The organism is Methylocaldum sp. RMAD-M (assembly GCF_017832375.1).
GTDB lineage: Bacteria > Pseudomonadota > Gammaproteobacteria > Methylococcales > Methylococcaceae > Methylocaldum.
The window spans coordinates 57,672-115,342 of record NZ_JAFIBZ010000006.1; the positions used below are offsets into that span (position 1 = coordinate 57,672).

The 57,671-nt window shown below is 57.6% G+C and carries 50 protein-coding genes and 1 pseudogene (2 of these 51 cut by a window edge); 34 read left to right on the forward strand and 17 right to left on the reverse strand.

Annotated elements, in window-relative coordinates; translation table 11 throughout:
* Together JOD69_RS08145 and JOD69_RS08150 are read right to left on the reverse strand one after the other, a co-directional pair.
* Positions 1-799, reverse strand: the 5' portion of a protein-coding gene (locus tag JOD69_RS08145; RefSeq protein ID WP_077728877.1) for a sugar ABC transporter permease. Its footprint begins 86 nt before the window's first position; 799 of the gene's 885 nt are visible here — the first part of the coding sequence; the start codon lies at positions 797-799; its stop codon lies off the left edge, out of view.
* Positions 796-2,049: a sugar ABC transporter substrate-binding protein gene (locus tag JOD69_RS08150; RefSeq protein ID WP_210023862.1), complete on the reverse strand. Its 1,254-nt coding sequence runs from the start codon at positions 2,047-2,049 to the stop codon at positions 796-798. The genes JOD69_RS08145 and JOD69_RS08150 overlap by 4 nt, the downstream gene beginning before the upstream one ends.
* 1,117 nt (positions 2,050-3,166) lie before the next feature.
* On the opposite strand from JOD69_RS08150, the gene JOD69_RS08155 reads away from it, so the two are divergent.
* A complete protein-coding gene (locus JOD69_RS08155) occupies positions 3,167-5,284 on the forward strand; it encodes a TonB-dependent receptor (RefSeq protein WP_245245517.1) in 2,118 nt (705 codons plus the stop codon).
* Between the two features lie 731 nt (positions 5,285-6,015).
* Here the strand turns inward: JOD69_RS08155 and JOD69_RS08160 are convergent.
* Entirely contained in the window at positions 6,016-11,160 is a 5,145-nt protein-coding gene (locus JOD69_RS08160) for a hypothetical protein (RefSeq protein ID WP_210023863.1), read from the reverse strand.
* A gap of 13 nt (positions 11,161-11,173) precedes the next feature.
* On the reverse strand, positions 11,174-11,863 hold the full coding sequence (locus JOD69_RS08165) for a hypothetical protein (RefSeq protein ID WP_210023864.1): 690 nt from the start codon (positions 11,861-11,863) through the stop codon (positions 11,174-11,176).
* A 1,140-nt stretch (positions 11,864-13,003) separates the two neighbouring features.
* Here JOD69_RS08165 and JOD69_RS08170 point away from each other — a divergent pair.
* From JOD69_RS08170 to JOD69_RS08185, 4 genes are all read left to right on the forward strand, one after another.
* Entirely contained in the window at positions 13,004-13,543 is a 540-nt protein-coding gene (locus JOD69_RS08170) for a copper resistance protein NlpE (RefSeq protein WP_210023865.1), read from the forward strand.
* A 606-nt stretch (positions 13,544-14,149) separates the two neighbouring features.
* On the forward strand, positions 14,150-15,265 hold the full coding sequence (locus tag JOD69_RS08175) for a hypothetical protein (RefSeq protein ID WP_240507021.1): 1,116 nt from the start codon (positions 14,150-14,152) through the stop codon (positions 15,263-15,265).
* 1,002 nt (positions 15,266-16,267) lie between these two features.
* Positions 16,268-16,576, forward strand: coding sequence for a hypothetical protein (locus JOD69_RS08180; RefSeq protein ID WP_077728883.1), 309 nt, complete (start codon positions 16,268-16,270; stop codon positions 16,574-16,576).
* Between the two features lie 112 nt (positions 16,577-16,688).
* Positions 16,689-17,054, forward strand: coding sequence for a hypothetical protein (locus JOD69_RS08185; protein ID WP_077728884.1), 366 nt, complete (start codon positions 16,689-16,691; stop codon positions 17,052-17,054).
* Between the two features lie 424 nt (positions 17,055-17,478).
* Here the strand turns inward: JOD69_RS08185 and JOD69_RS24575 are convergent.
* Positions 17,479-17,589, reverse strand: a pseudogene (locus JOD69_RS24575) (IS5/IS1182 family transposase); the annotation flags it as partial.
* A gap of 887 nt (positions 17,590-18,476) precedes the next feature.
* Between JOD69_RS24575 and JOD69_RS08190 the strand changes: the two are divergent.
* The 3 genes from JOD69_RS08190 to JOD69_RS08200 all read left to right on the forward strand — a co-directional run bounded on the left by JOD69_RS08190 (position 18,477) and on the right by JOD69_RS08200 (position 21,536).
* The gene (locus JOD69_RS08190) at positions 18,477-19,196 is read left to right on the forward strand and encodes a TorF family putative porin (protein WP_168183841.1); all 720 of its coding nucleotides are present in this window, start codon (positions 18,477-18,479) and stop codon (positions 19,194-19,196) included.
* A gap of 328 nt (positions 19,197-19,524) precedes the next feature.
* On the forward strand, positions 19,525-20,232 hold the full coding sequence (locus JOD69_RS08195) for a zf-HC2 domain-containing protein (protein WP_210023866.1): 708 nt from the start codon (positions 19,525-19,527) through the stop codon (positions 20,230-20,232).
* On the forward strand, positions 20,229-21,536 hold the full coding sequence (locus JOD69_RS08200; RefSeq protein ID WP_077728887.1) for a S8 family serine peptidase: 1,308 nt from the start codon (positions 20,229-20,231) through the stop codon (positions 21,534-21,536). The genes JOD69_RS08195 and JOD69_RS08200 overlap by 4 nt, the downstream gene beginning before the upstream one ends.
* Before the next feature lie 71 nt (positions 21,537-21,607).
* Here the strand turns inward: JOD69_RS08200 and JOD69_RS08205 are convergent, their stop codons facing one another.
* Positions 21,608-22,237, reverse strand: a complete 630-nt coding sequence (locus tag JOD69_RS08205; protein WP_245245518.1) for an RNA polymerase sigma factor — start codon at positions 22,235-22,237, stop codon at positions 21,608-21,610.
* Positions 22,238-22,552: 315 nt separating this feature from the next.
* Between JOD69_RS08205 and JOD69_RS25210 the strand changes: the two genes are divergently transcribed.
* Positions 22,553-22,963 (forward strand): SelB C-terminal domain-containing protein, encoded by a 411-nt coding sequence (locus tag JOD69_RS25210; protein WP_348529951.1) that lies wholly within the window; start codon positions 22,553-22,555, stop codon positions 22,961-22,963.
* A 548-nt stretch (positions 22,964-23,511) separates the two neighbouring features.
* Here JOD69_RS25210 and JOD69_RS08215 read toward each other — a convergent pair.
* Positions 23,512-23,703: a hypothetical protein gene (locus tag JOD69_RS08215; protein WP_210023868.1), complete on the reverse strand. Its 192-nt coding sequence runs from the start codon at positions 23,701-23,703 to the stop codon at positions 23,512-23,514.
* Positions 23,704-24,047: 344 nt separating this feature from the next.
* Here JOD69_RS08215 and JOD69_RS08220 point away from each other — a divergent pair, with 344 nt between their 5' ends.
* From JOD69_RS08220 to JOD69_RS08245, 6 genes are all read left to right on the forward strand, one after another.
* A complete protein-coding gene (locus JOD69_RS08220; protein WP_210023869.1) occupies positions 24,048-24,776 on the forward strand; it encodes a hypothetical protein in 729 nt (242 codons plus the stop codon).
* Positions 24,769-25,461: a hypothetical protein gene (locus tag JOD69_RS08225; RefSeq protein WP_210023870.1), complete on the forward strand. Its 693-nt coding sequence runs from the start codon at positions 24,769-24,771 to the stop codon at positions 25,459-25,461. Before JOD69_RS08220 ends, JOD69_RS08225 begins: the two co-directional genes overlap by 8 nt.
* A gap of 709 nt (positions 25,462-26,170) precedes the next feature.
* Positions 26,171-26,308 (forward strand): hypothetical protein, encoded by a 138-nt coding sequence (locus JOD69_RS08230; protein WP_210023871.1) that lies wholly within the window; start codon positions 26,171-26,173, stop codon positions 26,306-26,308.
* Between the two features lie 3 nt (positions 26,309-26,311).
* Positions 26,312-26,470, forward strand: a complete 159-nt coding sequence (locus JOD69_RS08235; RefSeq protein ID WP_348529952.1) for a transposase — start codon at positions 26,312-26,314, stop codon at positions 26,468-26,470.
* A gap of 90 nt (positions 26,471-26,560) precedes the next feature.
* Positions 26,561-26,698, forward strand: a complete 138-nt coding sequence (locus JOD69_RS08240) for a hypothetical protein (RefSeq protein WP_210023873.1) — start codon at positions 26,561-26,563, stop codon at positions 26,696-26,698.
* A 35-nt stretch (positions 26,699-26,733) separates the two neighbouring features.
* Positions 26,734-26,955: an addiction module protein gene (locus JOD69_RS08245; protein ID WP_077728897.1), complete on the forward strand. Its 222-nt coding sequence runs from the start codon at positions 26,734-26,736 to the stop codon at positions 26,953-26,955.
* Between the two features lie 177 nt (positions 26,956-27,132).
* Here the strand turns inward: JOD69_RS08245 and JOD69_RS08250 are convergent, their stop codons facing one another.
* Positions 27,133-27,447 (reverse strand): hypothetical protein, encoded by a 315-nt coding sequence (locus JOD69_RS08250; RefSeq protein ID WP_210023874.1) that lies wholly within the window; start codon positions 27,445-27,447, stop codon positions 27,133-27,135.
* Here JOD69_RS08250 and JOD69_RS08255 point away from each other — a divergent pair.
* From JOD69_RS08255 to JOD69_RS24580, 11 genes are all read left to right on the forward strand, one after another.
* Positions 27,440-27,775 (forward strand): DUF4160 domain-containing protein, encoded by a 336-nt coding sequence (locus tag JOD69_RS08255; protein WP_245245519.1) that lies wholly within the window; start codon positions 27,440-27,442, stop codon positions 27,773-27,775. The two genes, JOD69_RS08250 and JOD69_RS08255, sit on opposite strands and share 8 nt — an antisense overlap.
* Positions 27,772-28,062: a DUF2442 domain-containing protein gene (locus tag JOD69_RS08260; RefSeq protein WP_077728899.1), complete on the forward strand. Its 291-nt coding sequence runs from the start codon at positions 27,772-27,774 to the stop codon at positions 28,060-28,062. Before JOD69_RS08255 ends, JOD69_RS08260 begins: the two co-directional genes overlap by 4 nt.
* A 693-nt stretch (positions 28,063-28,755) precedes the next feature.
* Positions 28,756-30,504, forward strand: coding sequence for a hypothetical protein (locus JOD69_RS08265; protein ID WP_210023875.1), 1,749 nt, complete (start codon positions 28,756-28,758; stop codon positions 30,502-30,504).
* Between the two features lie 30 nt (positions 30,505-30,534).
* Entirely contained in the window at positions 30,535-31,944 is a 1,410-nt protein-coding gene (locus JOD69_RS08270) for an amino acid permease (RefSeq protein ID WP_210023876.1), read from the forward strand.
* Between the two features lie 5 nt (positions 31,945-31,949).
* Positions 31,950-32,153, forward strand: coding sequence for a hypothetical protein (locus tag JOD69_RS08275; protein WP_210023877.1), 204 nt, complete (start codon positions 31,950-31,952; stop codon positions 32,151-32,153).
* Between the two features lie 313 nt (positions 32,154-32,466).
* Positions 32,467-33,348 carry a PEP-CTERM sorting domain-containing protein gene (locus tag JOD69_RS08280; RefSeq protein ID WP_168175353.1) on the forward strand — a complete coding sequence of 294 codons (882 nt, stop codon included), beginning with the start codon at positions 32,467-32,469 and terminating at the stop codon, positions 33,346-33,348.
* Between the two features lie 25 nt (positions 33,349-33,373).
* Positions 33,374-34,045 (forward strand): tail fiber protein, encoded by a 672-nt coding sequence (locus JOD69_RS08285; RefSeq protein WP_240502412.1) that lies wholly within the window; start codon positions 33,374-33,376, stop codon positions 34,043-34,045.
* A gap of 6 nt (positions 34,046-34,051) precedes the next feature.
* Positions 34,052-35,062 (forward strand): tetratricopeptide repeat protein, encoded by a 1,011-nt coding sequence (locus JOD69_RS08290; protein WP_210023878.1) that lies wholly within the window; start codon positions 34,052-34,054, stop codon positions 35,060-35,062.
* A 1,056-nt stretch (positions 35,063-36,118) separates the two neighbouring features.
* Positions 36,119-36,712, forward strand: coding sequence for a TetR/AcrR family transcriptional regulator (locus tag JOD69_RS08295; RefSeq protein WP_210023879.1), 594 nt, complete (start codon positions 36,119-36,121; stop codon positions 36,710-36,712).
* A gap of 5 nt (positions 36,713-36,717) precedes the next feature.
* Entirely contained in the window at positions 36,718-37,608 is an 891-nt protein-coding gene (locus JOD69_RS08300) for a hypothetical protein (RefSeq protein ID WP_245245520.1), read from the forward strand.
* A gap of 34 nt (positions 37,609-37,642) precedes the next feature.
* Complete coding sequence (locus tag JOD69_RS24580; RefSeq protein ID WP_245245521.1) at positions 37,643-37,975, forward strand: hypothetical protein; 333 nt, start codon at positions 37,643-37,645, stop codon at positions 37,973-37,975.
* Between the two features lie 260 nt (positions 37,976-38,235).
* On the opposite strand, the gene JOD69_RS08305 is transcribed toward JOD69_RS24580, so the two are convergent.
* A complete protein-coding gene (locus JOD69_RS08305) occupies positions 38,236-38,961 on the reverse strand; it encodes a serine protease (protein WP_077728905.1) in 726 nt (241 codons plus the stop codon).
* Positions 38,962-39,866: 905 nt separating this feature from the next.
* Here JOD69_RS08305 and JOD69_RS08310 point away from each other — a divergent pair.
* From JOD69_RS08310 to JOD69_RS08335, 6 genes are all read left to right on the forward strand, one after another.
* Positions 39,867-40,109: a hypothetical protein gene (locus JOD69_RS08310; protein ID WP_143735077.1), complete on the forward strand. Its 243-nt coding sequence runs from the start codon at positions 39,867-39,869 to the stop codon at positions 40,107-40,109.
* A 135-nt stretch (positions 40,110-40,244) separates the two neighbouring features.
* Entirely contained in the window at positions 40,245-40,442 is a 198-nt protein-coding gene (locus JOD69_RS08315) for a hypothetical protein (RefSeq protein WP_086133405.1), read from the forward strand.
* A gap of 11 nt (positions 40,443-40,453) precedes the next feature.
* The gene (locus JOD69_RS08320; protein ID WP_086133404.1) at positions 40,454-41,326 is read left to right on the forward strand and encodes an EcsC family protein; all 873 of its coding nucleotides are present in this window, start codon (positions 40,454-40,456) and stop codon (positions 41,324-41,326) included.
* A 631-nt stretch (positions 41,327-41,957) separates the two neighbouring features.
* Complete coding sequence (locus JOD69_RS08325; protein ID WP_210023880.1) at positions 41,958-42,575, forward strand: ATP-binding cassette domain-containing protein; 618 nt, start codon at positions 41,958-41,960, stop codon at positions 42,573-42,575.
* Positions 42,576-42,586: 11 nt separating this feature from the next.
* Positions 42,587-43,825 carry a hypothetical protein gene (locus JOD69_RS08330; RefSeq protein WP_210023881.1) on the forward strand — a complete coding sequence of 413 codons (1,239 nt, stop codon included), beginning with the start codon at positions 42,587-42,589 and terminating at the stop codon, positions 43,823-43,825.
* 776 nt (positions 43,826-44,601) lie between these two features.
* Positions 44,602-45,135 carry a hypothetical protein gene (locus tag JOD69_RS08335; protein WP_077728911.1) on the forward strand — a complete coding sequence of 178 codons (534 nt, stop codon included), beginning with the start codon at positions 44,602-44,604 and terminating at the stop codon, positions 45,133-45,135.
* Positions 45,136-46,043: 908 nt separating this feature from the next.
* Here the strand turns inward: JOD69_RS08335 and JOD69_RS08340 are convergent.
* Positions 46,044-46,856, reverse strand: a complete 813-nt coding sequence (locus tag JOD69_RS08340; RefSeq protein WP_133719237.1) for a hypothetical protein — start codon at positions 46,854-46,856, stop codon at positions 46,044-46,046.
* A 449-nt stretch (positions 46,857-47,305) separates the two neighbouring features.
* Between JOD69_RS08340 and JOD69_RS08345 the strand changes: the two genes are divergently transcribed.
* Positions 47,306-48,286, forward strand: a complete 981-nt coding sequence (locus JOD69_RS08345; RefSeq protein ID WP_210023882.1) for a hypothetical protein — start codon at positions 47,306-47,308, stop codon at positions 48,284-48,286.
* Positions 48,287-48,604: 318 nt separating this feature from the next.
* Here JOD69_RS08345 and JOD69_RS25005 read toward each other — a convergent pair whose 3' ends face one another.
* Positions 48,605-49,624: an isochorismatase family protein gene (locus JOD69_RS25005; RefSeq protein WP_280858896.1), complete on the reverse strand. Its 1,020-nt coding sequence runs from the start codon at positions 49,622-49,624 to the stop codon at positions 48,605-48,607.
* Between JOD69_RS25005 and JOD69_RS25010 the strand changes: the two genes are divergently transcribed.
* The gene (locus JOD69_RS25010) at positions 49,624-49,746 is read left to right on the forward strand and encodes a hypothetical protein (RefSeq protein WP_276205341.1); all 123 of its coding nucleotides are present in this window, start codon (positions 49,624-49,626) and stop codon (positions 49,744-49,746) included. The two genes, JOD69_RS25005 and JOD69_RS25010, sit on opposite strands and share 1 nt — an antisense overlap.
* Positions 49,747-49,878: 132 nt before the next feature.
* Here JOD69_RS25010 and epsL read toward each other — a convergent pair whose 3' ends face one another.
* From epsL to JOD69_RS08380, 6 genes are all read right to left on the reverse strand, one after another.
* On the reverse strand, positions 49,879-51,093 hold the full coding sequence (gene epsL / locus JOD69_RS08355; protein WP_210023884.1) for an XrtB/PEP-CTERM-associated polysaccharide biosynthesis outer membrane protein EpsL: 1,215 nt from the start codon (positions 51,091-51,093) through the stop codon (positions 49,879-49,881).
* Between the two features lie 148 nt (positions 51,094-51,241).
* A complete protein-coding gene (locus JOD69_RS08360) occupies positions 51,242-52,447 on the reverse strand; it encodes a glycosyltransferase (protein ID WP_156882019.1) in 1,206 nt (401 codons plus the stop codon).
* 10 nt (positions 52,448-52,457) lie between these two features.
* A complete protein-coding gene (locus JOD69_RS08365) occupies positions 52,458-54,467 on the reverse strand; it encodes a heparinase II/III family protein (RefSeq protein WP_210023885.1) in 2,010 nt (669 codons plus the stop codon).
* Between the two features lie 16 nt (positions 54,468-54,483).
* Positions 54,484-55,866 carry a polysaccharide pyruvyl transferase family protein gene (locus tag JOD69_RS08370; protein WP_210023886.1) on the reverse strand — a complete coding sequence of 461 codons (1,383 nt, stop codon included), beginning with the start codon at positions 55,864-55,866 and terminating at the stop codon, positions 54,484-54,486.
* The gene (locus JOD69_RS08375; RefSeq protein ID WP_077730531.1) at positions 55,863-57,326 is read right to left on the reverse strand and encodes a lipopolysaccharide biosynthesis protein; all 1,464 of its coding nucleotides are present in this window, start codon (positions 57,324-57,326) and stop codon (positions 55,863-55,865) included. Before JOD69_RS08375 ends, JOD69_RS08370 begins: the two co-directional genes overlap by 4 nt.
* 9 nt (positions 57,327-57,335) lie before the next feature.
* Positions 57,336-57,671, reverse strand: the 3' end of a protein-coding gene (locus tag JOD69_RS08380) for a glycosyltransferase (RefSeq protein ID WP_086134092.1). 921 nt of this gene lie beyond the right edge of the window; 336 of the gene's 1,257 nt are visible here — the last part of the coding sequence; its start codon lies beyond the right edge, outside the window; it ends in the stop codon at positions 57,336-57,338.

The window sequence follows — 57,671 nt, forward strand, 5'->3', positions numbered from 1 at the left end:
AGCCGAGATTCCACCAGCGAAAACCTTCCTGGAACATCAGGAGCGCCACGCTCAGGGTGCTGTTGGCGGGACCGCCCTGGGTCATCACGTAAGGTTCGGCGAAAAGCTGGAAGTAGCCGATCATCGTGATGACGGTGACGAAGACGAAGGTCGGTGCCAGCATGGGCAAGGTGATGTGGCGGAATTGGCGCCAGGTGCTCGCGCCGTCGATCACCGCGGCTTCGTACAAACGGACCGGAATGCTTTGCAGCCCGGCGATGAAGATGATCATGTTGAAGCCGAAATTCTTCCAGATCGCCATCAGGATGATGGCCGGCATGGCCCAGTCGGGGTCGCCCAGCCAGTCGACGGTATCGAGCCCGAGCAGTCCGAGCAGATAATTCAAGAAGCCGTAGCGGGGATGGTAGAGATAGCGCCAGACCACGGCTATCGCCACCAGGGTGGTGACGACCGGCAGGAACAGCAGCGAGCGGAACAGTCCCTTGAACCGGACCAGGCGGTGGTTGACCAAAAGCGCCGCGCCCAGCGACACGGCCACCGACAACGGGCCGCCTACAAGCACGAAATACAGGGTGTTCTTGAGCGCGGTCCAGAACAAGGGGTCGCCGAGCAACCGAAGATAGTTGTCGAGCGCCACAAAGCGCAGCCGTTCGTGGTCGCCGAGGGCGTAGATGTCGAAATCGGTAAAGCTGAGCAGCAGCGACGCCGCGACCGGCAGGAAAAAGAAGACGACGATCAGGATCAAGGCCGGCGCAAGGAACCAGAAGGCGGTATTCGCCGGTAACAGCGGGGTTTTCATGGCGCCCGTTTCCGCAACAGCCAGCGACGCTTTTCGAGAATCCGGTCCACGTCCTTGTCCAGGGCAGCTAAGGCTTGCTCCTCGGTCAATTCGCCGCGCACCGCTTTTTCCGTGTAATGGGCGATTTTGCTGGCGATGCGTTCCCATTCGGGAATTTTCGGCGTGGACACCACCCGCTCCAACTGCGTCTTGAAGGCCTGCGTGCGAGTCGCTGTGGCCAGATCGGGGTGCAGCCAGGCGGAGCGGCGGGCGGGGAGGTCGCCGGTCAGACGGTAAAAGGCAAGCTGTTGTTCGGGTTCGGAGAGAAATTCGATCAGCTTCCAGGCTTGATCTTTACGGCTGGAACTTCGGGCGATCGCGAGACTGGCGCCGCCGGCCAGTGAAACGCCGGGATAACTCTCATCGGGAGCCGGCATCGGCGCGGTGGCCCACCGGCCTTGCATGGACTTCGGAAGCCGGTGTTCGAACTCGACGATATTCCAGGGCCCGGTGACATACATCGCGAAATAGCCGCTGGCGAATTCCTGATAAAGATTGGCGATCTGGGCTTCCGATACGGCGGGTGCATACCCCCGGCGGAAGATGTCGAGATAAAAACGAAAAGCCTGGCGAAAGGCATCGCTCCGGAAATTGCCGAACCGGGCCTCGTCGCGGAGCAGTTCTGACCCCATTTGCAGCGCGAGGATCACTGGGACCTGCCATTCGTTCATGGGCAAGAGCAGCCCGTAGCGGTCTCCACCGGGCAACGCCGCGATTGCCGCCATCGCCGCGAGCCATTCGTTCCAGGTCTTGGGCGGCGCCGAAAAACCGGCCTTGACCAGAATATCGGTACGGTAGAAGAGCAGGCGGGTATCGACATACCAAGGCAGACCGTGAAGCCGTCCGTCGATTTCGTTGGTTTCGATGATGCCCTCGAAATAATCCTCCCGTTGTTGGGCCGTCAGCCTATTGTCAAGACTGTCGACGGCTTTCAGAACGACGAATTCCGGAATCCAAGTATTGCCCAACTGAAAGACATCGGGCATCGCGTCGCCCGCATAGGCGGTCAACAGCTTTTCGTGAGCCGCGCTCCAGGGAATTTGCTGAACCTTGACTTGGAGTTCCGGATGGAGCCGCTCGAATTCGGGCATCAGAGACTGAACCACCTCGCCTTCTTGCCCCATGGCCCAGAATTCGAGAACGGTTTTTTCCCTGTCCCCACCGCACGCGCCAAGCAGGGCGGGCATCAATAAAAAACCGATCAGGCGCACGTAAGGTTTTCCGGCAGGTGTCGAGACACGGTATTCATTGTTTGTTTATTTATCGCGGGAAAACCCCCGGCTCTGCCGCAATGCCATTAAGTTAAGCCGTCATTCCGGCAGGGATTGCCGAAATCCAGTGCACAAGGAAGTGAGAGGCCTTTGCCGTCCTTGGCGTCTGGACCCCGGCATTCCCTGCCGGGGTGACGTCATTCGTCTTAACTTAACGGCAGTGCGGCTCTGTCGGGGGACTCGCAGAGTTTGACATTTCCGGGAGTCAGGTATTGTCCCAATTTCGCTGGGCCGTCATTCCAATCGCAAACGGGCGTTCTGGGAGCGCCAGAACGCCCCTTCCGGCAGGGATTGCTCACCCCGTCCTTGGGGTTCGTCCTTCGGACCGTGCTGCGCACGTCCAAATTTGCTCCGGGCAAATTTGTGCCGGACAAACCGGCAGGACAGCCGGTTTGCACGCATCGCGCCCGAAGGGTGCCGGGCAGGATCGCCCGGCATGAATCCAGTTCACAGGGATTGTGAATGGTCGAAACCATCCGTGGTCACTGGACCCCGGCACTCCAATCGCAAACGGGCCTTTAGTCGACCCCTTCCCTGCCGGGGTGACGACATGGCTTTTGCCCGATGGCGGTCAGGCCCCTTTGAGGGGCCAGCCGTCGAAAGCCACCGGCTTTGCCGGTGGATCGTTACTTTTAGAAAGCAGCCGACCGTCAATTTACCACAGCACCAGGCCCGCACGGCGAGACGGTTTGCCCCCGACAACTTGCCGAGTTTCGGCATAGCCCGCGCGTGTGCCGATTGAGGAACGAGGCCGAAGAAAGCCCCCTTCTCCGATCAGAAATGATTTACTGTTCAACGTAGTAATGGTTCTCAAAAAGAGATTGATTATCATTAATCTTAGATATACAGTGAAGCCATGCCGTTTAAGCGAGTTTCTTAGCGCAGGCACTGATTAAAACCTTTGGGGGAAGGTATGTTGCTATCCAAGCGAATCGTTGGGCCATTGTCATTGGCCTGTCTTTCGGTGAACCTGGCGTCACAGGTTCAGGCAGATGATCAAGCTGCGCCACCGGCAAGCCTCGGCACAATCCAGGTCATTGGTAGCGAGGAGCAGGCCATGGACATGCCGGCTTCAGCGCAATATATCGACGCTTCGGAAATTCGCGATCAAAGTTACAGCGACGTCAACCGCATTTTACGTCGGGTGCCCGGCGTCAACATCCGGGAGGAGGATGGTTTCGGATTATTTCCCAACATCAGTTTCCGCGGTGTCGACACGACCCGAAGTGCCAAGATTACCGTGATGGAGGACGGTGTCTTAACCGCGCCGGCGCCTTATTCCGCACCCGCCGCATATTTTTCGCCCGCTGCCGGACGCATGAGCGGAATTGAAGTCTTGAAAGGCTCGAGTCAAATCAAATACGGTCCGCATATCACCGGCGGGGTGCTCAACTATTTGTCAACTCCGATTCCGGACAGCGGCAAGGCCTATCTGAAATTTCTCTACGGCAGTTATAACGAAGTCAGAACGCACGGTTTTGTTGGCGATACCTTGAGCACGGAAAACGGCCGTTTCGGTTACTTGGTAGAAGGCTTTTACCGCGGTTCGGACGGGTTCAAGACTATTGATGAAACACCCGATTTCCGCAATGGCGACGAAACCGGATTTCAACAGGTCGAGCCGATGGTGCGTTTGTCCTGGGAACCCAACACGGATATCTACCAAAAGCTCGAGGTCAAGTTCGGCTATTCGAATATGGATGCCGATGAAACCTATCTCGGCTTGAGCGACAACGATTTCAGGAAAGATCCTTATCGGCGGTATTCGGCCTCGCGCTTCGATAATATAGAAACCGAGCACTTTAGAGGATTTGCTCGTTATTTCATTTCTCCGACCGAGAATTTGGATATTGTCACGACGGCTTACTACAGCGAATTCAACAGGAATTGGCAAAAGTTGAACGATCTCAGGGGCGGGGTAACGGGCAATATGGATCTATCCGCCGCCCTGGCGGGCGCCAGGAACGGTCTGGGTCTCGACTGTTTGAAAGGGAACATCGCGTGTAATTTGAGAGTGCGCGACAACAACCGCAGTTATTATTTGGGCGGTGTTGAAACAGTTGCGAATTATCGTCTTGATTTAGGCGCCACACATCACGAGCTCAGTGGGGGATTCCGTTATCACGAGGACCAGGAAACCCGGTTTCAGCACGATACTCTCTATAACCAGGCGGCGGATGGAACGATTATCGGCAAGACCGTCGGTGCGCCGGGAAGCCAAGACGACAGAAAAGGCTTGACCAATGCTTATGCCTTTTTCCTGAAGGACCGCATCGAGTGGGGGAAATGGGGTTTTACTCCGGGTATCCGTTACGAGCACTTGTATCAGACATATAAGAACAACCTGTCGCCTGCGAATAACGGCAGCAGCTCTCTCGATATGTATGCCGGAGGCGCGAGTCTCGATTATCGTTTTAACGAAGACTTCATGATGTTCACTAGTGTTCATCGTGGGTTTTCGCCGCCAGGTCCCCAGGATGCCGTGGTTGACAAGCTTAAGGAAGAAACCAGTAACGCCTATGAACTCGGTGGACGCTATACCCACGGTGCGTTCTCCGCCGAAGTTATCGGATTTTATACGCAGTTCGAGAATTTATTGGTTATCGACAGCATAGGCGGCACCGGCAGCGATGCGAATCAAAACTTCGGCAAAGTCGACAGCCGCGGTGTCGAACTGGCTCTGAATTTCGATGCCGGCGACGCTTTCGCATGGGGTTTCCGCAATCCTTACTTTTTGTCATTCACTTATACCGACGCGGTGCAACTGAACGATGCCGCCTCTACCAACCCGGAATCGATTTTCAGCTTCGGCAAGGAAGGCAACCGCGTACCCTATATTCCCGAGTACACGCTCAGCTTCGGCAGTGGCCTGCACTTCGACCATTGGGGGGTGGACGTCGTAGTTAACTATGTCGGCGAAACATACACCAGCGCGAGCAACACCAGCGAACAAGTCAACGGCGCAGGCCAACCGGATGCCCGCTTCGGCAAGACCGACGACTTTGTCCTCCTCGATATCTCCGGCTACTATCAACTCACCAAGGGCGTAAAGGTGTTGGCAGGCGTCCAGAATGCGACGGACGAGGAATACATCGTGTCACGACAGCCGCACGGTCCACGCCCCGGCATGCCTTTATTCGCCTACGGCGGTTTCGAGCTGGATTTCGACATTTAGAGCATTTTGCGGTTCGGTGTGTTAGCAGGCCGGGAAGCCTTTTCCGACGAAACCGAGCTTCACAGACCCGCGCATTGGCAAAGGATTGCCGGCCTACTGCTTATTCCTGCCTTCATGTTTGTGGCGCGGGGGAGTCTTCGGACCAAAAGGATGCCATAGGGGGTACGCAGAGCGGACATAACGACGGGATCCGTGCAGCCTGCCGCGAAATCGCGGCAAACTGGCTTGAATGCCCCGCCGTCGCTTCCCGTCAAAAGTACAATGAATCGCGCATCCGGCGGCAATTACTCCGCCGGGGTCTCCATTGCCACGGCTCGTTCGCTTACAGTCAAAGTCCAGCGAAGGGGAGTCGTTGGTTTATCTCCGAAGCACGCCAAGGCCGTGTCCGAGCCATCGCAGGTGGTCCGTTTCCCAAGCTCCGCGGCAGGGGGTAATGCCAATGCATCACAATCCTGCCGCTATCCCGCGCCATTTCGTCAAACTCCTTTCCGCTGCCACGACCGCTCCTTAGAGCGTTTTTCATCCCGGTGTACGGCTTCGTGTCGGGCGGGAAGAACATAGGTCGGCAATCCCTTGCCGACTTATCGGCTCGGCAAAGGATTTTGTTGGAAGGGTCGCGACTAAAGCGACCGTTTGCGATTGGAAGGGTCGCGACTAAAGCGACCGTTTGCGATTGGGAAGGAATTGCCGACCTACCTATCGGGCTCTCTGACACCGAATCGGAAAATGCTCTAGTCCCTGACCACCAGCCGCCCCCAGGTACCCCCGGCGAACAGATGAGCCGGACCGTCCCGATAGAGCCAAATTCCGGGCTTCGCGCGCTCGACTTCCGCCGTGAGCGTCACCCCGGGCGTCACCAAGCGCGACCAGGGGGAACCGAAACTCGGGACGTCGTCCTTGAACGAATGCCCGTACAGTTGAAAGCTGTGCTGACGGGCGCGGCCGGCCGGATGGACCACGTGGAAACGCAAGCGCTCATCCGCTTTGGCTTCGAAATCGACGAAGGCTAAGGGTTGCCGATCATCGGTGAAGAAGTCGTTCGCGAAGACGTTGTCATTGAGGTCCTGGGTTTCCTGACCATGCGCATTCGGGTGTGGGTCCAGTCCCATGCGCACCCAGAAAGGCACACTGTGGTAGTTGATGCCTTGCTCGCCGAGATCATAGGAATCGTCGCAGATGCGGCAGTCGGGAACGGGCTGTCCGTTCTTGTGCAGATTCAGCCCGTCTTGATAGACCACGACGAATTCCCGCGCATAGTTCTTGGTGTCATCCTCCCAGACCACGGCCGAGAGACCGGAGGCTCGTTCGAAAGGAATTTCGGTACCGTGGGGGCGGCCTCGCGAGTCCACGTAAAATTCCTCTGGGTCGAACAACTTGGCGTCGGCCGGTTCGATAATGAGCGCGCCGATCAGACCGTGCGTGCCATGGCCGATGACGTCGCCGTGGGAACTCAATCCTGCGGCGAGCGGTTCATTGAAGGGCTCGATGACGAGTTTTTCGCCTGTGCTTCCCTGTCGGTCGATATTCACCCGGCCCGCGTACCAGTTGTAAGTTCGTGTTTCGCCTGGAACCGCCAGCGCTTTGTCGATGCGGTTGAAACCCGCGACTGCGCCGTTTCCGGCATTGACGTCCACGGCCACCAGCTGTGGATGGAGCGAGACACGGTTCGACGGCGGTGCGTCCAGCAAGCCCTCCTTGTGCTCGTCCACATTGATTTGGGTGATGCGCGGCATGAGTGCGTCGCCCGGGCGGTCCGACAGACGTGTCCCCAGGTGATTGGTTAGCTTCACCACCGCGCAATGCCCTGCCTTGACCCGAAGCACGAGTGGCGTCAAAGGCTTGCCGTTGCGAATCGCTTCGACATCGCCAGCCGGAACGAAAACCAGACCGTCCGGGTCATCCAGGCCGTGGACATCGTCGTAGCGCATTCCCCTCTCGCCCAGCAGGTCCTTCACTTGCCAAGCTTCTATAGCGTATTCAGACCGCGGTGCATTCCGGGGACAACCGTCACCGGCCACCAATTGTCCCGCTTGGGGATCGCTTATCCTGCCGTCGGTATTGTCGTCCAGAACCGCCAGCGCGCAATGATCGTCGCTACGCCCGCCGTCCGGGCAACTGTTCGGCCCGTCGAGGTGCTGCCGCGCGACCGGCTGGGCGGCGCAGCCGGCCTGCCGGAGTTTGTCAATGAAGGGCTTGCGCTGTGCCGCATCCTTGTCCGGCGCGCTGGCTTCGAGCAAATCGACTTGTCCGACTTTCAGCACGCCATGCTCGTCCTCGCATGCCGCCGGGTCGAAAACTTCAGGGCTGGCGAAAGCGCGCAACAGTCCCCAACTGCCGTTCCACAAGTCGTCCTGAGTGCCGAAGTGGAAGAGGTAGTCGGCGGTACCGAGTCCGGCGCCGATGTTAGCCAGATTGACCGTGTCCATCTCGAAATGTTCGGAAATTCCGATTTCCTGGGCATTGATCCAGGGGGCAGTCGGGTTCTTCGCTTCCCTTCGCCAGGCCAGCCCGTGTACGGTGAAACCGTGCTGGACTTCCTGCGCCCCCTGGATTACGCGCAATTGAACCCGGTCGCCCTCATAGGCCCTGAAGGGCTTCAGGAAGGGATCGCCATGCGGTGCCGAGGAGCTAAAGACATAAGCCAGATCGCTGGGGCGACACAGCGCCGGGCGCGCGCTTTCGGGGTCGTCCAGATGCCCTGCGCATTCGCCGGGCTTGAGCTTTGAAAAATGACTGCCGCTTGCGGGGCTGTCGCGTTCGCCGATACGCAGCGGGATGGGCTCGTGTTTGTAATTGACCAGATAGGGATTGTGGTGGTCGGTGGAAATCGCCTCGGGCATGGCCGGCGGATCGACGGGATAGCCGTGCAGCTTGCGGTAGGCGACGTAATAGTCCTCCACCGTGGTGTTCACCTTGCCCGCCATGCCTTCCGGCAGAGCCGGACCTTGCGTTTGCCCGGCATCGTAGAGCAACGCGAAATCGGCGATGGCCAGGGCGAATTCGCGCGTGTCGGGATGCTTTTCCCTGGCTTCCGCCTTGACCACCATGCCGCGCGAGCCGACCGCGAAAGATTCGCGGCATGTACGCTCCGGTTCGGTGACGGGGGCGCGGCAGGCAATATCGCGGCTGGCGCCGGCGACGTTCTGCTCATTTCCGCCGGGTAATCGCCGCTTGCCCGTTTTCATGTCGGTACCGTCCGGGGTACGCCAAACCGAGCCCTTGGGTTCGACCAGCATGGCGTTGTAAAACCCGTGATGCTGAATCGAGGACGGCGCGAAGTGATCGTGCGTGAATACCGTGCCCAGCGTGCCGTCGCCGTCCTTATGGTCGTGGGCATCCGCCCACCAGCGCTGGATGGTGGTCTGAAACACCGGACGGCCCTGCTTGTTGGTCTTGGCGCGAGGCTTAGGCTTGATTTGGCCGAGGTGATCCTTCACCACGCCGAAGCGGCTGGCTTCGGACAGCTCCTTGATCGCTTCCCAGGCCAGTGTGCCATCCTCGTAATTGAAGCCGTTGCCCGAGCCGTCCGCAGCGAGGACATCGAATTTGACCAGATGGATGTGTTGACCGATGGTGTCGGTAGGCGTGGCGACCTGGAAATCGTCGCGTCTCACCGTGGCACCGGCACGGTTGGTATGCAGGAACTCCACGCACTCGCCCGATTCCACACGGAAGAAGAATGGCTCGGCCGCGGCGGTTTTTTTGCCTTCGTAACGAGCAACGTCCCGGTCCAGAACATTGATGCGTGACTGCGGGTCATGCCAGCCGTGTTCGTTGGTTTGAATGTCCAGATCGATCACCGAAGCGCGGTAACGCCGAATCGGCGCCGTGGGATCCTCGCCGCACGGGTCGGCGAAAGGCGCGCCGGGCCGCCGCGCTTTGCCGTTGACCCGGAATACCGCATCCCGGCCCTCCGGCGTCCGGCTCGGGTAACCGGCGGCGTGTTCATGGAAAGCCATCGCCGCTTTTTCCAATGCGGTGCCCGCTTCGGGCAACAGAATTAGATTCGCGCGGGTGATATGCGCGGTCATGTCGGCGTTCGCCAACTGTTCCGCGGCGGTTCGCCCGCCGTTGAATTCCCGCTCGCCGCCGGTTACAAGGTGCCGCCCAAGACCGCCGTTTTCGACGATGTCGAGCGGAGGCTGCGGCGCACGGTGTCCGGCCTGACCGGGAATGTAAAAAGGGAAGCCTGGAAAGGATTGGGCTATGCGCTTGCTCGGATCGGGATCTTCCGCATAAGTCGGAGCGGGCGCGATGGCGAGCTCAGGCAAGGGAATCACTGCCGGAATAGGGGTGCCGCCCGTGGCGACGCCGGTTCTCGGATCGGTGCCGGGTCCCCGTTCTCCATCGGGCAGACGGCGCGTGCCGTCCTCGAAAACGTCGTGGACGCGCCACAACCCCCACATGCCTTGAGCGAAATGCGGGTAGAGATGACAGTGGAAGATCGAATCGCCCGGCGCCAGATTGCGGTTGCCGCTGGCCTCGTGCGCGATGGCGTAGGCAAAGCTTTGTTGCGGTGCGATGGTCTGCGAATCGAGATAATTGGAATACCCGCTTCGACTGGATTCCCATTGATGTGCATGCAGGTGGAACACATGGGTTTCCTTCGGGCCGGCGTGCGAGTTGCGGAACAGCACGGGATCGCCGAGATAGCTGTGATGGACGTTGGACGGATCGTCCTCGTACTGAGGCAGCAGCGCGGGATCGCCGTTTGCCCAGGATTGCAGGAAAAATTCTTCGTAAAGGCAGTCGACGCAATCCTTGGCCGGTCCTTTGCCCAGGCGGTTGGCCAACAAGATGGTGCCCATGCCGCTCGCGCCGTAGTTGATGGCAAATCCGTCTCGCACCCCCGCCAATTGCGGGTTGGTGGCGAGAATGCGGAAGTCCTCGGGATAGACGGTCTTCAGTTCATCATGGAAGGTGACCGTGAATTCGCGGCCGCTCTTGCCGCTGTCGTGATCGACGATGATGGCGTCCAAGGGACTGTGGATCAGTTCGAACCGGTCGTTGCCAAGCGGCTTGAGCAGGTTCAGGACGGGATCGCCGTGCTCGTCGAGCGCTTCATACTCGATCAGCGCGGGTGCCTTGGCCTGCCGTTTCGCTTCCTTGAGTTCGTCGGCGCGGACCGCGCTGCGATACCAGGTGCTGCGTTCCGGTTCCACCGTCACCGTGCCGAACAGGCCGTGTACCAGCGAGCCGCCGTCGCCTTCGCCCCCGGACGGCGCGGCGAGACTGGCGAACAAAAAGGTGCCCTCGCGCTCGGCGCGCCAACGGTATGTGATTGTGGCCCCCGGAGGGATGCCCTGCAAACCGGTTGCGGAGGGATCGTGGCCATCGGCTTCGACCCGCAGACCCGAAAGTGCGATGGAGGCGCAGCGGGTGGCTGGGGTATTCCCGTGCGGCGGCGGTGTGCCGGCTGGCGCGCACGGGTCGGAATCAGTCCGATGCGCCGATACGACCGGGTTGGCCGCATGGCTTTTTTCCTCGATCGCCTCTTCCTCGATATCGTCGGGATGTCGCTTGGGCCGTTCGGGGCTCAGCAAATTGGTGAAGGTCACTTCGAGAATGTCTCCCTTGTGCGCCCTAAGTGCCAAAGGCCGCGCCCGCTTGACCGACTTCAGCCTGACCTTGCCCGGCCGCAGTTCGGGCTGTCCATCGCTGCTTTCCACATCGCGCTCAAGGGCGTAAATCATGCCGTAGGGGTTGTGGGAACCGAAGCGGTTGTACTGGATATCGTGCTCGATTGCGACGACATCGGCGTGGATGACTCGGGTGTGACCGGCGTCCCCACCGTTGTCTTTCGCGGGGCGGCAACCGACACCCGCGAGGGTGGTCAGGATAAGAGCGAAAATTGTGATAACGCGTCCGACTTTCATGACGGCATCCCCCCTAAATCAACCAAATTCCGCCTACCAGCAACCCGCTGGGGAACGCTCGCCCTTGCACTCTCTGCAAGGGATCGGGGCCGGACAGGGGATTGAAGGTGTAGCCGTTGCTGACGACGATGCGAAACGTCACGCGCACGGAGCTCGACGTTTTCCAGGAATAAGGCATCCAGCCGCTCGACCAGCGGATCGAGCCGTCGGGACTCTTCAAACCTTGGCTTTGCACCAGGAGTTTTTGTTCAATCGTCTGTCCGGTTTGCTCGTCGATCAATTCGGCCAAGGCAAAGTCGTTGATATCGTCGCGCTGGTCGTAAACCAGAAAATTCCAGCGCGTCATGATGCCTTCGCCGGGCTTGAGGCTGATGCCCTCCACCGCAAGACTGGCGCCGTCGATACCGCGCGTTTTCTGCGACAGCAGATCGATGAAATCAAGGTCCGAGGTGTCCAGTGGATCACGGCTGGCTGGCGCGGTCAGATCGGATGACAGTATTTGGCTGGGCGGCAGGCGGGTTCCGTTGGAGAGATCGATAAGATTCGGATCGTCGAGGATGGCGAAATGCTTACCAAGTCCGGGCGACACCGAGCGGTTTTCCCAAGCATGTCGAAAATCCCGATCCACTCGCGCTCGCCCGCGGACGGCGAAACCTTCGAATGTGCCCTTTTGAAAGATGTTGTTATCGGCTGGAAAGGACATGGCGCCTCCTCGTTTTTTTTGTTATTACGGTTTTGTTAAGGGCGTGAGCAAACTGTTTATCCGCAATCCAGGATGTTTTCCCGCTATTCTCCGCTCGGGTATGCCTATGCTGTCAAGTTAAACCTTAAACTGTTTAATAGTATCGAAAAAGCGGTTTTTCATACTCTTCAACGCCAGAATCTCTGGTGCCGATATTCAGCCGCATTTGAGGCAGAATTTATAGAGAGGCGGCCAACTCAAAGAAGTTTTCGATAACCCGTGTTTCGAGATAATCGGCATGAATTTGAATCGACTCGATTTGGGTTACATAAAACCGATTATACTTTCGATCCCCTCTGTCGAAAGGTTATACGGCGATTATTCATCAACGGGTTATTGCCAATCACTGCTCGCCAAGGTTGCCGTCCACTCTGTGCTGAAGGCGCAATGTATTTCATACGACACAACAAATCCTTTTCAGCACATCACAAAACCGATTTGAGCAATAAAGTAGAACGGCTACGAGATTTTGTCGGCAAAATATAAAGTCTGACGAAATATCCGGGCGAGTCTTTTAGGTCTTCAACCAAAGAACTGATCCGGCACTCAAACTCTCAAATTCATGCCTCTTACTTGGGAGGAAGCCAATCCTGCAAAATCAAGCCATGTGTATTATTTGCTAACCATGAGCCTTGCTACGAAGTGAATCTTCTGGATATACGTTAAGCCGGGGTCCGTTTGTATTAGGCGATAGGTATCTTGTGCCGGGAGCGTGCACGCTCCGACAAGGATTCGTCTGTGAAAAATTACCCTGGCACGTACAATTTGTCCCCTGTTTGGTTTCGAAGCGGTTAACTGTGTTGGAATGTAAGAACTGCCCCCCCTTTCGCCCGTGCTCAAGATTCGCCTCGATCGTCTCAAGATCGGCTTCAACGGGCGTTCACCTCTGCCGATACCGGCCTTCCCGAGCGTCAGCTCTCTTCGAGACCGAATCGGTGGTTCGTTCCCAAAGGCGCCATTGAACACGCGATTCCAGTTGCCGGCACACGACAAGACAGAACGTGAAGTCAAATTAACACGCCCTCGGTGGCGTACAATATCACACGCATATCCGCCTCATGGGCTACGCTGGTTTCGGACATAGAACACGAGAAATCCCTTATGAAAGCATCGAACAGGAAAATGACTCAAAAGGTGTTATTCATTGTTTTCGGCGCATTGCTGTCCTCGCTTAACCCCGCTTGGGCAGAAACCGATAAGGAAATCCAAGAGAAGGCGCTCAAAGCTCGCGAACAGAGCCAGCACGGTGCCATGGATCATTCGGCTCATGCCAGCCCCGAGGGAGCGGCAGGCAAATTTCGGGGCGTCTTTTACGGCTACCTGCCGTGTCATGAAGAAGATTGCAACGGTCTGAAAATGACCCTGTCCTTGAATGCCAAGAACAACTATCTTTTGGTCATCCAACCCGCAAAGCCGCAAAACCGAGAGTCCTTCGAAAAAGGAAAATACGAATGGAACGACACCAAAGGTGTCGTCTTGTTGACCCCCAACAAAGAGGCCCCTCAGCGTCGGCTCGCCATTAAAGATGAAGGCACTTTGCTCTATCTAAGCGACGACGGGGCGCCGTTGCCTGGAGACCAGGACAGGTATCTGCTGCAACGGAGCGACAGGGCCGGCAATCGGGAAATGCACATCCATTGACGAATACTGCGCCAAAGGACAATTGGCGAAGAATTGAAGTTCAAACGAGCTCCGATAGTTTGTTTTCGGGTGGGTAGTTTTCGGCCTCAACGGCCATTCGTCCTTCCAAGGCCCGCCATTCCTGAGCGGCCGCTTTTCCAAAATCGAGCGAGTCGTCAGTGCCCAAAGCTACCGGTCGCCACTCTGCGGATTCAAGGGCGGGTTACCGAGTGGAGTGGTCATTCGCGTCCACAAGCCGACAGGCTGCTGAGGCAATGATCGACAGTGACTCTCGCCGAGATCCTGCACGCACGAGCGAGCTTTGCGGAAAGCGGCCGCCCCACACATGGATGCTAGGTGTGGCGACCTGAAATCATAAAGCGCTGGAAGAGCAAGCGGCTGCATTCGTACCCGGGCTATCAGAGCTCGGATCAATTTGAGATAAATGGCCGAATGGCCAATGCGGCTTGACTGGGGTGTCCCTTTCTACTTGACCATGTCAAACATTAAAACATTAGAAACTTCTCATTGACCACGTCAAACATTAGACATAATCTGACGCCGCAACGACAGATAAGGAGGGGCTTATCGCAAAAATTGCGATGCGGTGTAGCATAAGCTTTGTTTATGAAAAACAGTACGAAGTATTATCCATCTGAAATGACGGGGCGGGGTATGAAAGAGAAATGCCTTATTCTAAGGCTCTGTTCCGTGGCGCCGGTACTCATCCTGGCGCACGGGGTTTGTGATGCGATGCCCGGTATGGACATGCCGGGTAACGAGAGCGCCAAAGCGATTCCGCCAATATCGAAAAGTATGGGCGAACCGCTCAACTCGGCTGGTGCGGACTTCGAGATCACCTACAGCGCCGACGGGAAAACCGCCATCTTTACCTCCACCCGTCCGGGCAGCGTAGAGTCGTCTGGGACCCCCTACAATTTCGACATTTGGATGTCCCACTATGAGAATGGCGCCTGGCAGGAGCCCGTCCATTTGGGACCGGAGGTTGATCCCGCTGTAGGGCCGAACATCAACACGTCCGCCTGGGAACTGGAGCCGAGTTTCTCCGATGACGGAAATGTCATTTACTTCACGAGATACGAGCCGGGTAATCTGTCCACCGGCGATCTCTACGTCACTCAAAAAGTCGATGGCGTCTGGCAGCCGGCCAGAAACTGGAACGAAGTTCCCGAGCTGCCGCACATCAATACGCCGACTGGCGAGGAGCACTGCCCAATCATCGCTTCCGACAGCCTGATTTACTTCAGCTACCAACAACCGGGAGTAACGCAAGATAGCGACATCTGGAAGGTTGAGAAGAAGGACGGCGTCTGGCAGAAGCCGCAGAGCCTCGGTCCGAGGATCAATTCGCCGTACCGCGACCACCTGCACTGGACCGGACTGTCAAAGGACGGCAAGAGCATAATCGTTACCAGCACGCGGCCTGACCTCGGCTCGCGGGGCGGACATGATGAGTGGATCGCATACCAGAATCCGAAAGGTGAATGGCAGGAACCATTGAACCTCGGTGATACCATCAATACCGCCGGCGAAGACATGTGCTGGAGCTTCACGCCCGATGGCGAGAAGTTCACTGGAGGTTGGGGGCAGCCGGGTACCTACGATCTTGACCTCAGGTGGGTCAACAAGGATGACATTCCTCTGCTGAAGAACTTCAAGCCGATCGGTCCGCCGCCCAACCTGCTCGCCAGCAGCAGGACAAAGCAGAAGAATATCAGGTAATTGCTGTAGCCCTATATCAAGAACCAGACTGTCTCAGCGGCGCATTCTCGAAAAGGACAAAGGGACGGCGGTTTGCCTATGAATATGAAACGGAGAGGGTCTGCGAGAATCCTCTCCGTTTGTTTTTTCCTTGAGTTTCGACCGCTTGGATTATCGGCTGGGTGAAATCGGCGCATGTGAAAGCCGATTGCCATTTGAAATTGCGCCCTGGCACCAATGTGGCGCTGATCAATGCCTTGGCGCGTGTGATCGTTACCTATAAGGACCGGCGAATGACGCTTCGCGCTGGAGCGCTTCGAACCGGCCTCCTACGAGAAATGGCAGGCGCTCGTCAGCGAAGAGCATGATTCGCCCGAGGCTACCGAGTCGGTAACCGGGGCAGACCCAACACGCCTGTCGCCGGCCGCCATTTAAGCCTGTCGATTGTCGCTCCGTGCCCGTTCCGATCATTCACTCAGGGTGGCCACGGCGACCGGAATTCGGCCATTTCTGCCGTTCGCACTTAGAGCGTTTTCATCTCGCTCGTACGGCGAAACAGGCCTGGCAGGAGTCGTTGGCGCCTTCGGCCAGGGTAGATCGACTCAATCGTAGGTCGGCAATCCTTTGCCGACGAAGATGCGCGGCCGAGACGTGGCGTCGGGAAGGGCGGCTTCGGCGCTCCCGAAGACGCCGTTTGCGATTGGAATGGATTCCCGACCTACGCGCGAGTTCCCATACAGTCGGTATGAAAATGCTCTAGCCCGCTGAAGAGTCTGCTGTAGTGTCAGCGCCCGAATCTTTTTTATGAGGCGGCTGTCCGCCCAAGGATAGTGAGTTGTCACCCAGAAATCGGGTTCGACCGGCTCCTTATTGGGCAGCGGCCCCCTTTTCAAACCGCCGCGACATCCCGCGGCAAAAAATCCTGACGGCGGTGAACCTTTCCGAATTTCCCGACATTTACAGTAAAAGTAAGGAATGCGAGGGTAGGGGAGGCGTTAACCCTGTAACACAAGGAGTTCGATCATGAAATCTTATGCAATAGCGGCAGTACTATCTTCGGTGATGATGGCCGGGCCTGCAATGGCCGATAACGACTTCCGGGCATTGGGCAAGGTGTCCAGCTTGAAACCGATGACCGAAGGGCAACTCTCTGCTGTCGAAGGCGGGATTTTGTTCCCGTTTAAGAAAGATCACGATCGTAAATTAAACGTTGGTAACGTTAACCAGAACATAGCCGTAACCACGATAACCGCGGTCAACCTAGCCTTGGGCAAGGGCGGCGCCAATCAGAATATTGTGGCGGTCACGCAGCAGAGCATTGGCGGTAAATAAAGCGAAGCCCATGGCCCATATCGAATGCTGATGAGGGCCGGAGAACCAGGCGGGGGAACGGTCATACGATCCCCCGCCTTTTTGCTTCAATCAGAAAAGTATGGAGCGGCCGATGAAAACATCATTCACATGGGGCGGTCTGCTACCGCTCGCTCTCTTATGTATGACTGCGGCCTCCGCTGATTCCCAGTTTCACGCCTTGGATAATCTGTCCCAGCAAGAAACGGGTACTGCGTTGTCTCGGCTGGACGATAGCGCGCTCGATCGAGTGGAAGGCGGGCTGGATATTGCGTCCGGTTCGGTCGATCTGGCATCGCAACAAGCCGTGATGCAAGCGGTTGTGCTTGAGAGCACAATGCAAGCAGCCGATGGCACTGTGACTGAAAAGCGGGTCGATCGCGCGACCTCGCTGTTTCAGGTTTGCAGCTCGCCACCCTGTACCCAAAGTTGGCATCTTACGACGTCTTCGCATCTTTAAAATTGTGTCATAGCGATCGACGTCCGCCGGCGTATGGATTGAGGAGCATGGATTGGCGCATCAATCCGTACACCGGTCGTCAGTCGGAAATAGTTTTCAAACGCGGGAAGGGGGGCGGCGAAGCATGGGAGAAATCATGGTGATCCGAATAAAGCCCTTTGAGGCGGCGGAGTGTATCTCGCAATCTTTGCTCAAGCGGCGTGCATTATTGCTGGGCCAGGCGAAGCCCGCTCGGCCAACCAGCAGCGCCAGGGCAGCACTTCGAACAGTCCGGCATGACGCGGCTCACCATCGTCAGGATTCATCGGAACAGGTATCCGGTCCAATCGAGCCGGCTGCCGCTGTAGGCGGCATCAGCCAAGATGGCCTAGATCCGGTGGATTGGCGACGGCAGTCGACGCAAGACCAGGTGATGAACCCCAATTCGATCCTGAATCCCGGCCGAAATCACAGCATCCGCCAATACCAAGGTATCGACCGCGATAGGCCGGTTGCGGCTTTTCACCCTCTTGCCGGCGTCGTAACTTGCGATTCCCTCTTTTTTGCGCTGTCCTGGCAGACTGCTTTTTCGATCTTGTGTTTCTTATCCCGGTCCGCATGTGTGGGGCGGTTATTCCAAATCGCTTTCAATCAGGCATTAATTTTTGTAGGGTGGGTTAGGCCGCGAGGCCGTAACCCACCGAGCGACCTCGAATCGGTGGGTTACGCTCCGCTAACCCACCCTACGTAATGTTCACTCGAATGCCGAATGGAATTAGAGACACCCGAGGTCAGATTTCTCGATACCAGCCCGACACTGTCAGTAGAAAACCTTCTTTGCCCTCGAACACCCGTCCTAGTCGCATGAACCGAATACGACGAAAGTCGATAGGATGCTTGAGCGGACGGGAGGTTTTACAAACGACGGACTGCCTATAGCTCGGGAAAGGTGTGCCGTGCTGACTCGTTCGGGCTTGCTGTGTATCCTTCAGGTTGAAAGGTATCCGCCGCAAGAATCTCGGAGGTGGGTTGAACTTTCCAATATTTGGACCGACTCCAAGTAGTATTCCTGGCGGACCGCCGTTATCTTTTTGGTTCCACAACTTGGCATAGCCAGTGGATAGGCATTTGCGCGACTCGATCGCCCAACTGACTCAGGAGGAGTTTCCTATGACAAGCCAACGCCCAACTCCCGGAACCCGCGCTGCTCAGCCCCCGTGCGAGCCTTCTGCCGTGCGCCTTCGCTATGCGCATCACCGGAGTTCCGTCCCTATCCGAGGCCGGACGTGTGAACGCCTGCCGTCCGTCGTCAGCCGAAGATGTGTCGGTCGGACGAATTCTCTCATGGCGAGCTGAGTTCACGCTTGTCGACATCGGATCTCTCCTGATCGTTCCCGGAGAGAATGCGGTGATATCCCCTAGCCGAAACCGATCAGATCTTTCATGAATCGTAGGCTTTCGTGGCTACTGCTCGCCTTGTTCAGTGTTCCGGCGCTTGCCGACTTCAAGGGATCCGTGAGCTTTGCAACGGATTATGTTTATCGGGGCTACACAAAGAGCAGAAACAATCCCGTCGGCCTGGGGAATCTGGAATACGAGCACGAAATCGGCCTGTATGCCGGCCTCTGGGTGGCGCCGGTGAGTTTCGACGATGAATACTACGATGACCGAGCCCATGTGGAAATCAATCCTTATCTGGGTTGGGCGACCAAGTTTGCCAAGAACTGGAAGCTTGATCTCGCGGCTAGCCGGTATCTATATGATGGCAATGTGTTCGGCCAGGACTCGGACTATAACGAACTCTACGGTTCGCTCCATTACCGCGATCTTCTGAGCGCTCGGGTGGCTTTCGCCTACGATACCTATAACCGTGGCGCCAAGACCTTGGCCTATGAACTGGTCGGCCGCTATAGCCCGGTGGATCGGCTGCAACTGTCCGCGGGCGTAGGCTTTCATCAGGCCGGCGAACTGGCGCACTACGACTACTTTTTCTGGAATGCCGGAGTGACCTGGTACGTGAATCGGTATATTTCGGTCGATTTGCGCTATGTGGATACCAAGTTGCCTTATTACGAGCATCACGAGGACGAGCCTGAGAATGGATCGATATATCTCCAGCCGCTGGATGACCGCTTTCTATTTTCCCTCTCTGTCGGCTTTTAGTGAACTTTTGGCCTGGCCGCGGAATAAATAGAGTAGAACCGCGGATTGACAGGTCCTCTTGTAGGCGATTTATCGCTTACTAGCCGGATAGCCGAACGGTCAAAAGAGCACGGTCGACCTTGTTCGGGTCCAATGGTTTTGTAATGACGACAGGTCGAGTTTCTTTTGAAGGACGCCCCCTAGAATGCAGGCTTATGGGCTAGACCTGTTCGACAGTGGTGTAGCGTTCGAGAAGCGCTGAACGTATGTCTCACATTTGCAAATAGCTCGAGCTCTTCTTGGATGATGGGATGCCTAAGTTGGATGCTCTTATTGTTGGAGAAGCGCGATGAATCTGAGTAAGCCATGCCCGCCGGACCGTGAGCACGATGATGTGTTTTCACTTTTGCCCTGGCATATAACCGGAACCCTAGAGAGCGAAGAGCAGGCGCGGGTGGAGGCGCATTTGAGCCGTTGCCTGATTTGCCGACGTGAACGGGTGAAGCTTTACGCGCTTTCGGAGCGAATCTCTCACACGCCTTGTCCGAATCTGGATCCGCAGGCCGGATACTCTCGCCTGCTCGCCACCATTCGGCAGCGTGAACGATCCGAATCGGCGGCGTTGCACTTCGATCGATTTGGCCGACTTCGAACCTGGCTCCGGCATTTTCCGGTCATCGTAAGCAAGCCACTGACCCGCGTGGCTCTGGCGGTGGTGCTTTTGCTGCTGATCGTCCCCTTGAGCTGGCGCCAGTGGGATCAACTAACGGAGCCCCGGTTTCGAACTTTGGCCGACCCCGCTTCGACCGCAGCCTCGAATCAGGGGGATCTGCGCCTGGTGGTCGAACCGAGTCTTGGCGCCGAACATGTTGATGCGCTCTTGAAAGCAGTCGACGGGAGCCGAGTCGACATGCCCGGTTCGGCGGACGTTTATACGGTCCGACTGGCCGACGGCAGAGACAAGAATGCGAGGATCGAAGCGGCCTTGGCCTACCTTCGGCGCCAACCGGGTGTATTGCTGGCAGAGCCGACAACCGGGCCTTCTTCGGTGCCATGACGTTCAGCTTGATCGCTTTAGTCTTGGCGCTCCTGTTGCAACTGACCGGATGCGTGACGGACCGTGATTTTCCAAGCATCGGTCCCACGGCCGATCCATCGATTGAAGAGCGGCGCATCCTGGTGACTTTCACCGATTCGAGCATCGGACGCAAGGTGCCGGACAATATTCTGGATCGTTATCGCGCACATGGCCGTTACATGAGTTCTGCCTGGAGCACCCGCGTCGCGGTAGATTTGGCGGAGCAGTACGGGCTGAAGCTGATGGCGGAATGGCCTGTTACCATTTTGAGAGTAGTGTGCGTGGTGTACGAAATTCCTGTCGGTCAAATCCCCGCCGATACTATCAAGACCATCGCGCAGGATCGCCGGGTCGAATCCGTACAGATCATGCGGACCTTCCGGGCTTTAGTAAATAATGCGTCGGCTTCCTTCGGCAGTGATCCTTATTTTCGACTGCAAAAAAACTTACAGCGCATGCACATCGAGGAAGCCCATCGTCTGACGACCGGACGGGGCGTTCGCATCGCGCTGGTCGATACCGGTGTGGATGATACCCATCCCGACCTCAGGGGCCAAATCGCTGTCTCTAAAAATCTGGCATCATCGAATCACGATAAACCGACCGATGATATCCACGGGACGGCTGTCGCCGGCATAGTCGCCGCTCACCGTGGAAATGGAATTGGTATTGCGGGAGTTGCGCCCGATGCCAAAATCTACGCGCTTAAGGCGTGTTGGCCGGAGCGCTTCGGTTCCGTCGCTGCAGTGTGCAACAGCTTTACGCTCTTGGCGGCGCTCAATGAAGCCGTGCGTCTTGGCACCCATATCATCAATCTGAGCCTGACCGGGCCTGATGATCCGCTGGTCGGACGGCTTCTTCGGGCGGCGATCGATCAGGGTATCCTCGTGGTCGGCGCGGACGCCCGTGAAAACGGATCGATCGCGGGCTTTCCCGCCAATCAGACCGGAGTCATTGCGGTCCGAGCCGCCCAGGTGGATCGCAAGCCGGAAGCGGCCGCCAACGATGGGATCCATGCCCCCGGTACCGATATTCTTACGACACTGCCGCACGGGAGGTACGACTTCGTGTCCGGTAGTTCCTTCGCCGCTCCCCATGTCACGGGCCTGTTGGCCCTGATGCGGCAACTCAAGCCCAGCTTGACCTCGCCTGAGGCTATAGAACTCCTACACGCGTCGGCGGCGACCTCCGCGCAAGCTCCGAATCCATTGGACCGGATCGTCGATGCTTGCCTTGCACTCGCGCGATTGCTCGGTATCCCTGATTGCGGAAAGCCTTCGTAGCCGATCTTCACGTTCCCGAACCGCCGCTTCATGACTAGGTGGAGAGCTTTCTATCGCGCGAGCAGCCGGCGTCATGACATATCCTCTTCGGAAGGATCCATGAGCTCCGGTGTCAGCTCGTTAAATAAGGTCTGAAGCCTCTTGCGTGCATGAAACATCCGTGTTTTCACCGTATTTTCCGGACAGTCGAGGATGGCTGCGATCTCCTGATAACGAAGTCCATGGCCAAAGGTCAACTCGATAACGGCGCGTTGCTCCTGCGGGAGCGAGTCCAAAGCAACGGAGAGCAGATCCTCGCCTTCCACCTGCCGTGCCGGTGACGCTCTGTTATCCGCCAATTCCTCTCCGAACTCGTCAATAGGCACGGCATGGGCGGATCTGGCCTGCTTCGCCGAGGCCTTAAGCGCCTTTCGATAAGCAATACCGAAAATCCAAGTTGATACCTTACATGTGTAATCAAAGGTCTCGGGCTTTTCCCACACGACTAGCATCGTTTCATTGATCACATCCTCCACCATATCCGGCTGTCGCGTCGCCTGAAAAATAAACCTGGACAAGCGATGATAGAAGGCCGAATACAACATCTCGAAAGCACCCACATCGCGCGCCTGGATACCGGTCATCAGTTCCCGATCCCGATGATCATCGATGCATGAGGCGGTTTGTCTATCAGGCAGGATTAGCGTGGGATCGACGGTCATAGGCAATGAATCGGTACCATGGTTGGTTTTTCCGAAGCAGGAATAATCCGAGTCTAATCTGTAGATTTCGGGAAATTCCGAAAAGGTTCATCGCCGTCAGGATTTTTTGCCGCGGGATGTCGCGGCGGTCTGAAAAGGGGGCCCCTGCCCGATAAGGAGCCGGTCGCCCCCGATTTCTGGGTGACAACTCACTACCCTTACTTAGGCGGACAACCGCCTCATAGAAAAGATTCGGGCGCTGATACTACAGCAGACTCTTTAGCGGGCTAGAGCATTTTCATACCGACTGTACGGGCACTCGCGCGTAGGTCGGGAATCCTTTCCCGACGCCACGTCTCGGCCGCGCATCTTCTATGGCGGCGGACCGCGCCCTTACTGCTGGAACAGCCTTTCCAGCCGCCGCGGGTGCGCGATATCGCCCGCGCCGAATCCCTGGACGAAACGGCGGTGCGGAAGCTTCTGATACAGGCGGCGCGTATGGGCCGGGTCTACCGCGTCGCCCACGATCACTACTTCGACCGGACGGCCGTCGCCGCGCTAGCCGACATCGTCCGCGACCTCGCCCGGGAAGCGCCCGACGGCACGGTCACGGCCGCCGCGTTCCGCGACCGCATCGGCACGGGCCGCAAGCTGGCCATCCACATCCTGGAATACTTCGACCGCGTCGGCCTGACCCGCCGCCTGCGCGACGCACACCTGCTGCGCAACGACGGCCTGCAATTCTGACCACTCGGTCCCGCACCAACACTGAGCAGCCTGTTCCTGTTTCCACTGGGAAACAAAAGGGTCGGATACCCGTTAAGGAAGCTCTGAACAAGTGGATTCCGTTCACTGTTCGACAAGCCTGTCCTGAGCCCGTCGAAGGGCTCACCACGAACGGAATCAAGTCGTTACCGTTCGTCCTGAGCCTGTCGAAGGACTTAACCAGAGCTTCCTTAAACGGCAACACCCCTCACAGCTTGCCGAAGAGGGATTTTGCCAATGTCATGTCAGTGCTAAGTCCCTTATTCCATTCGGCATTAAATTGAACATTACGTAGGGTGGGTTAGGCGCGTACCAGAAAACGTTTTCTGGCGGTCACTGGGCTATGAACGCGCCGTAACCCACCGATTCCGCGGCTATTGAAAGCGATTTGGAATTACCCTGAACTTTCCGAAAAGAAGATCTGAAAAGCCTTATCCCCTGGGCAAAACACCATTGATCCCGGCCGAAAGTGCCGGCGTCCTGTATCCAGCGTAGGTCGGCGAACCTTTGCCGACGAAAGTGTTGGACCGTTACACCAGATGGGAAAAGTCCCAGTTCAATCCGTCCAAGAGACTAACCACACCTCGCCCACCCCGATTCAGCACATAGGTAGAAATCATGGCGGTGCTCACGTTTTTATGCCCCGGTAAATCGATGCCCAATATCGCTCGATAGAGGGATAAAGGCACGGCCAAGGCTTGATTCTGCGTCCACGCCGACACATTGCCTTCCGCCGCCAGACGGATAAAAACGTCTCCACTTCGACGATGCCCATGTCGCGGGGATGGCGTTTGCCGTTAAAGAGAATAAAGCGCCTGAGCCAATGGACATATTGTGTTTCCCTACTAATATCTTATTTCGCCCTGATGCGGGCGCGCACCTGATTCAACAGTTTCGGGCCACCGGCGGCGGGCGGTGTATCTGCTTCGGCCATAAGCCCCATCTATATGATGGTAATTTATTAATTACAAAAACTTAAAATAATAAATTCTGAGTTATATACCGCACCACTCGGTGTTATACACCTGGGGTAGGTGTTTAATACGAAGTTAGCCAAGGAAATAAAATGCACACTGGAACTGTCAGTTTCACAGCAAAAACCTCGGGCTTAGAGATAGAAGAGATCACTGTAGAATCCGCCCATCCGAACATAAATTTTCTTACGTGCCCCATCTCTGAAGGCGGAGCGATTGTGATCAATGCAAACCTAGAAGAGGTTTACTACGAGGATTGGCCTGTTCAGGAAGTAGTTCAGGAAGTTCAGCAATTCGTAGATGTGTTGAGCTTTGAATTCAATCGTCCAATCCATTCCCTAAGAGAATCTGGCTATTCAATTAAAAAGAATGATGGTTCAGGTATGAGTCAAGTATCTTCGAGTCTTGTTCTCGTGTGGGATGTTGTTTCAGATACATTGAAACCTGGTGGCAACTCCTTAGAGCAAGTAAAACAGCGCTTTCTGAACTTTCGTAATTCCTCGTCGCTGCGGACGTATTCGTCGGCAATACAACAAGAAGATCCGATTGCAAGGTTTATATTCTTATACAACATCATTCTAACGCTTAGTGGAGATAAGCAGGCCGTTGTGGATACCAATATTATCTCTATAGCACCAGAAACACCTAGAACCCCAAGTCCGATTAAACCGAATATGCAAGAAACCGTGTATACACGTCTCAGAAATGAAATCGCACATAACCGCGTTGGTGCAGATTTTGGTGCCACTAGCGCGGAAGTCAACCAATGGGCACCTGAGTTGGGAAGAATTACGAGGCAATTGGTTTTGAATAATGGCTAATAAGGCGGCCTGGTTACCTCTGGCGTTAGGCTTTTGTTCTAGGACAGAAAATATGGCGTATGAGAAACTTCTAATACTTGAATCTGCTTGGTCTGATGAAATCGCAGACTCCCGTGCTACAAGGGAAATATATACGTCATTGGAAACGTTACTATCCCTTCAGGATGATCCAATTCGGATTATCCAGAGACCGTTACTTTCTAGTCGCTATATCGACGATATTGGCCAATTTGTTTCTTTAGATGCGAACCAAAGAGGTCCGAATGTAATCATATTGAGCGCCCACGGCTCATATGACTTGGACATCGACAACAAAGGTAAACGTAAACACTCAAGGCAACTTACTGCATGGGATGGAGACATAAATATTAGCGAAGACATACGAAAGATTAATGGGAATCTGTCAAGGTCGATATTTATCTTGGATGCCTGTGAGATTGGAACCGAAATTAAGTCATTTCGTGCGGCTATTGGCGCATTAGGCGTTATTGGCTTTTCAGATTCCGTTGACTGGATTGATTCTTCGGTTTTCGTCTTGACTTTATTGCTCAGGTTGCAAAGGAGTGGCGTATTTCATATGGAGCGCGCTGGCCAGGAACGGCCAAAGAGTATTTTAGAAGAAATGAAAAATGGTCAGTACAAATCCTTGATGGATTCACTCAACGTTGAATATTCATTTGCCTAACTCGTCATCCCAGCCAATCGCTTTTACATTCGCTACAACCGTCAGCTGAATTCAGGCGCTAGACGTCACCGATGATCCACTCCGAGGACAATCAAGCAGGTGTCGACCGTTTGGCCAAAAACATGCCGAGCCTTGCTCACCTGGAGGGCTCTTTGAGGGCCAAGCGGGATCTCGGCAAATTTCTTGGCGTTCATGTTCAACCTTCGGGTCGTGCGAGGCAGATCGCTGATGGGTACGTCCGACTCGTGGAAAAAGCGATTCTTGAATACGAAGCGTCTAGAGACCAGCTACTGCGATTCCTAGCGGATGGGACAGCGGACTGTGAGTATCGTGCACAAGACCATTTTGAGTCCTGTGTGCAGTCTTTACATCGGGCAATCGAATATCTTGAACGCCTACGTGGGTTTGGATATCGTCGCGAGGACGGACAGCCGCTAGTCCCTAAACCTCGAGACCTCGAAGTTCTTCGTAAACACGTAAGGGCGAAGGTACGAGGAATGCGTGACGCCGCAGAGCATCTCGACTGCGACATCTTAGATGGAAGATATCCAATGAATGCGCAGGTCGGCATCCATCTCGGATGGGATACTGCAACATTGGGCAGTCATTCTATTTCGTATGTTGAGGTAACACGATGGCTAACCCAGCTTCATGAATACGCCGGACTGCTTAGCCGTGTACATGTCGTGGTCGGCCAAAAGGTAAAGTAATGACGTTTAACTTTCCGACAGGCCAAACCCAGCATATCATCCATCGCGGCAATAATCGGCAGATCATCTTCGCCGCCGATGCGGATTACCAATTCTTCCGCGACGCCCTGGTGGACGCGTCCCGCAAACATGGCTAGCAGATACACGCCTACGTCTGGATGGCCAACCATATCCACCTGCTCGCTACCCCGCAATTCGAGAACAGCATCAGCAAGGTGTTTCAATCCGTTGGCCACAAGCATGTGCAATATTTCAACTACGCCTACCAGCGCAGCGGCACGCTATGGGAAGGGCGCTAGGTGACGAAAAGTTCCAGGCGACGATGGAATTGCTCAGCAAGCGACGCGCGGCTTCCAAAGGAGTTGGGCGTCCGAGGAAGGAAAATAATCGTGTCTGACCCCATTTATCTATCTCTAAAGCAAGGAATGCAGATGAAGAAGTTCTTTCATTGCGCAAAAATTGAATCTAATACAAAGTTCGGCGAAGAGAATGCCGCAGGCGCAAAGGCTCATACGACAGTAAACTGAGACATCACACGAAACTCTCTGCGGGAGAAGGGCCCATGAAAACAGAAGATCTGTTGCGAGAAATCGAGTCACTCCCTGTGGAGGAGCGCGCGCGGGTAGCTGACTCAGTGCTCAAGAGCTTGAACCCACCAGAATCTGAAATCGACAAGAAGTGGGCTGAAGTGGCCAAACGGCGGCTGGAAGAGATTAAATCAGGTTCTGTTAAGCCGGTATCGGGAGAAGAGGTCTTTGAAGAGGTCTGGAAACGGTTCTCGTGATGCGGTACTCCTTCCATCCAGAAGCCCAAATGGAGTTCCGACTCGCAATCGATTACTACGAGGAACGAGAAAAGACGCTTGGGTATCAATTCGCGACGGAAGTCTACGCTGCGATAGAGCGAACCACCGCGCATCCCGGAATGTAGCCCTTTATTGAAGAAGGCGTTCGCCGCTGTCTTATTCGTCGGTTCCCGTATGGAATTGTGTACCATCACGACGAGAGCAATGACGAATTGCTAATTCTTGCAGTAATGCATCTTCATCGCGAACCGTACTATTGGGTTCATCGAAACTGATGCCGAACAATGCGCTCAACTCGGACTGCCTCGGTCGCTCCGCTCCTTCGGCAGTGAACGATGCGGTTCGTTCCTTACCGCATCCTACAAAGCCGCTATTCAGGGCTGGCCAAACGCAGCGCTCAAAGGAAAGTGCCGCCTGTTGGCTGCTTTGAAGGTTGGTTTTTTGATCTGGTTCGGTGGCTTCGTTGAACATCCGTTGGCGGCGTGCCCCTTACCTTTGCGTTGGGCATAACCGGAAAGGTCATCATCATGCCAACAATTTCGATGTTTTACGCATCCTCATTCGAATGTTTTTCTATGATACGGACAAGCACAACGTGCCGCACATCCATGCCGAATATCAAGGCCAAGTAGCCGTTTACTCGATTCTCGACGGAGCCGTTTTGGCTGGAGAGCTTCCACCGAGGAAACACAAACTGGTCGTCGCATGGATTGAAATACACCAAGATGATTTGCTTGCTGACTGGCAATTGGCCGTCAACGGCAAGAAACCGTTCCCGATTCGAGGGCTTGATCAATGAATATTGCAGAAGTCATTCCACAAGATAATTACGTGCTGTACATCAAATCCGAAGATGGAAAAACCGGTTTATTTGACGTAAAGCCATATCTCGGCTCTGAAGCATTCTCACCGTTAAAAGACAAAGCCGAGTTCGAGCGAGTTCACAATGGTCGATATTTCGTCGAATGGGACTGTGGAGCAGATCTATCTGCGGATACTATTCAGGCACGCTGGGAAGCCACATCAACGAGGGATGCCCAACAAAGCGCTCCAGCGGACTCCGCTGATACTCCACCGCTGAGCTAATTCGTTAGGGAACCTCTGAACAAGTGGATTCCGTTCACGGTTCGACAAGCCTGTCCTGAGTCCTTCGACAGGCTCAGGACAGGCCCTTCGACTCGGCTCAGGGCGAACGGCCTACTGAGATAGGCTCTAAATATTTCGCCGATCAGCAGAAAACCAGGGAGCGTCTTTCCAATACTCGCCGTTGTTGGAGGCTGAGCGGCCGGATTGGGCACGAATCACTCGCGCGAGTTCGAAAAAGCGGGCGTTCACGGACGTCCGGTAGTGATCAGGGGGAGTGGCGGCCTTGGCCGAAAACTACGCACTCGAAAACAAACTTCCGGAGCTCGTTCTTGGCTGTCATTCAACATTGAAACAGCAAAGCGTCGAGGTAAAGGATCGGAAAAGAGCCGGCGAGTCCGGTACGTGTCCTCGGGGATCTCCACCGACGAGGAATGCCAGATCGCCCGGGAAACCTGGCCATCGTGCACGGCAGATCGGGCGGGGCGGGGCAGGGCGTTAGGCGATACGATAGACAATGTTCTTATGCATATGGGTGCAGCATACCTAGACCCGAGTAAGGCGGCAGCAGTCTCCGGCGATGGCGGCGGAAGTGCCGGATGCGCTTTGCTTAATCCCGCCTACGCGTCCGCAGGGATATTTTTTCCGGGAAATCTCCTAAGGGGTATATTGCTTCTCGCCATCGGCACGGCACTTATGTTGCCGGCACTCTGCCGGGCACTGGACGGAGCAGATGCCGAGCCGTGCCCGGAGGGCGGGGCCGCGTCCGTTTGGACATCGCCGGAAAAGCCGGTGATCGGCGAGCCGCTCAAGCTCATGGTCGTGGCGACTGACGGGCCGGTGAGCGAACTGAGAGCCTTCGCGCCGGATGGCGCTGAACTAGCCTTGGCCGTCACCTGGCGGGGCGGACCTCCGTGGAGCGCGGCCTCCTTCATCGATCACGCCGTCCCTGGAGCCTACCGCATCGAAGCGCAGAGACGGGGCGAGATGGTCGCATGCCGCCGCCTGATCGTCGGCAACGACGCCGAGGCCGGATCGGAGCGCACCGGAGCCGAATGGGACCGGCGGCACGAGGCGCTATATTCCGCCTGGATCGAACGCCTTTTCGATGCGCCGATCGAGGAAAACTACACACTGCCCTCTCTCGAACCGATCCTCAGGAACCCGGAGCGGAACTTCCTTCACGATCACTTCGGCCAGGGCGAGGACGAGAGGCTTCCCGCCACGCCGGACTGCGCGGACCTCCCGTATTTCCTCCGCGCCTACTTCGCCTGGAAGATCGGATTGCCGGTGGCGTTTCGCGCCTGCGACCGAGGGACTTCGCTCAGGCCGCCGCGCTGCGGACCGGCCATCATCGACCAGCGCTTTTCGGCGAAATCGGCACCTGCTTCGGTCTTCAGAGATCTGTCCCGGCGGCTGATGGATACGGTTCACTCGGGGAATGCCCGAACGGCACTCGAAGACGACGGCACGGACTTCTACCCGGTCGAGCTCAAACGCGAAAACCTGTGGCCCGGCACGGTCTACGCCGATCCCTATGGGCATATCCTGGTCATCGTGAAATGGGTCCCGCAAACGGGCGATCAGGCCGGATTGCTCCTCGCCGTCGACGCGCAGCCGGACAACTCGGTCGGCCGCAAACGCTTCTGGGAAGGCACGTTTCTTTTTGTCGATGACGTGAAGAGCGCGGGTCCGGGCTTCAAATCCTTTCGGCCGCTCGGGAGAGAGGGGCAGGGGCCTCTGCGCCTCCAGAGCAACGCGGATTTGGCGGAGCATCCCTTCATCGCACCCTATTCGGCGGAGCAGGCCGAGCTTCCGGCGGAGGATTTCTACGCGCGCGTGATGCGGTTCATCAATCCTGAGGGGCTGGATGCCGAAAAAGCCTACGAATCCGTGCTCGACGCCTTGGTCGAACAATTGGAGACACGAGTTCACGCCGTCGAGAACGGTGAGAATTTTCAGAGGCAGCATCCATGGGCCATCATCCCCATGCCGACGGGGCCTTCGATCTTCGAGACCGTCGGACCCTGGGAGGACTATTCGACGCCCTCCCGGGACATGCGCCTCCTGATCGCCATGGACGTGCTGACACGTTTCCCGGGGCGCATCGTCCGTTATCCCGAGCTTTTCGTGCTCGGCGGACGGGTGCCGGAAATCGTCAGGGAAGAGATCGAGCAACGGCATCGGAAGCTGATACAAGAGCGGCAGGTTGCCTATACCCGGAGCGACGGTTCGACCTGGCGATTGACGGTCGCCGATATCCTGGCGCGGCGGCCGGCGTTCGAGACGGCTTACAATCCCAACGACTGTCCGGAATTCCGCTGGGGCGCCGAATCGGGAACGGCCGAATATGCCACCTGCGTGCGGCGTGCGCCGGCCGATCAGCGCAATCGCATGGAACAGTACCGTCGCTGGTTCCATGAAATGCGCAGACCTCCACGTTAAGGTTCCACATGGCGTTGGATACGGAAATCCATGAACCTCCCCGCTAGGCGCCCCGAACTGGAGCGGGGGATCGGATGGTTTGGCACGGGGGCGATCCTGGCGGGCACCGTGATCGGCACCGGCATATTCCTGGTGCCTTCGACCATAGCCCGCGAGGCGGGCACGGTCTGGGCGGTGTTCCTGGTCTGGCTGGCCGGAGGGCTCCTTTCGCTCGCCGGGGCGCTCAGTTATGCGGAGCTCGGCGCCACCTTCCCGGAAGCCGGTGGGGAATATGTCTTCCTGCGGCGTGCCTATGGCCCCTTATGGGGATTCCTCTTCGGCTGGCAACAGGTGGTCATCGGCAAGACCGGATCGATCGCCAGCGTCGCCACGGCGTTCGCCATCTTTCTCGGTTTCTTCATCCATGATCTCGATCAACCGGTTTGGGGGTCTTCCGTCGCCGGCCTGGATTTCACGCTCACCGGCGTCCAGCTCGCGGCGCTCGCCAGTATCCTGGTCTTCACCCTCTTGAATTACGGCGGCGTCGTCCTGGGAAGCGAGGTACAGACTTTCCTGACGCTGCTGAAGGTCGGTGCCATCGTGGCCTTGGCGGTCCTGAGTCTCGTCAGCGACAAAGGCTCGTGGGAACACTTTTCCGGCGGTGCCACGGCTTCGACCGGGAACGGCATCGAATTCTATGGTGCCGCGCTGGCGGCCGCATTGTGGGCTTACGATGGCTGGAACAACGTGACCATGATCGGGGCGGAGATCCAGAATCCTCAGCGCACGATCCCGCGCGTCCTGATCTTCGGCATCATCGGCGTGATGGCCGTCTACCTCTTGATCAACCTGGCCTATTTCTACGTTCTGCCGCTAGCTGCGGTCCGGCAATCCGGGCGCTTGGCCCAGGACATGGCGTCCTCCGCCCTGGGGGAGTGGGGCGGCAGGGCGATCACGGCGGCGGCGATCGTGTCGACCCTGGCTACCCTGAACGGCGCCATCCTGAGTGGCGCCCGTGTGTCCTACGCGATGGCCCGCGACGGGCTGTTTTTCCGGCACATGGGGGAGGTAGATCCCGTGCATCGGACGCCGGCCAAGGCCTTGATCGTGCAGGGCCTCGCGGCGGGCGGCTTGATCCTGGTATTCGGTCGAGACGAGCGGGCCTTCGAGCACCTGTTCAATTACGCGATCTTCGGCATGTGGGCGTTTTACGGCATCACCGCACTCGCCGTGATCGTGCTGCGCCACCGTCAGCCGGCACTGCCGAGACCCTATCGGACCTTGGGCTATCCCTGGGTGCCCTTGGCGTTCTTTCTGGTGGCGGGTGCATTCTGCACCAGCCTGGCGATGCATAATCCGCGGGAGACCGGGCTGGGCTTGGCGCTCCTGGCTGGCGGATTGCCTTTTTATGCCTATTGGCGGTTCAGAATGAACGCCGGTTCGGGCGCGGGTCTTGAGTGACGCCGGTGAGCCCGCTCATCCATACCAATGCGATGAACGAACATCATGAACGGATGATTGAAGACCCGGCCGATCTGCTGGGGCCTGGATCTCGTCTTGAGTCGACGGCCCATTCGAGCGCCGACATTTCCTTAATCCAGGAAATAGCCGCCGAAAGGTTCGGGTATGCGGCCCGAGGGCGGGTCAGTGTCAGATTTTCTTACACCTGATTGGGGGTACCAACGCAATAACGGTAATAATCGAGTTTTCTCTCAACTTTCTGCTTCTGTGGTCCCTAGGGATTAGGCGAAACGGAGCGCTGGGAGGGGAATGTCATAGTAACAGTGTCAGGAATTTTTACGGTTTCATCCCCGTTGGCGTGGACGGGCGTAGGATTAGCGAGGACGGAATGAACGTAACTAATTGGTTGTGAAGATAATTCTTCCTGATGGACGTGCTCTTGAGATGATCGGCGCGAATATTGCTGCGCTCGAAGGTCGGCCATTCCGGTTGTTCTTTACCAATCCAGAGGAGAATAAGGACATGTTCCAGCATTCCGTCATGCGATTCCCGGCGGCAACCTTGCCCAGATTTATCGTGCTGGCTTGCTCCGTCGCGCTGTTCCTGAGCGGGGAGGCGTCGGCCGTACCGTTCGATCCCAACATTTCCATCACGGCCACGGTCGACTTGGATGGTCTCAGTTCTTCCGCGCCGGCGGGATCCACCCAAACCGGGACTTTTTCCCAGGTGATCGGAGGCTCCCTGACGACCTCGACCGTGGACAGCGGTCTCAATCTCACCGGAACCCTGCCCTTGGGCGGCGCCCTGACCGATATCAATGACAGCGTCGGCATCAGCTTCACCGGCACCGGCAACTCCGCTGGCGGCTCCGGATCCTCAGACTTTTTCGGAAATTACGGCGTTACCCTGAGCAATGCCTCGGCGACCGATACCTTCCAGATCACCCTCGGCCTCCAATTTACCAATCAGGTCGATGCCAATGGAGACGACGTGGGCATCGAAGGGGACATCTTTCTGAATGATGGCGTGACGGAAATCTTCTTCAGCGATCTGATTTCCGACACTTTTTTCGGCGACTCAGCCGGCGGCTCGAACGACGGGACCACAGTGGATACACCTTTCGGGCCATTGGGCACCTTCGGTGCGTCCTTGTCGGACAGCGGCACCGTATTGCTCGATTTCCTTCTCAGCCCGGGCGCCATAATAAATCTGACCGGAGAGAACAATATGTTTCTGGCTCTGTTCGATGGCACTTATAGCGCCACCGTCGAGAGCCGGCTCTTTGTCAGCAGCGTGGTGAACCAAACCACGCCGCCGGCCGTTCCCGAACCCGCCACGTTCTGGCTGATCGGAGCAGGCTTAATGGGACTGCGGGCGACACGCCGATCCATCAAAGCAGATTAGACACTCAATCCTGCGAGAACCAACGATGAACACTCTGCACAACAGAATTCGCTCGGTATTGAGAGTCATCCTGTTCGGCGGCATGCTATCGACCGCCATTTCGGCTTCGGCGGCAGGATCCGAGGACTATCTCGGCTCCATCGACTTTGTCGGTTTCAACTACGCGCCACGGGGTTGGGCCACTTGCGATGGACAACTCCTGTCCATCGCCCAGAATTCAGCGTTGTTTGCGCTGTTGGGCACCACTTACGGCGGCAATGGCCAGACCACTTTCGCCCTTCCCGATTTGCGGGGACGAGTTCCCATGCATATGGGCCAGGGGCCAGGATTATCCAACCGCATTCTCGGTGAAAATGGAGGTTCGGAAGCGGTGACTCTAAACGTCGGCCAGATGCCTGCGCACAGCCACCCCGCAACAACGACAGTTGATACGTCCGGGTTGAAAATCCGGGCAAACACCGGCCAGGCCGCCACCCCCAACCCGGCAGGGAATGCTCTGTCGTCGACCGGCCGTAATAACACCTACAACACGGCCGCGCCGGATGTCGACATGGCGGCGAATTCCGTCGGGGGTACGGCATCCGCGACAACTACCATCGGCACAAGCGGCGGCAGCCAGCCGGTCCAGATCATGCCGCCCTATCTGGTGCTCAACTGCATCGTTGCCCTTGAAGGTCTTTTTCCTTCGCGCAACTGACGTCCGATGGACAGGCGATTCGTTTTCAAGGTGCTTGCAAAAACCCCGGTTCGCCGGGGTCTTTGCTTTGTGGCCGGGTGGTTGGCCGTTTCGACATCCGTTTCTCTCGCGGCGGCCGAAGACTGGTCGGCCCAACTGAAAAAGGCCCAGGAATTGTTGGCCCGGCAGGATTATTCAAGGGCATATGCGGAATATCGGCGACACGCCGAAAAGAAAAACAACCCACTGGCTCAGTTCACCCTAGCGCTGTTTTACGATCTTGGCTGGGGCCGCCCCAAGGACGCCGCAGAGGCGTGCCGCTGGTATGAGCGCGCGGCCAAGACCAGGCTGCCAACCGCCCAGCATTTCCTGGGCGACTGCTTGGTGAAAGGCGTTAACGGTCCGACCGACCCGGCCCGCGCGGCCGTCCTCTATGAGGATGCTGCCCAGGGCGGGCACTGGATTTCCCACTGCGCGTTGGCAGAGCTATACCTCCGCGGGACAGGTGTGCCCAAGGACCCGGCCAAGGGCGTCGCGTTGTGCGAACAAGTCGCGGCTCGAGGTATCGTCAAGGCGATGTACGCGACCGCCTTGCTTTACCTGGAGAGCGACCCGGCCGTGCAAGATTCCGCCAAGGGAAGGGCCTGGCTTGAGCAGGCGGCGCAACGGGGCTATGGGGAAGCTCAATATCGGCTCGGAATGATCGAACTCGCCGGCGGCCAGCAGCCAAAAAGTCCGGAGAAAGCCCGCTACTGGTTCGAATCGGCGGCCTCACACGGTTACGGCCCGGCTTACTTCCCAACCGCAGAATTGTATTTCACGGCGCCTCGCGACCCCGCCACCGGCAATTTGGCTCCCGAATTTCTCGCCAAGACGTATATGTGGCTTTCCGCCACCCTCCGGCGGGCGCCTGGTCCTGAAGAAGTGCGACGCGCTTCCGAGATGCTGGAGCAAGTGAACGCCGTTATGCCGGAGACATGGAAGCCCGAACTTGACGAGAGATTAGCCCGCCACTTTGCCGCCTTTCCTCCCCCGTGAGGATCGCTCTTTTTGTCTATATCCTCCTTGAGTCGCCCGAGGGTAAAGCAGTCGTTCAGAAATGGCCGGTATCGGCGAAGGCGAATGACCGTTCAGGCCGGAGGCTGTGTGAAAACGCAAAAATTGAAAATCGGGTGGAGAGGTTCCGCCGAGTTTTGCCTAACGTTCCTGCCGACGTGGAGTTATCGATTCAGAATTTGCTTGTTAGTGACGGATGAATGGAGTGAATTCCATCTCGAGTCGGTTCGCTCGTGAGTTTTCACACAGCCTCGCCGAATTCCTGCCGTTGATCTGTACGAAGTGCGTGGCGGAAAGTGCGGCTCATTGCTGATGGAATCAGTCAATCCGAGCGGGAAGCGCCCACACCGAGAATTCCGCGCGCCAAGTGAACGTCCTGAGCACGCTCTCGCCTTTGTTAACCATAACGCGTTGCTAGTCGTTTTCCGGTTACAGCCATTGCCAGGCGAATTTTGGGCTAAGTACATTCCGCAAATATTTGCGGAATCTCGACAGATTGGCTTGATTGGCGGGGTTGTCCTGCAGGTTGCCTATGCCGCAAGACTTCCCTGAATGTACTTAGAGCATTTTCATACCTATTGTACGGGCACTCGCGAGTAGGTCGGGAATCCCTCCCAATCGCAAACGGCGTCTTCGGGAAGGGGCTGGCCGGCGCTCCCGGCCAGGCCGTTTGCGATTGGAAGGGTCATCCCAGCGCTCCTGGGATGACCGTTTGCGATTGGAGCGCCGAAGCCCCCCTTCCCGACGCCAGGTCCCGGCCGAACGTCTTCGTCGGAAGGGTCGCGACTAAAGCGACCGTTTGCGATTGGGAAAGGATTGCCGACCTACGAATGCTTGAATCCATTTACCCGAGCCGAAGGCGCCAACGACGTCCGCCAAGCTGGTTTTGCCGTACGAGCGCGATGAAAACGCTCTAATGCTGCCGCTTGCTTCAGATCATCGTAAGCAAATCAAGCCTGCAAACTTGCCGACAGACGACAAAATTCCTCAAGAAGCCCCATTGACAAATAAGACGACCGGTCATATTGTTCATGCCCCATGAGAAAACGAGATTCCGCCGAAGTCCGAGAAAAGCTGCTCGACCATGGCGTTATGCTTCTTATGGAGCAGGGCTACCATGGCACGGGAATCCAGGAAATCGTCGAAAGCGTCGGCATGCCGAAGGGGTCTTTCTACAACCACTTTCCCAGCAAGGAAGCCTTCAGTGCAGAGGTGGTCCAGCACTACATCGAGCCGTTCATCAAGCAACTCGACGGACACCTCAATCGCAGGAATGTCAGTGCGGAGGCGGCGCTGAAAGCCTATTTCAAAGAACTCATGGAGGAGACCGAGCGCAGAGACTTCAAAGGCGGGTGTCTGCTCGGCAACCTCATCGGAGAGATAGGCGAAACGAGCGATCTTTGTTCTACCTCGCTGCGCGACGCCGTCCACCGTTATCGCGACAAACTGAAAGAAGGTATCGCTCGCGGGCAAGCGGAAGGAAGCTTCCGAAAGGACCTGACAGCCACGTTCATGGCCGACCTGGTGCTCAATCTCTGGCAGGGCGCTTTGCTTCGCATGAAAATCGAACGTTCGGTTCAGCCCCTCAGTCAGGTCTTCGAGTTTCTCCTCGACGATTACTTCAAAGCCTGATTTTTTTGCCTGTTAATAAAACGACCGGTCATCTTGTTATTGTGTCCAAACTGAAAGAAAGGAGAACCGAGATGCTTAAAAGCATGAAATGCCATCGCTTCACCCGCGCCTCTTTACGAGTATTGAGTTTGAGCGCCCTGAGCGTCTTGGTACCGGCCACGGCAAGCGCTGAACTGCTCGCCATGCTCAACTATGAAAGCAAGGTTGGGCAGCCGAATCGCAGAGAGGGTATTGCGGTCATCGATGTGGACCCGAACTCGCCCACATTCAACCAGATTGTCAAAGATACGCCCTTGCCCCCGGATTTCGTGGCACATCACATCTATTACAACAAAGACGTGACCAAGGCATATGTCACGTCCCTCGGGCATACCGAGCTCTATGTTTACGACCTCTCGAAATTCCCCGAAGAAAAGACCGTCGTAGCCGTCCCGGATTGCAAGGTGGGAGAGGACATAACGTTCTCGGACGATCGCAAGCACTGGTATCTCAGCTGCATGGGGTCCAACAACGTCATCGTTGGCGACGCCCGGTCGGATAAGCCGATTGCAACGATCGGGAACGACGGAGCTAGCGACAAGTTCATAAAGTATCCCCACGGCGTGATGCTCAATGACGAGCTCGACCGCATCTTCGTGACAAGCACGGTCAACCCCAATGATCTGAACGATGCCGGCGAGACGGTCTCCGTCATACAAGCGTCTACCCGGAAAATTCTTTCGACCCACAAGCTTTCGTATAAACCCTCGCCTTCCGGGGAAGCGCCGGTCGAAATTGCCTTCATCCCCCCATCGCAAGCCCCAGATAGCCTACATAAACAATATGAATGGCGGAGCCTTGTGGACTGCGACCTGGCGTTCGGAGACCGAGGACTTCAGATTTCAGAGGGTATTTGACTTCGCGGAAACCGGCCAAAGTCTCCCGCTGGAAATGGGCTTCAACGAGGAAGTCGACCGCCTCTATATCACTACAGCCAAGCCCGGCGCTTTCAACATTTTCGACATCGCCGATCCTTATAAGCCGAAACTGCTGTCGACGATCCCGACTGCCGGCGGCGCGCACCACTTCGTGCTCTCGCCCGATCATCGCTACGCCATCGTTCAGAACAGCTTCATCAATTTGCCGGAGATGGACGACGGTTCGGTGAGCGTTATCGACTTGCACCAGAACAAGGTGGTCGCGACGGTCGATGTCCTCAAGAAGGCTGGCCTAACGCCGAACTGCATCATCGCGATGCCCAATTGGTATAAGAGCGATCACTGAGACGAATACGACGCAACTCTATGCGGATGGCCTATTCCGGGGAATATGACCGCTAAGCAGACGCGGACATCCGAATGAGGTTTAACCGGGGAGAGCCGTGGGTTTTCCCCGTTCCATACGGGTAGGCGAGGAGAGGAGGGACATCGGGGAGCAGTCCTCGCGCGCCGACACATGCCGGAATTCGAGAACTGCCCCCATTCACCTGCGGAGGAAGAGATCGACCGTCAAGGCCGCAAACCATGGGCGCGCCTGATTCGCCTTCAGCGGGATTGCGGAGGCGAGCTCGGCGCAGCGGACCGGTCGCCGTTTCTTTTCAGAAAATCCGGGAGCGCGGAGGTGTCTTCCCAAAACAGCAAACCGGACAAGGGCCTGATCGGCTGGGGGTCTGAGGCCATGAGACCCGGAATCCAGTCCGCGGGAATGGCATAGTGTCCGGTCTTGCCGCCCGCGGAGAAGAATGTGGCGAGACCGACCAGGCGGCCGTCCTGGTCGAATATCCCGCTGCCGCTCGCGCCCTGGACGAAACCCGCGGTGGTTTCGATGACCAAGCTGCCGTCATAGGGATGCAAGCGTTCGACACGGCCCTCGGCGAAAGCGATGCCGATAGCTCGGGGATAACCGTACATATAGATCGTTTCGCCGACGGAAAGTACCGATGTGGTGCCCAGACTCGCAACCGGTAGCGACATTCCCGGCGCTTCAAGAATGCACAAATCGTGTTTCAAATCGGCGCGCTGGCTGGCTGCGCGATAGCGTAAAGCGCCTTTCCCGACGACGATCGAATCGGCGTGCCGCGTGACATGGCAGTTGGTCGCCACGCGATCGTAATCGACGACGACACCGGAGCCGACAAAAGCCCTGCCGTCCCTTGGATAGGCCTGGACCTGAACGACGCTGAGCGCAAGCGTGTGATTCACTTCTGCCGCCCAGGCGATGTTTAACATCCAAGGTCCGAGCACGGTAACGATTAATGTGATCTGGCGCATGGGTTTCTTCCTGTTTCCCAGTACTCCGAAGGGAGCCTTTCTGTTTCGAACGTTCGAGCGTACCGGAAGTTTATACGGTTTCCTTTGCCTTTATATCGCCAACGGTTCCCGTGACGGCGACGCGGAAATCGCGTGATTTGGCTCCGAACAGGGGACGATCGTGGCTGCGCTGTTCCGGCGTTGCGTTTCACTGAATGTGGGCTGCGACATCGTTACGCGCTTCGGCATATGCCGGCAAGCTGCCACTCCCTCGCCGGAGGCGCACCAGCAAGTAGCCCGGATGAAACGCAGTGGAATCCGGGAGACTCGAGGCACCGATCGTCCCGGATTCCGCAAAGCTCCATCCGGGCTACGCCGGCTTCACTAAAAGACGGGAAGCGGGGGGGGGGGGGGCGAAAGAATGCTTGACCAAATAATGAGAATCATTATCATTCGCATCATGGAGGATGCGTCATCATGGGTTCCATAACTCCCCCGTTGAACGAGAAAGACAGCGTCAGGCTTCGAATCAGCGTCGACAAGCTCTCTGAGCTCATTGAAACAGGGAGCCTTTGTGCGACCGATTTTTCCTGTCTCGATCACCAATCCAAAACCACGATACAGGGCTTATTCCTGCGGTTCTGTCTGCATGGATGTCACGCGCATCGAAACGTGCGGGTTGGCCGACCGCCACCCATGACCGATTCGCCCAGTTGAGTGCCGGTCCCGGCAGACCTCGGAAACCGTTCGACCGACGTGTTCCGAGCGAAGGTGAGGGCTTGGGGGAATGGTCGAGCGTGATCGCCCGCAAATGTCCGGGACACGACCAACTTTGGCCAAAGCCGGGGCCATTGCGATAGAGATCGAGATTTGCGCCCGCTTTTACACATGAACGCCCGTGCGTTCCATAACTTGAGGAGAGACCCGTGCAACGAAAAGCTTGTAATACCGAAACCTTGGCCCGGAGCGAAGTCTGCTCGGTCGAGTACTGCCGGAGCTGCGCCGTGTTCCATGTCAATGTCGGCCCCGTCACGGTGCATTTCCGGCCGTCCACTTTCCGAATGTTGTGCACTACGCTGAACGCAGCACTCGCCCGATTTCGACACGTTCGTCCGGTATTGTCGTCCCGTACCGCAAATCAAGACGAGATCATCGATCGTAGTCCGTGAGGAGCAAGCAAACAATCAATACGAAGTAGCACGGGCGGCGAGAGGAGCGCCATGGACGAAACGATGAGCGGAGTAGGGGCGACTTGGGCGGACGCATCCGTGCTGGAAGGCGTTCGGCGGTAGAGAGCCGAGCCAATGCAGCAGACCGGCACGGACTTCGGCGCCGCCGTCATACACCACGTTCAGCGAACAAGTCCGGCGATTGGTCCGGACCGTCCTCACCCCGTCCAGATCCGAGACACGGGCTTCGAACTCATCGACGGCGAAACAAGGATGCGCAAGCCGGGCGAGCCGCAGCCGAAACCGCCGGTAGGTATTTTCAAGAACTTCTAGGTGACACGACAATGAAGCTTGAACACGACTCATCTTCGCCCGGAGCGGGCGTCATCGAACTGGCGGATGAGGACCGTCGCCGACTGCGAGACGCTTTCCGCCAGCTCGAATATCCCAGCTTTGCCGCCCATCTGGCCCACGCCGTCGGCACTCCCGTCGACAAGGGGCTCAAGCTGATACCGCCGCGCTGGCATCGTCGCTTCTCCGGACACTTGCAGGCGGGCATCGGCCGGCTTCTGGAAGCCGCGGTCACCCGCCTCGGGCAGGGGCAGCCTCGCAACGAACGCTTCTACCGTCGCATGGCGCGGAGCACGGGCGCGATTGGCGGATTGTTCGGCGGTTCCGCATTGCTGGTGGAACTGCCGCTCACCACGTTGATCATGCTCGCGGCCATCGCCGAAATCGCCCGCAGCGAACGCGAGGATTTGAACCGGCCGGAAACCCGTCTGGCCTGTCTCGAAGTTTTCGCTCTGGGGGGACGCTCGAAGGCCGATGATGCCGCCGATACCGGTTATTACGGCTTGCGCCTGGCTCTCGAAGCCGCCGTCAAACAGGCGTCACGCCACATCGCCGAACAGGGCTTGAGCCGGAACGGAGCGCCGGCCATCAGCCGCATGATAGTCATCGTATCCGAGCGTTTCGGACTGATACTGTCGGAGAAAGCCGCCGCGGAAATGCTGCCCTTGGCCGGCGCGGTCGGCGGCGCCTTCATCAACGACTTGTTCGTCCGGCATTTTCAGAGCATGGCCCGCAGCCATTTCGTCATGCGCCGGCTGGAACGCCGCTACGGGAGGCATTACATCGAGGCCGAGTATCGGAAGCTGAAATCGGTTCGGCATGAGCGCCGGGCAGACCCGCCGGCCATGATGGCGCGGTCCGCATGATGCTAATGAGGACGATTCTCGGAAAATGGTCAAGCATTCCTTCTCGCGCCCACTTTCCGGTCTTTTGGCAGAGCCTATCCCGGTAAGCCGTTCGCGCTGAGCCTGTCGAAGGGCCTGTCCTGAGCGGAGTCGAAGGGTTTTGGGACCTACTGAATTCGTTCTACCGGGACCACGTTAGGTGCACCTGAACAGGGTCAAATCGCAAGCCCGCCTGCGGTATCCGATCCGGCGATCAAGGTAACGGCAACCGTTTTTTCGCCGAGTATCATCGGAACCTGTCGATCTTCCGTTGTATGCCCGTTTGGGTTATTCACTCTCGGTGCTCACGAGGACCAGTTTTCGGCCGTTCCGGTCATCCGGTCTGACCAAAATCCGCCGTTCAGGAATGCTGCTTTCTTCAGAGGCGGGGGAGTAGTCCGTGACCGAAGCGGACTGTCGCAAGCAAGTCAAGTTATCGACCGCCGCCACACTGTTACATACCTGTCCATGCCTCAATTTAGTCTGTGCTATCTGGGCTTCATTGCGCACTGAATTCCGCATCTTTTATCCTTTCGCCAGCATACTACCGGCGACATCGCCTCCGGTCGCTGCGAAATAGGTGGTGCCACTTGCTCACAGGATATACGACAACGTGCTGACAGCAGTCGAACTCTCCAAGCGATACTCCGGTCGGCCGGTCATAGACGGCTGGTCGTACGAATGGCCCAAGCCGGGCGTCCATCTGATCGCGGGTGCGAACGGCGTGGGTAAATCGACTCTCCTCGGCATGCTCGCGGGCGCCCTGGTTCCCGATGCCGGTGAAGTTTGGATCCGCGGCGTGAGCCTTAAGGCCCGACCGGCCCGCGCCCTCCGTTGCTTGGCTTATTGCCCGGCGGATTGTCCGGTCTTCCCCTTTCTGACTGGTGAGGAGTGGCTGGCCTTCGTCGGTTCTGTTCGGGGCGGCTGGGATACCGAGACCTTGGATCAGCTGACCGAATCGTTTCGGCTACACGCGTATTTGAAGACGAACTTCGGCCACATGTCGTTGGGTACGGCAAGGAAGTTTCTGTTGCTTGGCACTGTCGCCGCGGAGGCGGATGTCCTCATCTTGGACGAGCCGAGCAACGCGCTCGACGCCGCCTCGCTTGCGGCCTTGCAGGCGACGCTCCGGCGCCTGGCCAAGACGCGGCTGATCCTGATGTCTTGCCACGAGACCTCGCGGCATGCGGCCTTCGGCATACGGCCTGAAAACACCGTGACATTGACTTGAGAGGCTGTCACGTGTCTCGCCATCCACCGTTGGAAGTGTCCCGATCGCGCCTGTTTTTCCGCCTGCTCGGCTGGCGCTTGCGCCATTACGCCGACGCGACCCTGAAGCTTTTGCTCCGCCGCTGGCAATCTGTGCTCTTCGCACTTTTAGTCGTTTCGCCAGCCGCCACGCCACTTGCCGCACAAATCGACGCCGTCGGGATGCCGGTACGCAAGATTGTGGAAGGCGGCAGTCCGGCTTACGCGCTGACCGCCTGGCTGACCCTGTCACTGCTGGCCATCGCCTGGGCGGCCGTGCAAGCCGATGCCTTGCGAGGAGGCGCGCCCTGGCGATATCTGCGCACGCTGCCTGGGCTGTCTCGCTTCGAGACCGGGCTCGACCTGACGCTGCTGCTAATTGCCGATCTCCCCCTGCTATTGCCCTTCGTCGCCTACGGGATCACTCTGCTCGGACCCGCCCGCAGTGGCGGTCTGGAGCATGGACTGCTGGCCTTGGCCCTCGGTACCCAATGGCCCATCGTGCAGCAACTCGTACTGCGTGGATCGTGGGCCGCATTGCTAGTCGCTGCAAGTGCGCTGATCGCCATGCTGGCTTTGTGCGTCGACGGGGCACGCGAATTTGCCTTTGTCCTGCTCACGGGGGGACCGATCGCGGCCTTCCGCTTGCGCAGGCGCCTGACGGGAGTGATGAAGACCGGATCTTGGCGGATCGGAAGCAGAATCGGCCAGCATCTACACCCTGTGGTAAACCTTGCGGCCATGGACGCGCTGGCATTGATGCAATGGAGCCAGTTGCCGGCGCGAGTGGCGCTGCTGGCTTATGCGGGTATTCTTGGCTGGTTCGGGACCGGCTGGGAGGCTGTCGGATTTCAACCGCAGGTGGCGGTAGGCCTGCTGCTGGCGGGATTCGTTCCGCTGATATTCCAGGTGGCTGGACTGGCGTTGACCCTGCGTGCCGAGCGCGCGCCCATGCGCCCCCTGCTGGCATCGTTGGGGATAGGAACAGCCGCCACGTTCGTGGCCGACCTGCTGGTATTGGTAGCGGCGTTCTGTCTGCTCGCGTTCCTGCCTGTCGCCAAGCTTTACCCGCTCGCAGGTTCCTACGCCTTCCTGATACTACCCTTGGGAAGCACGGCAGTCGCCGTGACGCTCGCTCTTTACTCGACTATCGACGCAACGCGGTTCTGGCCCAAGTTGGTCACCGCAGCGGCGTTTTGGCTGGCGGCATGGCGGGTGGTCATGTTTCATTAGGAGCATCGGTTCGGGACCTGATACGGGCTGGAAGACCTTCATATCGAGATTCTCGAAGACCGCACGGTCCTCTACGGTCTTACCGCAAAGGCAGTCGACCGGATCGATCGCCAGTTCGAAGACACTCCATAAAGCAGCCGTTCGAACGATATTGTTGAATAACGACGAACGGCGGGTATGGCCGAATACTGAACAGATATCGGGATCAGCCTAACAGGCTCCAATTGGCCGGCTACTGCCAGTGGTGCGGTCTGTCAGCTGGCATTCGGGTATATGTTGGCTTTCAGTTTCGCCGAAAGGCCATTCCGTACCCGATGGGGACTGTGGCACCGTGTATCCAAGGTCTGCATACGATAGTGGAGCGGAGGGGGCCAGCAGAGAAATGACTACGTGACCGACCCTCCAATGGCCTACGAACCCTATGATCTCCACGATTTAAGAAAACATGGAGGCTGAATTTATTCGTGCCGCTATCGTCGAATTAAACGGGTGATGTGTGAAAGCCCGCAGTGAGCGATTCAGAAGGAGAGTAATTCATATGGGCGGCTACTGCTCGGTGAGCCGCAGTTGTTCAGTTATTAATCAGGCCCGTAAATACCCTCCTGGTATTTACGGGCCGCCGCCCAGGCCGGTACACGCCCGGCCTGGGCTCACGCGGCTTGTCGCCGCGCCGGAGCATCCCTGCCCCGGATTAACCCGGCCTATATTTATAGGCCGGGTTAATAATGCTCGGTCTCGGTACATGGTAGTCCCTTTAGAAACTCATGGAGTTCCTTATGAAAAACCTACTCACCGCAACTTCACTATCCATTCTTGCTGTACTGTCGAGTCAGGTTGAAGCGCGAACTATCGTTTCAGCCGACACTCGCTGCTTTCAAATCGGCGATGTCATACCCGGTGGTTGGGATAGAACGCTGAAAATCAAAATGCAACAGGCGCTCAGTGATAAACCCGGTCAAATTGTCCATGTCGATGCGCTGGAGCTGGGGTTCAAGGCCACCAACCCCCCGATTCAGTATGCCAACCAATTGACGGGCTCGGCCACGATTGCCCCGCCCAACGATCAGCTACCTGGCGGCGACCAACTTCAGATCAGCTTGGTGGGGACCAGCTATGGCAACAGGGAGGATATCAGCAAAAATGGCGTGTTCAGTTTTGATTATGCGCTCAGGCTTGACCCCAAAACCCTTGCTGGGCCAATAACCGGTTATCAGATATTCACCCCCTTCAGTAACGGGCAAATTGATGCGCCTATCTCTCAGGCTCCGCTGGATACGCAACTGCAACCCATATCGTGCGAGGGCCGATAGCTGAATTCGGTATGCTGGTCTTGCATTGACGGCCGCCCGACGAGCAACCCTCAAAATCGATAACGATTACGCATGGGCCGCTCGCACTCGGGGGAAGGGGCGAGATTCACAAGGGCAAGAAAGCGGAATCGAGCAGGGTGGCCACGGCAGCCGGTTTTCGGCCTGAGCGGCCATTCGACCTAACGAATGTCTGCCGTTCTCGAATGGCTGCTTGAGTCAGATCCGATAGATCTTCGACAGGATTTTCATGGGGTTAAGGCTTAACGTGGAGGTAACCGGCGCGGAGTCGCATCGCGGCGGAGGGTCCGGTTGACCGACGTGTTATGCGGGTTCATAGCTTTCGCGCCTCCTCCCACAAACGTTCCTTCCCCACCTTCTGATACCAACCCTCAAACTCGGCCCGATGTTGCTGCCAGGGTTCCGAAAGCGGCCGGCGTGGATCTTTGCTGAGGGAGTACGCCATGCCTTCGATGAACCATTCCGGGCCAAGCCATAGTGTGAGAGCACCAAGCTGCTCTGCCTGAAGGTGGTGGACCATCTCATGGCGCACGTAATATGGTGTCCAACCTCTCGGACTGATGACTATTCCAAAGTTCCCGACGGTGCTTGCGGAAGCCTTTATGAACCCAAAAGACCGGAAGCAATCCTCCGTAGAACAGAATACAACGCGTGGATTGTGTTGAAATGGACCAACAGCCGAGGCGACGAAACGTAGAGCTCCCTCGTACAATTCGGATGCTTCCCGATACCGCAATGCATTATCGATACAGATCCTGGAGCTGACACAAGAGATATCGCCGGCCCATTCGGGCGCCAAGACCCGTATCGGCTTGAACATCGCCCATGCGATAGCAGGACTTGCTAGCAAACAGACGATCAGCGATGGTTTCAAGATCTGTCGCGGCACTCTATTTTTTCTCCTCGATAATTGCCCTCAGTGCGGCATTGAGTTCAGTTCCGGCCCACTCAGCGGGCCTGAGATTGAAAGGCCCTCCGGTAGATCGTTTAACGCGCATATCCGCAAGTACAGATCCCGATTGTACAGAGAGAGTCCTGATGCGAAAGTCCGCTTCGCTCGAACCAGCCCACAAGAACGGAAGTGAGTACGTAACAAATATCCGCGGGGTCAACTCTTCGATGCGCACCAAAATGACGGTATCAACGCCTTCCTCGGAAAACTTCGACAACAACTCCGACTCCGGCCTGCCGGACCAGTCTGAAACCTGCCTGATGCCGCCAGGAGCTGCAATACTTCCACAGGGAATTTCCCGGAACGCCCTCTCAATCTCTTCCAATGCCATTTGTTCACGTTTCTCAGGCTCCTTTTGATCATTCCGCCATGCCATTTCCGGCAAAATGGCAACGTGGCCGAGCGAGACTCCCCGTTTACCGCAAACTGCTTTGTCCCCGCCTGCGTGATAGGTTTGCATGGTCGTGCTGGCGCAACCAGAAATCATGAGCCCGACGAAAAAGCTGAACAGAATGCCGTTACGTTTCATGTTGCCTCTTGTGAACTGCGATGCATAACGCCGCTCATAACCGGCAGCAAAAAGTGGCGCAACGAAGGAGCGGCGCTTTTTACCGTCCGAGTTGATGGGATTGTCGTGCGTCGTCTTTTGGCTTTGGGTTATCGATTTTGACGCCAAAATTCGCAACCCTCCGGGCGTTAAATTCGCTCCCTTTGGCAATTCGTTGCAGGGCTTCTGTGGCTTTGCCTGCAATTTGTTTATCCCGCTCCGATGCATTACCAAGTAGCCCGGATGGAGCGCAGTGGAATCCGGGAGACTCGATGCACCACTCGTCCCGGATTCCGTAAAGCTCCATCCGGGCTACGCTGGCTTTCATCCTCGGCATCTAAATATATCAATGATTCGTCCGCAGCACCTGCGTTAGTCTGTCACTACAGCAAGCCCGATTCTTACATCAAATTCGCAATGGCGAAGCCGCTTCCTGAATGTCCTGTTCTTTAGGGGAGCAATCTGAGAGGTGTAGCATGCGAACACATCGATTGCCATCACTCTGGCCCATCGCTTGTTTTCTCATGAGCCTGGCGGGCCACGCCGCGGATGCGTCAGCATCGCCATCCGATCCTCTAACGTCGTCTAGCGTTGTCGAACAGGGTCAAGGCCAGCCGGCCTCTGGTGAAGTCCAGGAGGGCGGGATTGCCCCAATGCAGAGTCTCACTGCCTTATTGCCGTGGCCGGGCGAATTCGCGCTGCGGACTTACAAAGGCTTTTATGTGACCGCGCTCGATGGGGGAGGAAGAATAGCCGAACCTGTCCTCCTGACGACCCCGACGACAGCCGGGCCCTGGGAAAAGTTCACGTTTGCCGTGACTTACCCCGACACGCCTCATGACAAGAGCATTCAGACGTCCCGCGGCTATTATTTGACTGCGCTGAACGGAGGGGGCTTGACGGGTGGCGCTTTTCATACCGACGCGACGCAAGCCCTAGACTGGGAGCGGTTTCGGCTGCTCGACCTGAGCGTCGGCAACTTCGCGCCGAGTTATTATGCGATCAATACGATAAAGGGGTTTTATGTCACGGCAGTCGGGGCCGGCGGCAAATCCGCAGATGCCTTTCATACCGATGCGACGCAGATCCAAAATTGGGAAAAATTTCGGATCGTCAAGTGCGGCGACGTGGGATCGGGATTCGAGTATGGCATTCTGACCGCGGACGGCACATTTCTGTCCGCCGAGTTGCCAGGAGGCCGGTCATCGCAAGGGGACATAATAATAGTCGGACGGGCAGAACCGGAGTCGAGATTTAAATTCATCCGACAAAGCGACGGCTCTCATGCTCTGCAGACTTCCAATGGCGTGACCTTCGTTACCGCCCTCGGTGGTGGGGGACTCGTGCAAAAATATATCGACTGCGACCCGGGCTTTCCAGGCGCATGCATCAGTACCACATCGACCATCTTCCACACCGATGCGACACAAGTCCTAGCCTGGGAGAAATTCCGGATCATCGATCAGGGCAACTGCACCTATGCGCTTCAAACCTCGAGCGGGTTCAATGTGGGAATCTACCGAGACTCAGCTGGACACACCTTGCTCACCACCCGCCGCGACGGCGTATCGACATCGAACGAATTGTTCCAGCTAATAGTGTACGGCTTGGCTTCACCAGTGGTCCTGCAATGAGAGGGCTACACGCCCGCATAAGTACTATTACCCCGGCCTATAAACAAACATGAGCCGGGTTAATTCGGGGTGGGGATGCCCCACTCGGCGACAAGCCGCGTCAGTCAAGGCCGGCCGTGTACCGGCCTTGGCCTCGGCCCGAAGTGCCAGGAAGGGATCGACGGGCCTGATTCACAATTAACAACATCTATCGGCAGATAGGCGCGCCCAAGATTTTCCGCGACTGCAGACAGCCGCTTCCCCCGTATCCGGAGTCGAGCGCCGTTTAGCGAGTTGGGCGGGAGTAGGCCGGCGTCGATGTTGCCGATGCCAAGCCCATTAAGGGTGGGAATCCATTCCCGACGATGCAACTGGAGCAACGGGTTGCCGACTTACGACCGTAGCATCCTGTAGGTCGGGAATCCTTTCCCGACGCCATGTCCCGGCCGCGCGTTTTCGTCGGCAAAGGATTGCCGACCTACAAATGGCTACAAATGGCTGAAGCAATTCACTCGAACCGAAGGCGCTAACGATGTTCGCCAAGCCTTTTTTGTAAAGCCCAGAATTCAAGCTGCCAAGTCGACGACCGGCGCCCTGGGTCGGTCCAGTGCCCGCGCGAGGAAGGCGGCGATTCGCTGCCAGTGGACCCGAAGGGTCACGTCGTCGTAGTTTTCCGGTCGGCCGTGGAGGTCGAGGACGATCGCATCGCCGCGGGCCATGAAGCCCGCCGCCAGGTCTTCCACCGGCCCGGCCGCGAGAGTCCGGGTGTTTGCGCGGCAAGGGCCGAACCGGCTCGGCGGCTCGAAGGGCGTCGTTGGTTCCGCAAACCCGCGCGCAACGGCCAGCGGCGTAGCGTAGCGCCTGCTCGTGATCCTCGCGCGAGAAATCGGCGAGTGCGTCGCCGATCAGAAAAGGCTGGATGTCGAGCATGAAGGCTTCCGCCGCGGTCATCAGGCAGCCGATGTGGGCGTACACTCCGTAGATCAGCAACTGGTCGCGGCCCGTTCCGCGCAGCCGCGCTTCCAGGTCGGAGCGCTTGAACGCGCTGTAGCGCCATTTGGTCGGCACGGTGTCGCCGGGCTGGGGCGCGACCGCGTCCACAACGCGCGTCGATTCGGGCCGGTCGGGAATGCCGTCGCCCCAGAAATCGTTCAGCAAGGCACGGTCCTCTGGCGCCTGCCCGCCGGGCTGCGCGGTGTAGAACACCGGAATGCCGGCCTTTCGGGCCGCAGCGATCAGGCGGGCGCAGCGGTCCAGAAGCTCCTGAATGGGCGGCTGTGCGGGATCGTAGAAATCCAGGAAATACCCACATCGGATTTGTCGAACGAAACCCTGGATATGCACGGGCCATCGAATCATTGAAGGAAGAACTGGAAGCCGTCGACTGGTACAACCAGCGGGTCGATGCCTGCAAGGACCCCACCTTTTCCAAGGAGCTCCGCGATTACTTGTTCACGGATAAGCCTTTGGCGCACGAATAACGGTCATCGAGCGATTTCTCGATGGCAATCGGGTCGGGGTCGCGGGACATCGTCCGTTACCCTCGACCGAATCGCCGGACGACGTGGTGTTCGGACAGGGCCAGCTCCGTTGCCGGTATTTGGCGCGGACGATCAAAACTTCAGAATGGCGTTTGCAAAGACCGTGTTGTATTCGTAGTCGGCAAACACCCGGCTGGAGCTACGGTGTCCTTTCTCGTAGACGATATTCAGCTGGCCGTGATCGGCAAAGTCGTAGGAAACCGATAATCGGCCGGTTAGGATCGTGTCTTCGTCAGTCTTCGCATCGATGCGTAATTTCGGGTCGCCGGCGTACTGCCACTCTTCCCAGCTAAATTTCGCTTGCAAGTCGATCTTTGGCGTTACCGACCACGTGGGGCTGACGCTCACGCCTTTAGTGACGACATAGCTGGCCGCGATATCCGAGGTTCTGTTCAACAAATCTCCCCAACCCGACAAGGTAATCACGGTTTTTCCTGTCGGTGTCCATTGATAATTGAGCCGCCATGCCTCGCCTTGATAATCCCGTTGTGAAAATTGCTTATGATTGCGGATGCGATAGCCGATGCGTCCCTCTACCAGCGATTTTCCGGTAATCTGCCATTTGTAGAGTGCACTGAATTCATGTTCCTGGTAGCGGTTATCGATCAGCGCGGACAAAACCCGCTCCCGATTCGGCAGGCTGGCATCCGTGTGTGTGTACTGAATGCCGATCGTATTCTCGTCGGGAGATTTATAGTGCAGCCCGATGATGCCGGTATCGCTGGTCAGATCCAGAAACCTACGCTGGGGCGCCTCATGCTCGCTGTTCAGCCACCGGTATTGTCCGTTCAATCTCCATCGTGGATTGAACTTGTAATTAACATCGACCAAGGCCGTATTGTCCGTGATGAGATCCCTTCCGAAAAACCCCGTGTTGGTAAAACCTCCCAAATACTGCCTGTAGCCATAGCCGAGTATTCCGCCGAAGGAAGTTCCCGCTTGCCATTTCCATGTCCCTTTTGCCAGGGACGATACATGGTTAAGCTCATCGTGGTTGGCGTAACGATTGTCGTCGACCTTTCCCTCGAGCTGAAACTCCTGCCGGCTCACCGGAATATAGGTTCTGAGCCCCGCGGAAAGCCGGTTGATCAAGTCCCAGCGTTCCGATTCGTTTATCGGTGCGTTCTGATTGGTCTTGCTCGGGCGACGGAAAAGATTGTCATCGTAGGTCAGCGTCTCCGATAAATAAGGCTGAAAAGTGTCAGTAGGATCGGCGACGCCGAAAGAGGCTTCCGTCCACACCAAAAACGCGAGGGAAATAATAGTTTCCGCTTTGGGCTTATACATGAACCGCTGATGCTTGCGTCTTGAACGTAGCGCTTTCAAATGCTTGCGCAAACCTTTTGTATCAGCCTATGCGGCGAGACTTTCCGTACCGCCGAATTCCGATAGCGACTAGCCCGATCGTGTTATGGCTATACACAACGGCACGCCTTTAGCGAAAGAGGACCGGCAAAATGTCATCGATCCGCTTTGCACGAAAATAAGACCGCGCCGCCGCGCGGCTCTCCGAGTCTGCGATACGGCCTGCGGCCGCAGAGCTCAGGCCGTCGAGGATCGCGGACGCGAATCCGGATTCATCTTTGCTGACTCGGAAGCAATTCTTGACCTCATCAGGAAGTCCAGCCAAGCCCTGAGGCGTACTGATCAATTCGGCGGGGGAAAAAAGCATTTCGACGGACTTGATATTGACTCCGCTACCCGCAAAGACAGGGTTGATCAAGATCTGCGCATCGCGCAATATCGAGACGGCGTCTGGCGGATTTTCGATCAGTGTGACTTCGGGGCGCGCAGCGAGCGCCGCTCGTATCTGATCCGAAGGCTGGCTGCCGGCGATGAACAGGCGCAGGCCGGGCCGTGCATCGAGAAGCCGCGGCGCCACCTTCTCCAGAAACCAAACCAAGCCCTGGACGTTATTGGGCATGAACAGGTTTCCGAGATAGCCGACGTCGAATCGGGGGGGACCTTCCCGCGGCGCACTGAGGCGTCCCGCAAAAGATTCGTCCACCAGCGGCGGCAGCCAATATCCGGACGTAAACCCGAGCTTCTCCCAATATCTAAGGTCATCGACGGAGATATCGAAGAACGCGGAACTCTCCCTGAGAATTCCGTGCTCGTAACGGCGCAGGTTGAACAGGCTGAGTGTCCACTGAAACCGTTCTCGCGCCGTTCGGGCGATTCTGGCCTGATGTAGTGTGTACCGATGTTCGATGTTGTGAGAGCGGTAGAACAACGGCAGTTTCAGCTCGTGCGCCAGACCGCGCGCCACCTCGCCACCATAGACGGCGTCCAGCCAGATTGCCTGGCTGTCGAATGCGCGCTGCGCCTCCAGCAGGGAACGAAACTCGGCGGGCCTCAATCTACGGGAGGCCACTCGCCAAGGCAGCCGCCACAGGTGGACAGTTCGCTTGATGCGCGAACGCCAGGTTCGTTCAAACGGAAAGACGTACAGATCCTCCACGACCTCCCGCACCTTGTCGAGATGTTCCGGTCGCAGCGCGCCGGCGGCTCCGCCGCCCCAGCAGACGAGTTGGACGCGGACGCCCGCCGATTTCATGGCGCAGAGCCGGCGCCACACGTCGACCAGACCACCATGTCCGGGAGGGAAAGGCAGCTCGTTACAGATCATCGTGATGCGCATCGGTTGGTCCTTATCTTGCTCTGCGCGCTTTGTGTACGGATGCCTGTGGCGAAGCTAGCGGGTGGAACACCAGCTTGAATTTCGTCTCCGTTGCCATGGCTTCGAGGTAGATGCCCCGGCGGGTGTACGGCGCGGCGGAATCGGGGACGGTGCCCACAAACACCCGCTGCAGCTCGGCGCCGGCGATCGCCAGGGCAAACCGGCGGCCGGCGCAGTCGAGCGTGCCGCTCCAAGTGCCCGCCGCCGCATAGGCGGTCCAGTCCTTCCAGTGGCGGAAGGCCGTCGCATTCGGCAGCGATGCCCCTTCCGCGACAGACGGCCGGTCGGAGGTCACGGCACAGGGTGTGTTCATGACGACACCGATCGCGTGCGGCGTGTCCGAGCCGGTGGTCACCCCCACCTGATCGATAAAGTCGCCGGCGCCGATGGCGAGCCGCCGGGTTGCGGTTACGCCCGGACGATAGCTCGGATGGGACACCGCCGCGAACGAGCCGTCCGGCGCGACCTCATCGAGCTGTCCCTCGGACGGCCAGGGATTTTGCCCGTCGCCGTCGACCAGCGGCACGTTGTGCGCCGGTGCCCGGCTGAAATAGCCCTTGTGCAGCGGCGAGCCGTAGCCGACCGTGCCGGCGTCTTTGAGAAGCCAGGTGTCGCCGTATTGCAGTTCATAAGTGAGGGCTTCCTGCTGGGCATGAAACCGGGCTTTCTGGCCATAGCGCAACAGGGCATGCCAGCCGTTCTTCACGAGCTGAACCGCATCGAGACCCGGCACCGGTCCCGACGCCAGGTCGGGCAGTACCGGCATCGAATCGACCGGCTTGGGCGGATCGAGCAGGGTGTCCCAGCTCAGCTGGCCCTTCGCTTCGTCCAGCCCGAGCCAGGTCGGCAACACCCGGCGGGAGGCCGCCCACAACTTGCGGTTCGGCGCCTTGCGATTAGGCGGCGAATCGTTGAGGGTCGGGGCGTCTTCATTGGCAAAGCGCACGGTCACCGGAGAAATCATCAGGTTCTGCGCGATCCAGAGTTCCCGGGCGAACTCGGCCAGCCGCCCGCGCAGGGACGCGCCGACCAGCAGCTCCACCAAGGCCTGGACCGTATACTCCTGATAGGACAGGGAGTGCTCGTACCAGAACCAGTCCGGCGACACACCGGTCGCGAGGAGCGACGGAAGACCTAAGGCCGAATGCTTGCCGAAGCCGATCAACTCGGGTTGTTCGAACTCGAGTCCGATCAGCGTCACGGCCGCGGCATGCCAGACGGCGATGTTGTGGACCTCGCGCGACGACGCCATCACATTGGCCGCCAACGGCAGGAACAGCCCCTCGCGCCAGTGGTCGGCGCGGGCCGCCGGGACATGGGGTTTCAGCAGCCGGACCGCTTCGATCAACACCAGGGCGCGGGTCGCTTCGTCCAGACTCTGATTCATCAGCTGGGCTCGGCCGTTCCAGCTCTGCAACGGGAAGCCGCGGTAGGCGTCGGCGTAGAAATCGAGCTGCGAAGCCGCCCAATCCAAGTAGCGCGTATCGCCGGTCAGGCGGAACAGTCGGGCGGCGTCCAGCACGCGGTCGATGTTGTAGATCCGATTGTGGGCGATCCAGGCGGCGCGCAGCTTTTCGTGGCCGGGCTGGTCGGGCGGTATCGGCTGATCGGGGGTCCAGTGGAGAAAGGCGCCCGTCTTTAAATTCACGTAATTGTGCAGCCAGCCCGCGGCCCATTCCGGGTGATCGCGGGGTGTGGCCATCCACTTCGTGACCCGACTGGTTCGCTCCTGCAACCAAGCCGTCCAGCGAGGATCCTGTGCCACGCGCTGGCGGGCCGCGTCCCAGTACTCACGGGCGGCACGGGCCGGTGCATAGTCGTCTTCACCCGCTTTCAAGGCGGTAAAGGCGGCTTTGATGGTGTCGTTGCCGGGCAGGGCTGGGGCCTTGGACGCCGGTTCAGTTTTGCCGGCGGCTATAGGTTCGAGGACTGCTCCTGCCAGCATCAACGCCACCCCGCTCCATAATCGCAGATCTCTCATCGTTGTCCCCTTATCGTCATGGATTAGAAAACACGGCATCGGATGACGCGTTGGGAGCTACTTCCTTCGCCAGGAAGGGCTCGATATTGAGCAAGGCACGTTGTTCAACCCCGGGCCAAGAATCCGCAACCCGGGAGGCGAGGGCTTCGCGAGATGAAATCAGTTCGTCGATCAGCGGTGCCAGGCGGGAAGGATCAAGAATCGACTCGGGCGACACCGCCAGATGTCCGGGAAGTTCGAAATGTCGAAAGAGTCCTTCGAATTTGCCTTGATAAGTGACGGCGACGATGGGCACACCCTGGCCGAGCGCCGCGACCGCCAAATGCATCCGTCCGGTAAAAACGGCGTCCGTTAGGCCGGCGATCGCCTTTAGCTCCTTTGCGGAGAAATGATTCTTCCAGTAGCGAATTCGCTCGCCCAACTCGTCCTGAAGACCTTCGAAAATCGGTCCGAGCATGGCTTCATCGCCTAGCGGGCCACCACGAAAATCGTGCGAGATGAACAGATAACTCACATCATTCCGCGCCGCGACGTCGCGCAGTGCTGCTACCGAGGCACTGATCATCGCCGAGCGTAGGGATTGATCGCCTTCCTTGATCAGCATCGGGTGGAGATTGAAACCCACCACGGTACAGCCCTTCGCCCGCTGCGAATCGGCCCAAAGACGAACAACCTCCACTCGGTCGCTGAACGAGGGCCGTAACAGAAAGGCCGCATCGGCGACTAGCCTCGAATTAGCCTGGGAGACTCCTTTAAAGCGTTCGAGAGAAACTTCGTCCCGGACGGAAACGACGAAACGCTGATCGAGGGAGCCAAGGCAGCGCCGCAAACGCGAGGACGGTTTCTCGTTGAACGAAAATCCCAGAGTCGCGCTTCGTTTTCCGAGCCGCGCAGCCATATCGCCGACCACCCACAGGCGCAGAGCGGTCAGCGGAGTGTAGTATCCGTCCATCACATCGCCACCGACGATCACCAGTCCTTCATAGCGGGACATGGTCTGGATCAGCCGGCGCAGCGACCACTTGGGATTTGCCCAGACCGGTTCGAGGCGTACGCCGAGATCTGCCAGTGTCTCGGGAACTTGGTCATGGTAAGTCAGCAGCCCGAATTGGCAGACGGGATTGAATGCGCGGATCCGCTCAACGAACGCCGTGATCATGGCCTCGTCACCCTTGGAGCCGGCAACCGTATCCGGATCGCAGGGAGCGATCAGAATCGAGTTACAGGCTTCGAGCAGATCCGGATAGGACGGATTGACCAATTGCCCCTTTTCGCGCCGCCATTCCCGATACAGCATCGGCACCCGCAAGAACTCTCTCAGGCGGCCTCGAACCCCCTTCGCTCGAACGTTCTTGATCTCAATCGGCTTTTGGGGCTTATCGGAACCTTGTTCAGTCATCCACGCCTCATTGATTTGATGGTTTGTATTGATTCGATCAGATGGCGGCGGCCGAGAAGCGCAATTCCCATGGCGTAGACCGTTATTCCGGCGGCAAGCTTCACGGCGAGGTCCGACAGCTGATTCAGGCCGAAATCGGAGAGTGCGGGGCCGATCGCTCCGACGGCGAAAAACATCATCGCCGCCGAAAGGGCGAACGGAATAACGCACCGCAGGATTCTGCGAATGGATACGCCCAGGTACCTTCTTCCGAGATAAAAGCTCACGGGCGTCGCGACGAGTTGCGCCAGCACGTAAATCTTGACGGTTATGTCCAGGCCTTGCCCTTTGGTCGCCACCAGGGCGGCGCCGGTAGCCGCCGCCTTGACGATGGCGATCGCTAGCGCTGTAGCGGACCGGCCGATGGCGTTCAGTCCTGATGCGTTGTAGTACTGGAGCGTCTGAACGGCCCCGAGGAGGGCGAGCGGAGCCAGAATGTCCGCGGTGTCGGCCCATTTGGCGCCGAATACCGTCATGCAAAGCTCCGAGGCGACCGCGGAGACGAGCACGAAGCACGGCATCGCCAGGGCGGCGGTCGCGGTCATGGCGCGGTAATAGGCCTGGGCCAGTCGTTCTCGCTCCCCGGCGATCCGCGAGAAGCCCGAATGGGCCACGTCCATGACCACCGAACTGAGGAGCTGCATCATGATGGTGTAGATGCGGGAACCGACGGCATAAAACCCGAGTGTGGCGGCGCCGAGCCACGCGCCTATGGCGAGCTCGATGGCGCGGGTATTGGCGAAATCCAGCAGGCGCATGCCGAGGACATTGCTTCCGTAGCGGAGGAGTTGACCGAACCCGACGAAACTGAACTTCAGTCCGGGCTTCCAGACCGGCTTGAGCCAGAGCAATATCAGATTGACCGAGGTACTGGTCAGAAACTGTCCGACCAGACTCCACACGCCGAAGCCGGCGAGCGCCAGCCCGACACCCACCGCGCCGCTAACGACGGTCGCGGCCACGGTTCTGAGGGCCAGCCAGCGGTACTGGAAATTTCGCCGGAACAGGGCCTGCTGGCAGAACCCGAGTGAACTGATCAGTATTCCGAGGCACGACACTCGCAAAATTTCGGTCAGGCGCTCGATGCCCATTACCGAGGCGATGAGCGGTGCCCCCAGCCAGGTCGCCGTAACCAAAAGAGCTGCCACGATAAAATTGGCCACGAAAACCGTATTCAACTCTCGCGGCCCTATCGTGGGACGTTGCACGACCGCGTCGGCTAGGCCCTGTTCCGCAATGATCTCGATAAAGGCGAGCACCGCGATGGCGGCGGCGAATACGCCGAATTCATCCGGCGACAGAATTCGAGCAAGCAGGAAAAATACGGCGATGGTCGCCAGTCGTCCGCCCCAGTTACGGACGGCCGACCAGATCAATCCGGACAGAACCTTATTGCCCAGCGAAGGCGTGGTGCTGCTCATGCTTTACGCCTACCGGTCCAAAGCGGTGTCCAAGCGCGCAAAAAAAGCGTCTATCGAAAAGCGCTCCACGTACCGACGGGCGTTTTTGCGAAGATGCTCGCGCAGTGCCTGATCGCCACCCCATTGCAGAACGGCCGCCGCGAAATCGACAGGGTCGTCGCAAATTTCGAGGGGGCTGTCGTCGGTCGGGGGAAAACCTGCGGCTCCCACGCTGGTCGTAATGCAGGGCAGACCGAACGCGAAATAATCCAGCATCTTGATCTTCATGCCGCTCCCGGCGCGCACCGGATTGATGGCGAAAAGCGCGGTTGCGGCGAGTTCCGAGAGGTCTTGAACGCGGCCGTG

What these genes read in the sequence shown, in the direction of transcription:
- JOD69_RS08280 (WP_168175353.1), top strand. Translation starts at nt 32,467, where the DNA reads ATGTTCCAGCATTCCGTCATGCGATTCCCGGCGGCAACCTTGCCCAGA.
- JOD69_RS08170 (WP_210023865.1), top strand. Translation starts at nt 13,004, where the DNA reads ATGAAAGCATCGAACAGGAAAATGACTCAAAAGGTGTTATTCATTGTT.
- JOD69_RS08370 (WP_210023886.1), bottom strand. Translation starts at nt 55,866, where the DNA reads ATGACTGAACAAGGTTCCGATAAGCCCCAAAAGCCGATTGAGATCAAG.
- JOD69_RS08265 (WP_210023875.1), top strand. Translation starts at nt 28,756, where the DNA reads ATGTTGCCGGCACTCTGCCGGGCACTGGACGGAGCAGATGCCGAGCCG.
- JOD69_RS08375 (WP_077730531.1), bottom strand. Translation starts at nt 57,326, where the DNA reads ATGAGCAGCACCACGCCTTCGCTGGGCAATAAGGTTCTGTCCGGATTG.
- JOD69_RS08175 (WP_240507021.1), top strand. Translation starts at nt 14,150, where the DNA reads ATGAAAAACAGTACGAAGTATTATCCATCTGAAATGACGGGGCGGGGT.
- JOD69_RS08290 (WP_210023878.1), top strand. Translation starts at nt 34,052, where the DNA reads ATGGACAGGCGATTCGTTTTCAAGGTGCTTGCAAAAACCCCGGTTCGC.
- JOD69_RS08250 (WP_210023874.1), bottom strand. Translation starts at nt 27,447, where the DNA reads ATGTTCAACGAAGCCACCGAACCAGATCAAAAAACCAACCTTCAAAGC.
- JOD69_RS08160 (WP_210023863.1), bottom strand. Translation starts at nt 11,160, where the DNA reads ATGAAAGTCGGACGCGTTATCACAATTTTCGCTCTTATCCTGACCACC.
- JOD69_RS25005 (WP_280858896.1), bottom strand. Translation starts at nt 49,624, where the DNA reads ATGATTCGATGGCCCGTGCATATCCAGGGTTTCGTTCGACAAATCCGA.
- JOD69_RS08195 (WP_210023866.1), top strand. Translation starts at nt 19,525, where the DNA reads ATGAATCTGAGTAAGCCATGCCCGCCGGACCGTGAGCACGATGATGTG.
- JOD69_RS08165 (WP_210023864.1), bottom strand. Translation starts at nt 11,863, where the DNA reads ATGTCCTTTCCAGCCGATAACAACATCTTTCAAAAGGGCACATTCGAA.
- JOD69_RS08365 (WP_210023885.1), bottom strand. Translation starts at nt 54,467, where the DNA reads ATGAGAGATCTGCGATTATGGAGCGGGGTGGCGTTGATGCTGGCAGGA.
- JOD69_RS08190 (WP_168183841.1), top strand. Translation starts at nt 18,477, where the DNA reads ATGAATCGTAGGCTTTCGTGGCTACTGCTCGCCTTGTTCAGTGTTCCG.
- JOD69_RS08205 (WP_245245518.1), bottom strand. Translation starts at nt 22,237, where the DNA reads ATGACCGTCGATCCCACGCTAATCCTGCCTGATAGACAAACCGCCTCA.
- JOD69_RS08315 (WP_086133405.1), top strand. Translation starts at nt 40,245, where the DNA reads ATGCAGCAGACCGGCACGGACTTCGGCGCCGCCGTCATACACCACGTT.
- JOD69_RS08225 (WP_210023870.1), top strand. Translation starts at nt 24,769, where the DNA reads ATGGCTAATAAGGCGGCCTGGTTACCTCTGGCGTTAGGCTTTTGTTCT.
- JOD69_RS08200 (WP_077728887.1), top strand. Translation starts at nt 20,229, where the DNA reads ATGACGTTCAGCTTGATCGCTTTAGTCTTGGCGCTCCTGTTGCAACTG.
- JOD69_RS08230 (WP_210023871.1), top strand. Translation starts at nt 26,171, where the DNA reads ATGACGTTTAACTTTCCGACAGGCCAAACCCAGCATATCATCCATCGC.
- epsL (WP_210023884.1), bottom strand. Translation starts at nt 51,093, where the DNA reads ATGTATAAGCCCAAAGCGGAAACTATTATTTCCCTCGCGTTTTTGGTG.
- JOD69_RS08285 (WP_240502412.1), top strand. Translation starts at nt 33,374, where the DNA reads ATGAACACTCTGCACAACAGAATTCGCTCGGTATTGAGAGTCATCCTG.
- JOD69_RS08320 (WP_086133404.1), top strand. Translation starts at nt 40,454, where the DNA reads ATGAAGCTTGAACACGACTCATCTTCGCCCGGAGCGGGCGTCATCGAA.
- JOD69_RS24580 (WP_245245521.1), top strand. Translation starts at nt 37,643, where the DNA reads ATGGGCTTCAACGAGGAAGTCGACCGCCTCTATATCACTACAGCCAAG.
- JOD69_RS08305 (WP_077728905.1), bottom strand. Translation starts at nt 38,961, where the DNA reads ATGCGCCAGATCACATTAATCGTTACCGTGCTCGGACCTTGGATGTTA.
- JOD69_RS08245 (WP_077728897.1), top strand. Translation starts at nt 26,734, where the DNA reads ATGAAAACAGAAGATCTGTTGCGAGAAATCGAGTCACTCCCTGTGGAG.
- JOD69_RS08270 (WP_210023876.1), top strand. Translation starts at nt 30,535, where the DNA reads ATGAACCTCCCCGCTAGGCGCCCCGAACTGGAGCGGGGGATCGGATGG.
- JOD69_RS08180 (WP_077728883.1), top strand. Translation starts at nt 16,268, where the DNA reads ATGAAATCTTATGCAATAGCGGCAGTACTATCTTCGGTGATGATGGCC.
- JOD69_RS08155 (WP_245245517.1), top strand. Translation starts at nt 3,167, where the DNA reads ATGGACATGCCGGCTTCAGCGCAATATATCGACGCTTCGGAAATTCGC.
- JOD69_RS08260 (WP_077728899.1), top strand. Translation starts at nt 27,772, where the DNA reads ATGAATATTGCAGAAGTCATTCCACAAGATAATTACGTGCTGTACATC.
- JOD69_RS08345 (WP_210023882.1), top strand. Translation starts at nt 47,306, where the DNA reads ATGCAGAGTCTCACTGCCTTATTGCCGTGGCCGGGCGAATTCGCGCTG.
- JOD69_RS08220 (WP_210023869.1), top strand. Translation starts at nt 24,048, where the DNA reads ATGCACACTGGAACTGTCAGTTTCACAGCAAAAACCTCGGGCTTAGAG.
- JOD69_RS08335 (WP_077728911.1), top strand. Translation starts at nt 44,602, where the DNA reads ATGAAAAACCTACTCACCGCAACTTCACTATCCATTCTTGCTGTACTG.
- JOD69_RS08360 (WP_156882019.1), bottom strand. Translation starts at nt 52,447, where the DNA reads ATGCGCATCACGATGATCTGTAACGAGCTGCCTTTCCCTCCCGGACAT.
- JOD69_RS08185 (WP_077728884.1), top strand. Translation starts at nt 16,689, where the DNA reads ATGAAAACATCATTCACATGGGGCGGTCTGCTACCGCTCGCTCTCTTA.
- JOD69_RS08295 (WP_210023879.1), top strand. Translation starts at nt 36,119, where the DNA reads ATGAGAAAACGAGATTCCGCCGAAGTCCGAGAAAAGCTGCTCGACCAT.